The organism is Halomonas sp. PR-M31, from assembly GCF_001039575.1.
In the GTDB taxonomy this organism is placed as follows: Bacteria; Pseudomonadota; Gammaproteobacteria; order Pseudomonadales; family Halomonadaceae; genus Modicisalibacter.
In genome coordinates this window covers 1-55,984 of sequence record NZ_JIBT01000048.1, presented here as the reverse complement: position 1 = coordinate 55,984, position 55,984 = coordinate 1, and the positions used below count along the sequence as shown (strand labels likewise).

The 55,984-nt window shown below is 59.0% G+C and carries 55 protein-coding genes and 5 pseudogenes; 18 read left to right on the top strand and 42 right to left on the bottom strand.

Features of this window, described 5'->3' with window-relative positions:
- Positions 1–65: 65 nt before the first annotated feature.
- Positions 66–815 carry a glucose 1-dehydrogenase gene (locus CH74_RS13635; protein WP_048308081.1) on the bottom strand — a complete coding sequence of 250 codons (750 nt, stop codon included), beginning with the start codon at positions 813–815 and terminating at the stop codon, positions 66–68.
- A 100-nt stretch (positions 816–915) separates the two neighbouring features.
- Here CH74_RS13635 and CH74_RS13630 point away from each other — a divergent pair, with 100 nt between their 5' ends.
- The gene (locus CH74_RS13630; protein ID WP_048308092.1) at positions 916–1,839 is read left to right on the top strand and encodes a LysR family transcriptional regulator; all 924 of its coding nucleotides are present in this window, start codon (positions 916–918) and stop codon (positions 1,837–1,839) included.
- A 33-nt stretch (positions 1,840–1,872) separates the two neighbouring features.
- Here the strand turns inward: CH74_RS13630 and CH74_RS13625 are convergent, their stop codons facing one another.
- The 4 genes from CH74_RS13625 to CH74_RS13615 form a co-directional block, all read right to left on the bottom strand.
- Complete coding sequence (locus tag CH74_RS13625) at positions 1,873–2,304, bottom strand: universal stress protein (RefSeq protein WP_048308080.1); 432 nt, start codon at positions 2,302–2,304, stop codon at positions 1,873–1,875.
- A 71-nt stretch (positions 2,305–2,375) separates the two neighbouring features.
- Positions 2,376–3,746, bottom strand: coding sequence for an ABC transporter substrate-binding protein (locus CH74_RS13620; RefSeq protein ID WP_048308079.1), 1,371 nt, complete (start codon positions 3,744–3,746; stop codon positions 2,376–2,378).
- 24 nt (positions 3,747–3,770) lie between these two features.
- Positions 3,771–4,013: a hypothetical protein gene (locus CH74_RS19020; protein ID WP_216594771.1), complete on the bottom strand. Its 243-nt coding sequence runs from the start codon at positions 4,011–4,013 to the stop codon at positions 3,771–3,773.
- Positions 3,956–5,353 carry a sodium/solute symporter gene (locus tag CH74_RS13615; protein WP_216594770.1) on the bottom strand — a complete coding sequence of 466 codons (1,398 nt, stop codon included), beginning with the start codon at positions 5,351–5,353 and terminating at the stop codon, positions 3,956–3,958. The genes CH74_RS19020 and CH74_RS13615 overlap by 58 nt, the downstream gene beginning before the upstream one ends.
- A gap of 302 nt (positions 5,354–5,655) precedes the next feature.
- On the opposite strand from CH74_RS13615, the gene CH74_RS13610 reads away from it, so the two are divergent.
- A complete protein-coding gene (locus CH74_RS13610; RefSeq protein ID WP_048308078.1) occupies positions 5,656–5,943 on the top strand; it encodes a hypothetical protein in 288 nt (95 codons plus the stop codon).
- A 29-nt stretch (positions 5,944–5,972) separates the two neighbouring features.
- Here CH74_RS13610 and CH74_RS13605 read toward each other — a convergent pair whose 3' ends face one another.
- Positions 5,973–6,155 carry a hypothetical protein gene (locus CH74_RS13605; RefSeq protein WP_048308077.1) on the bottom strand — a complete coding sequence of 61 codons (183 nt, stop codon included), beginning with the start codon at positions 6,153–6,155 and terminating at the stop codon, positions 5,973–5,975.
- 136 nt (positions 6,156–6,291) lie between these two features.
- On the opposite strand from CH74_RS13605, the gene CH74_RS13600 reads away from it, so the two are divergent.
- From CH74_RS13600 to CH74_RS18805, 4 genes are read left to right on the top strand one after another with little or no spacing between them, the layout of a single operon-like run.
- A complete protein-coding gene (locus tag CH74_RS13600) occupies positions 6,292–6,735 on the top strand; it encodes an antibiotic biosynthesis monooxygenase family protein (RefSeq protein ID WP_053070774.1) in 444 nt (147 codons plus the stop codon).
- Between the two features lie 45 nt (positions 6,736–6,780).
- The gene (locus CH74_RS13595; protein WP_082140432.1) at positions 6,781–8,649 is read left to right on the top strand and encodes an amidohydrolase; all 1,869 of its coding nucleotides are present in this window, start codon (positions 6,781–6,783) and stop codon (positions 8,647–8,649) included.
- Positions 8,650–8,682: 33 nt separating this feature from the next.
- Positions 8,683–9,276, top strand: coding sequence for a hypothetical protein (locus tag CH74_RS18810; protein ID WP_172656345.1), 594 nt, complete (start codon positions 8,683–8,685; stop codon positions 9,274–9,276).
- Positions 9,273–9,551 (top strand): AraC family transcriptional regulator, encoded by a 279-nt coding sequence (locus CH74_RS18805; protein WP_301280860.1) that lies wholly within the window; start codon positions 9,273–9,275, stop codon positions 9,549–9,551. The genes CH74_RS18810 and CH74_RS18805 overlap by 4 nt, the downstream gene beginning before the upstream one ends.
- Before the next feature lie 26 nt (positions 9,552–9,577).
- Here the strand turns inward: CH74_RS18805 and CH74_RS13580 are convergent, their stop codons facing one another.
- Positions 9,578–9,982 carry a hypothetical protein gene (locus CH74_RS13580; RefSeq protein ID WP_048308075.1) on the bottom strand — a complete coding sequence of 135 codons (405 nt, stop codon included), beginning with the start codon at positions 9,980–9,982 and terminating at the stop codon, positions 9,578–9,580.
- A 152-nt stretch (positions 9,983–10,134) separates the two neighbouring features.
- Here CH74_RS13580 and CH74_RS13575 point away from each other — a divergent pair, with 152 nt between their 5' ends.
- Complete coding sequence (locus CH74_RS13575; protein ID WP_048308074.1) at positions 10,135–10,608, top strand: DUF427 domain-containing protein; 474 nt, start codon at positions 10,135–10,137, stop codon at positions 10,606–10,608.
- 94 nt (positions 10,609–10,702) lie between these two features.
- On the opposite strand, the gene CH74_RS13570 is transcribed toward CH74_RS13575, so the two are convergent.
- Genes CH74_RS13570 through CH74_RS13560 form a run of 3 tightly spaced genes read right to left on the bottom strand, consistent with a single transcriptional unit; the run spans position 10,703 to position 11,930 of the window.
- Positions 10,703–11,053: a type II toxin-antitoxin system HigA family antitoxin gene (locus tag CH74_RS13570; protein ID WP_048308073.1), complete on the bottom strand. Its 351-nt coding sequence runs from the start codon at positions 11,051–11,053 to the stop codon at positions 10,703–10,705.
- Positions 11,054–11,401, bottom strand: a complete 348-nt coding sequence (locus CH74_RS13565) for a type II toxin-antitoxin system HigB family toxin (RefSeq protein WP_253273069.1) — start codon at positions 11,399–11,401, stop codon at positions 11,054–11,056. It abuts the gene before it with no gap.
- A 34-nt stretch (positions 11,402–11,435) separates the two neighbouring features.
- Positions 11,436–11,930 (bottom strand): MarR family winged helix-turn-helix transcriptional regulator, encoded by a 495-nt coding sequence (locus CH74_RS13560; RefSeq protein ID WP_048308071.1) that lies wholly within the window; start codon positions 11,928–11,930, stop codon positions 11,436–11,438.
- Between the two features lie 105 nt (positions 11,931–12,035).
- Here CH74_RS13560 and CH74_RS13555 point away from each other — a divergent pair, with 105 nt between their 5' ends.
- The gene (locus CH74_RS13555) at positions 12,036–12,965 is read left to right on the top strand and encodes a DMT family transporter (protein WP_048308070.1); all 930 of its coding nucleotides are present in this window, start codon (positions 12,036–12,038) and stop codon (positions 12,963–12,965) included.
- Positions 12,966–13,316: 351 nt separating this feature from the next.
- On the opposite strand, the gene CH74_RS13550 is transcribed toward CH74_RS13555, so the two are convergent.
- From CH74_RS13550 to efp, 5 genes are all read right to left on the bottom strand, one after another.
- Positions 13,317–13,769 (bottom strand): cyclase family protein, encoded by a 453-nt coding sequence (locus tag CH74_RS13550; protein WP_082140430.1) that lies wholly within the window; start codon positions 13,767–13,769, stop codon positions 13,317–13,319.
- Positions 13,729–13,998, bottom strand: coding sequence for an NAD(P)-binding domain-containing protein (locus CH74_RS13545; protein ID WP_048308068.1), 270 nt, complete (start codon positions 13,996–13,998; stop codon positions 13,729–13,731). Before CH74_RS13545 ends, CH74_RS13550 begins: the two co-directional genes overlap by 41 nt.
- Positions 13,999–14,142: 144 nt before the next feature.
- Positions 14,143–14,835, bottom strand: a complete 693-nt coding sequence (locus CH74_RS17875) for a helix-turn-helix domain-containing protein (protein ID WP_172656343.1) — start codon at positions 14,833–14,835, stop codon at positions 14,143–14,145.
- Between the two features lie 362 nt (positions 14,836–15,197).
- A complete protein-coding gene (gene epmA / locus CH74_RS13535; RefSeq protein WP_048308067.1) occupies positions 15,198–16,172 on the bottom strand; it encodes an EF-P lysine aminoacylase EpmA in 975 nt (324 codons plus the stop codon).
- Between the two features lie 64 nt (positions 16,173–16,236).
- Positions 16,237–16,803, bottom strand: a complete 567-nt coding sequence (gene efp, locus CH74_RS13530; protein WP_048308066.1) for an elongation factor P — start codon at positions 16,801–16,803, stop codon at positions 16,237–16,239.
- 72 nt (positions 16,804–16,875) lie between these two features.
- On the opposite strand from efp, the gene epmB reads away from it, so the two are divergent.
- Together epmB and CH74_RS13520 are read left to right on the top strand one after the other, a co-directional pair.
- Positions 16,876–17,913 (top strand): EF-P beta-lysylation protein EpmB, encoded by a 1,038-nt coding sequence (epmB, locus tag CH74_RS13525; protein ID WP_048308087.1) that lies wholly within the window; start codon positions 16,876–16,878, stop codon positions 17,911–17,913.
- A gap of 117 nt (positions 17,914–18,030) precedes the next feature.
- The gene (locus CH74_RS13520; protein ID WP_048308065.1) at positions 18,031–19,029 is read left to right on the top strand and encodes a hypothetical protein; all 999 of its coding nucleotides are present in this window, start codon (positions 18,031–18,033) and stop codon (positions 19,027–19,029) included.
- 148 nt (positions 19,030–19,177) lie between these two features.
- Here the strand turns inward: CH74_RS13520 and CH74_RS13515 are convergent, their stop codons facing one another.
- From CH74_RS13515 to pgi, 9 genes and pseudogenes are all read right to left on the bottom strand, one after another.
- Positions 19,178–19,459, bottom strand: coding sequence for a TIGR02647 family protein (locus tag CH74_RS13515; protein ID WP_048308064.1), 282 nt, complete (start codon positions 19,457–19,459; stop codon positions 19,178–19,180).
- Between the two features lie 97 nt (positions 19,460–19,556).
- Complete coding sequence (locus CH74_RS13510) at positions 19,557–19,931, bottom strand: protealysin inhibitor emfourin (protein ID WP_048308063.1); 375 nt, start codon at positions 19,929–19,931, stop codon at positions 19,557–19,559.
- A complete protein-coding gene (locus tag CH74_RS13505) occupies positions 19,928–20,992 on the bottom strand; it encodes a M4 family metallopeptidase (protein ID WP_048308086.1) in 1,065 nt (354 codons plus the stop codon). The genes CH74_RS13510 and CH74_RS13505 overlap by 4 nt, the downstream gene beginning before the upstream one ends.
- 162 nt (positions 20,993–21,154) lie before the next feature.
- Positions 21,155–22,837 (bottom strand): HD domain-containing phosphohydrolase, encoded by a 1,683-nt coding sequence (locus tag CH74_RS13500; RefSeq protein ID WP_048308062.1) that lies wholly within the window; start codon positions 22,835–22,837, stop codon positions 21,155–21,157.
- 23 nt (positions 22,838–22,860) lie between these two features.
- On the bottom strand, positions 22,861–23,808 hold the full coding sequence (gene serB, locus CH74_RS13495; RefSeq protein ID WP_048308061.1) for a phosphoserine phosphatase SerB: 948 nt from the start codon (positions 23,806–23,808) through the stop codon (positions 22,861–22,863).
- Positions 23,809–23,816: 8 nt separating this feature from the next.
- A pseudogene (gene parC / locus CH74_RS13490) lies at positions 23,817–26,065 on the bottom strand (DNA topoisomerase IV subunit A).
- A 246-nt stretch (positions 26,066–26,311) separates the two neighbouring features.
- Positions 26,312–28,192: a DNA topoisomerase IV subunit B gene (parE, locus tag CH74_RS13485; RefSeq protein ID WP_048308060.1), complete on the bottom strand. Its 1,881-nt coding sequence runs from the start codon at positions 28,190–28,192 to the stop codon at positions 26,312–26,314.
- Between the two features lie 86 nt (positions 28,193–28,278).
- Positions 28,279–28,902, bottom strand: coding sequence for a YqiA/YcfP family alpha/beta fold hydrolase (locus CH74_RS13480; RefSeq protein WP_048308059.1), 624 nt, complete (start codon positions 28,900–28,902; stop codon positions 28,279–28,281).
- 28 nt (positions 28,903–28,930) lie between these two features.
- Positions 28,931–30,601, bottom strand: a complete 1,671-nt coding sequence (pgi, locus tag CH74_RS13475; protein WP_048308058.1) for a glucose-6-phosphate isomerase — start codon at positions 30,599–30,601, stop codon at positions 28,931–28,933.
- 138 nt (positions 30,602–30,739) lie between these two features.
- Here pgi and cmoA point away from each other — a divergent pair, with 138 nt between their 5' ends.
- Positions 30,740–31,480 (top strand): carboxy-S-adenosyl-L-methionine synthase CmoA, encoded by a 741-nt coding sequence (gene cmoA / locus CH74_RS13470; RefSeq protein WP_048308057.1) that lies wholly within the window; start codon positions 30,740–30,742, stop codon positions 31,478–31,480.
- A 4-nt stretch (positions 31,481–31,484) separates the two neighbouring features.
- A complete protein-coding gene (gene cmoB, locus CH74_RS13465; RefSeq protein ID WP_048308056.1) occupies positions 31,485–32,477 on the top strand; it encodes a tRNA 5-methoxyuridine(34)/uridine 5-oxyacetic acid(34) synthase CmoB in 993 nt (330 codons plus the stop codon).
- A 33-nt stretch (positions 32,478–32,510) separates the two neighbouring features.
- Here cmoB and CH74_RS13460 read toward each other — a convergent pair whose 3' ends face one another.
- A complete protein-coding gene (locus CH74_RS13460) occupies positions 32,511–33,029 on the bottom strand; it encodes a CAP domain-containing protein (protein WP_048308055.1) in 519 nt (172 codons plus the stop codon).
- Positions 33,030–33,038: 9 nt separating this feature from the next.
- Positions 33,039–33,928, bottom strand: a pseudogene (locus tag CH74_RS13455) (PA4780 family RIO1-like protein kinase).
- A 181-nt stretch (positions 33,929–34,109) separates the two neighbouring features.
- Between CH74_RS13455 and CH74_RS13450 the strand changes: the two are divergent.
- Positions 34,110–35,342, top strand: a complete 1,233-nt coding sequence (locus CH74_RS13450; protein ID WP_082140429.1) for a lactonase family protein — start codon at positions 34,110–34,112, stop codon at positions 35,340–35,342.
- Positions 35,343–35,451: 109 nt separating this feature from the next.
- A complete protein-coding gene (gene dauA / locus CH74_RS13445) occupies positions 35,452–37,221 on the top strand; it encodes a C4-dicarboxylic acid transporter DauA (RefSeq protein ID WP_048308054.1) in 1,770 nt (589 codons plus the stop codon).
- 63 nt (positions 37,222–37,284) lie between these two features.
- Here dauA and fabG read toward each other — a convergent pair whose 3' ends face one another.
- From fabG to CH74_RS13395, 12 genes and pseudogenes are all read right to left on the bottom strand, one after another.
- Entirely contained in the window at positions 37,285–38,040 is a 756-nt protein-coding gene (gene fabG / locus CH74_RS13440) for a 3-oxoacyl-ACP reductase FabG (protein ID WP_048308053.1), read from the bottom strand.
- Between the two features lie 183 nt (positions 38,041–38,223).
- A pseudogene (locus CH74_RS13435) lies at positions 38,224–39,398 on the bottom strand (NnrS family protein).
- A gap of 152 nt (positions 39,399–39,550) precedes the next feature.
- Positions 39,551–41,125, bottom strand: a complete 1,575-nt coding sequence (locus tag CH74_RS13430) for a nitrite reductase (RefSeq protein WP_048308052.1) — start codon at positions 41,123–41,125, stop codon at positions 39,551–39,553.
- Positions 41,119–41,918: pseudogene (cobA, locus tag CH74_RS13425) on the bottom strand (uroporphyrinogen-III C-methyltransferase). Before cobA ends, CH74_RS13430 begins: the two are co-directional and overlap by 7 nt.
- A gap of 77 nt (positions 41,919–41,995) precedes the next feature.
- Positions 41,996–43,192: a heme d1 biosynthesis radical SAM protein NirJ gene (gene nirJ, locus CH74_RS13420; protein ID WP_048308051.1), complete on the bottom strand. Its 1,197-nt coding sequence runs from the start codon at positions 43,190–43,192 to the stop codon at positions 41,996–41,998.
- 164 nt (positions 43,193–43,356) lie between these two features.
- On the bottom strand, positions 43,357–43,515 hold the full coding sequence (locus tag CH74_RS20075) for a hypothetical protein (RefSeq protein WP_367379124.1): 159 nt from the start codon (positions 43,513–43,515) through the stop codon (positions 43,357–43,359).
- 89 nt (positions 43,516–43,604) lie between these two features.
- Positions 43,605–43,892, bottom strand: a pseudogene (locus tag CH74_RS20070) (Lrp/AsnC family transcriptional regulator); the annotation flags it as partial.
- Positions 43,867–44,346, bottom strand: a complete 480-nt coding sequence (locus CH74_RS13410) for an Lrp/AsnC family transcriptional regulator (protein WP_048308050.1) — start codon at positions 44,344–44,346, stop codon at positions 43,867–43,869. The pseudogene CH74_RS20070 and the gene CH74_RS13410, both read right to left, overlap by 26 nt.
- A 28-nt stretch (positions 44,347–44,374) precedes the next feature.
- Positions 44,375–44,878, bottom strand: a complete 504-nt coding sequence (locus tag CH74_RS13405; protein ID WP_048308049.1) for an Lrp/AsnC family transcriptional regulator — start codon at positions 44,876–44,878, stop codon at positions 44,375–44,377.
- Entirely contained in the window at positions 44,875–45,126 is a 252-nt protein-coding gene (locus CH74_RS19640) for a hypothetical protein (RefSeq protein ID WP_253273070.1), read from the bottom strand. The genes CH74_RS13405 and CH74_RS19640 overlap by 4 nt, the downstream gene beginning before the upstream one ends.
- On the bottom strand, positions 45,069–45,359 hold the full coding sequence (locus CH74_RS19635; RefSeq protein ID WP_253273071.1) for a hypothetical protein: 291 nt from the start codon (positions 45,357–45,359) through the stop codon (positions 45,069–45,071). The genes CH74_RS19640 and CH74_RS19635 overlap by 58 nt, the downstream gene beginning before the upstream one ends.
- 69 nt (positions 45,360–45,428) lie before the next feature.
- Positions 45,429–47,213, bottom strand: coding sequence for a nitrite reductase (locus CH74_RS13395; protein WP_048308048.1), 1,785 nt, complete (start codon positions 47,211–47,213; stop codon positions 45,429–45,431).
- Between the two features lie 337 nt (positions 47,214–47,550).
- Here CH74_RS13395 and CH74_RS13390 point away from each other — a divergent pair, with 337 nt between their 5' ends.
- The 3 genes from CH74_RS13390 to CH74_RS13380 all read left to right on the top strand — a co-directional run bounded on the left by CH74_RS13390 (position 47,551) and on the right by CH74_RS13380 (position 50,248).
- Positions 47,551–47,874, top strand: coding sequence for a cytochrome c (locus CH74_RS13390; RefSeq protein WP_048308047.1), 324 nt, complete (start codon positions 47,551–47,553; stop codon positions 47,872–47,874).
- Between the two features lie 16 nt (positions 47,875–47,890).
- Positions 47,891–49,114, top strand: a complete 1,224-nt coding sequence (locus tag CH74_RS13385; RefSeq protein WP_301280859.1) for a cytochrome D1 domain-containing protein — start codon at positions 47,891–47,893, stop codon at positions 49,112–49,114.
- Between the two features lie 132 nt (positions 49,115–49,246).
- A complete protein-coding gene (locus CH74_RS13380; protein WP_053070768.1) occupies positions 49,247–50,248 on the top strand; it encodes an ester cyclase in 1,002 nt (333 codons plus the stop codon).
- A 90-nt stretch (positions 50,249–50,338) separates the two neighbouring features.
- Here the strand turns inward: CH74_RS13380 and CH74_RS13375 are convergent, their stop codons facing one another.
- Together CH74_RS13375 and CH74_RS13370 are read right to left on the bottom strand one after the other, a co-directional pair.
- Positions 50,339–51,373: a D-alanine--D-alanine ligase gene (locus tag CH74_RS13375; RefSeq protein ID WP_048308046.1), complete on the bottom strand. Its 1,035-nt coding sequence runs from the start codon at positions 51,371–51,373 to the stop codon at positions 50,339–50,341.
- Between the two features lie 164 nt (positions 51,374–51,537).
- Positions 51,538–52,212 carry an HAD-IA family hydrolase gene (locus CH74_RS13370; RefSeq protein WP_048308045.1) on the bottom strand — a complete coding sequence of 225 codons (675 nt, stop codon included), beginning with the start codon at positions 52,210–52,212 and terminating at the stop codon, positions 51,538–51,540.
- A 411-nt stretch (positions 52,213–52,623) separates the two neighbouring features.
- Between CH74_RS13370 and CH74_RS13365 the strand changes: the two genes are divergently transcribed.
- Complete coding sequence (locus tag CH74_RS13365; protein WP_048308082.1) at positions 52,624–54,231, top strand: sodium/solute symporter; 1,608 nt, start codon at positions 52,624–52,626, stop codon at positions 54,229–54,231.
- 45 nt (positions 54,232–54,276) lie between these two features.
- Here the strand turns inward: CH74_RS13365 and CH74_RS13360 are convergent, their stop codons facing one another.
- A complete protein-coding gene (locus CH74_RS13360) occupies positions 54,277–55,323 on the bottom strand; it encodes an NADP-dependent oxidoreductase (protein ID WP_048308044.1) in 1,047 nt (348 codons plus the stop codon).
- 97 nt (positions 55,324–55,420) lie between these two features.
- Positions 55,421–55,864, bottom strand: a complete 444-nt coding sequence (locus CH74_RS13355; RefSeq protein ID WP_301280861.1) for a homocysteine S-methyltransferase family protein — start codon at positions 55,862–55,864, stop codon at positions 55,421–55,423.
- Positions 55,865–55,984 lie beyond the last annotated feature (120 nt).

Genomic DNA, 55,984 nt, shown 5'->3' with positions numbered 1-55,984 from the left:
TCCTCCTGCCTTGCCCCGAATAAAAACTGGCGCCAGCGCGGCCGTGAATGAAACGTCAACAGGCCCTAGACAGTCGCCATGCCGCCATCCACGAAAAGCTCCTCCCCGGTGATGAAGCTCGCCTGGGGGCTAGCGAGATAAAGTGCGGCGCTGGCCACCTCCTCCGCCCCACCGAAACGCCCCATGGGTATCTTGCCAAGAATGCCCTGGGTCATCTCCTCTAGATCGGCGTCATTGAGGCCCAGCTTCGAGTAGATCGGTGTTTGAACGGGTCCCGGCGCCACCGCGTTGACGCGGATGCCGCGCTCCTTGAGCTCTGCGGCCAGAGTGCGGGTCAGGGAGCGCAAGGCCGCCTTGGTGGCCGCATAGACCCCCATGCCCGGCATACCCATCTGATCCAGGCAGGACGTGGTGAATACGATCGCGGCGCCTTTACCCATCAAAGGCAGAAGCGTTTGCACCGTGAACAGCGGCCCCTCGAAATTTAGCACGAACTGATCGCGCACATGCCCTGCATCGATATGCTCGATGGGTGCCGGCCAGGTGACCCCCGCATTGGCAAACAGCACGTCCACGCGGCCATGGGTTTTTTCGAGGATGGCCGCCAGCTCATTCAGGGCTGCCGGGTCCGTCTGATCCGCCTTCACCGCCTGGGCCTTGTCGCCCAGGGCGCGCTGGGCTTTCTCCAGGCGCTCAGCGTTGGTGCCGGTAATCACCACCGTGGCCCCTTCCGCAACAAAGGCCTGGGCCGCTGCGAAGCCGATGCCGGTAGTGCCACCGGTGACGACGACGACTTTATCTTCGAAACGCTTCATGATGAATACTCCGTGTGAGTTGACACGGGCTACGCTACAGTTCGATCGAGACGAAAACGACCGCCTTTCCGGCAAAAGAGTGTTGCGCTTTCGAGAACCCATGAACCGAACCATCGAGCTGGACACGCTGTGCGCGGTCATCGAAGCCGGTAGCATCACGGCGGCGGCGCGGCGCCTGGACACGGCGAAATCCGTGGTCAGTCGGCGCATCAAGGATCTGGAACAGCGTCTGAAAGTGGAGCTTTTCCATCGCACCACTCGGCAGCTGGTGCCCACGGAGACGGGCCTGGCGCTCTATCGGCGGGCACGGTATGTACTCGATGAATTGCAAGACGCCGAGACGGCGGCTACCGGTGAGCACGCCGCCATCGGTGGACGCCTGAAGGTAGCGGTGCCGGCAAGCTTCGGCGCGCTGCACGTGGCGCCGGCCCTGGGGGGTTTGATGACGCGTTACCCGGCCTTGAACCTGGAATTGGACGTCAACGACCGTCGACTGGATCTAGTGGCAGAAGGCATCGATGTCGCCCTGCGTATTGGAGGATTGCTTGATTCCACCTTCATTGCCAAGCGCATTACCCGCATTCGCCATCTGGTCTGCGCGGCACCGTCGTATCTCGAGCGCCATGGCACGCCAAAACGTCTTGAAGACCTGTCACAGCATCATTGCCTGAGCTATTCCGGTGTTGCCGACGCCACTAGCTGGCCCTATCTGCGCGACAAGAACACCCCCGGGCGAGTGCCCATCAATGTGCGCCTGCGGGCCAACAACGGCGATATCCTGCGGGAGGCCGCCCTTGCGGGTCTGGGACTGATCCGCGAGCCGACCTTCATCGTCTGGCGTCACATTCAAACAGGAGGCCTTGTGCCGGTACTGACGGAGTACACCTGGTCCCGAGTCCATCTGCAGGCGGTCTGGCCCCAGACCCGTCATCCCTCCCGGCGCGTGCGCGCCTTCGTCGATTTCTTCGCCGAGCGTTTCAACGACCCGCCCTACTGGGACGAACCCTACGACAGGATTTCGTAAGCGCCATGTCGAAAGAATGATGAAAGACCGGACTCAGCGCACGACCAGCACCGAACAAGGCGCGTGGCGAACGATGCTCTCTGAGTCGTTGCCTAGCATGACCCGGGCCAAGGATTCCCGACCGCGGTTGCCCACCACCAGCAATCCTACTTCGATCTCTTCCGCCAGCCGCAGGATTTCCGTATCCACGCGCCCCATGCGCAGGTGCGCCACCACCGCGTGGGCACCGCCGGCTTTGGCCTTCTCCACCTCTTGATCCAGCCGCTTCTGACTTTCCTTTTTCAACCGGCCGAACTGGGTTTCAGAGAGCGTGTCCGGGTGCGTCCAGGGCGAAATGAGGCCAACGAGCAGCATATGCAGCTCTGATCCCGTGGCGGCACTGAGTTCGAGCGCCTGGGTAATGGCGCGATCCGAGGCGGTCGATCCGTCAACGGCCACCATGATCTTCGTGGGGTACATTTTCATTGTTTGTCTCCGGAACGTGAGCCGACATGTTGTCGATGGCCTGACGCTTGCCGACGGGCGCTAGCACGCGCCTAGCCTCGCCTGTCGAGGATCAGCTGCAGCTCGCGCTGTAGCTGGCTTACGGCCTGCTGGCCGGTCAACTCGCCGCGCAGCACGCGATTGAACGCAATCGCCAAGCGCTGGGACATGGCCGAATAGAACGGCGTGACTGGACGCAGCCGGGCATCGTCGATGGCGCGGCGGCCAAGCGCCATGACCGGCACCTGCTCGAGCAGCTTTTCATCGTCGTACAGGGCGCTGAGGGTGGGCAGAAACCCGCCATCCCGGGCACGCTGTGCCTGGCGCTCGGGAGACGCGGCGAAGCGGATGAACTCCCAGGCCGCGTCCTGTTTCGACGATTGCGCGTTGATCATTAGATTCCAGCCCCCCAGGCAGCCATAGGAGTTACCGCCAGGGCGCTCTCTGGGAATGGGCGCAATACCGATCTGATCGGCGCTGAGTTTGGAGCCTTTTTCGTCGATCAAGCCGTAAGCGAACGGCCAGTTACGCATGAAAACGGCGTCGCCGTTCAAGAACGCCCGGGTGGCATCTTCTTCACGAAAACTTGCCACTTCCTGAGGAGCGACACCGTTTTCGATCAACTCACGCGCGATGCTCACCCCCCGGGCCGAGTCCGCGCTGTTAATCGTGATGACGTTGGGGGAGCTTACGTCCATGCCGAAGGCCGCGGCGGTGGATAGATTACCGGTGAGCACGCGGCCTCCAGCGCTCCACAGAAATTCCAGCATGTTGGCGACGCCGCCTTCGTACTGGGCGCCCTGGAAGACGAAACCGTACTTCGTGCCAGTCTTGTCGCGCACATCGCCTGCTATCCGCGCAAGCTCGTCCCAGCTTGCGGGGGGATTGTCATGCCCGGCGGATTCGAGCAGATCGCGACGGTAGTAGAGCATGCCTGCGTCCGTATACCAGGGCACGCCCCAGAAACGGTTGCGATAGCCTACGGAATTGAGCGGCGTATCTAGAAAATCACCCGGCCCATAGGCATCGTTGAGACGGGCAGTCACATCCGTGACATAACCGCGACTGGCAAAGGCGGCGGTCCAGACCATATCGCCCCCGAAGACGTCGATGCGGGAAGAGTCCACGTCGAAGTCCGAGCTGATCTGACGGTAAAAGTCATCCGTGGAGCGGGGCATCAGCTGATAGCGCACGCGAATCCTGCCCTCGTACTCCTGATTGAACGCCTCGATCAGCGCCTGGAGACTGCCGGAATCATCTGGCCCGAAGGCGAAAGTGATCTCCTCCGGCTGAGCGGCCACAGCGGCGCCCAGGGGCGAAACGCCCAGGGCCGCCATGCCGCCGAGACCCAGACCGCCCAGCAGCAGGCGACGCCGAGTAGTGTCCGGCTGCGCGGCCAGGTTTTTATCGATTGGCGTTTTCATAGGATGTCCTCCTTGGGCGCGGCGCTACCAGAACCAGATGACGATAATCGCGGTGACGGCCATCAGCACCATTGACTGATAACGATAGTTCTGCCAGGCCGGCTTGGCGGCAAGCTCTTCGGACTCGTCTTTCAGAATCTGAGTCGTCCAGATCAGCTCATCGACCTCCTCGCCCGGCTTGTGCTGAGTAATCAGGCTGACGCCGATGATCAGCGCAAGACCGACGAAGAGCAGCACGCTGGCGGAATAAAGGAAATGAAAGTCCACCAGACCTCCGACCTGAATGGTGAAAAATCCCAGAATGCCGATCCCCAGGCACCCACGAACGCAGCGAATGCCCCGGTCGGGGTGGCACCGCGCCAGAGGATACCGACAAAGAAGATCGCAACGACCGGCGGGGTCACGTAGGCCAGAATCGACTGGAAATAGCTCCACAAGGATGGGAAATGGATGATCTGCGGCGCCCAGAGCACGACGATCACCATGATGACCACGGTGGTCATCTGACCAATGCGCACCAGGGCCGCATCACTGGTCTGGGGGCGCAGAGGCTTGACGAAGTCCATGGTCACCATGGTCGACACCGAATTGAGAATCGAGTCGACGGTCGAAGTTATCGCGGCGATCAGCGCCGCCAGCACGATGCCGCGCAGGACGATGGGCAGCAGATCGAAGGCGATGGTCGGAAAGGCCAGATCCGGCGTCTTCAGATCGGGGTACAGCGTCAACGCCATCAGTCCGGGCAGGATCATGAGAAACAACGAGGTGAGCTTCAAGAAACCGGCGAAGATCGAGCCCCAGCGGCCGTGATCCAGGGTTTTGGCCCCCAGGGTACGCTGCACGATCAGCTGGTTGTTGGCCCAGAAATAGATGCCGATGATCAGCACGCCAAACAGGCCGGGCCAGGGCAGGCTGGGATCGTCGATGGGCCGGATGATGCTCATGCCGTTTTCCGGGGCGGCCTGGACCATGGCCTCCCAGGAGGGAATCGCGTAGAGCCCGGCAATGAACACCATGGTCGCGCCGATTAGCAGCACGCAGGCCTGGATCGTGTCACTGATTACCACCGCCCCGAGCCCGCCGAAGAATGACATGATGCCGGCAAGTATCGTCAGTACCAGCACGCCCATCCAGAGATCAATGTTCGGGAAAAGAGTCTGGATCACCAGCCCCCCGGCGTAGAGCGCCCCCGCGCAGTCGAGAAAGATGCTCAGAAAAATCAGCATGCCGGCGAATATGTAGCGCGAGCGGGAATCAAAGCGCCGTTCGAGAAACTCCGGCATGGTGAACACGCCGGAGCGTAGATAAAACGGCAGGAGTATGAAGATGAAGATGACCAGCGCCACCGCGGCGATCCACTCATAGCTGTAGACTGCGATCCCCGAGCTGTAGCCTGCGCCGGCCATACCCACAAAGGACGCGCCGGACATGTTGGTGGCAAACAACGAAAAACCGATCATCGGCCAGACGAAGTTCCGACCGCCTAGAAAGAAGCCGCCCGTATCTGATTTCGTGCCCCGATTCAGCCATAGCGGGATGGCGCGACTGGCAAACAGGTAAATGACGACGACGGCGATATCGATCCATGTGATATTGAATTCTTGCACGATTGTTCTCCATTTTTCGGACCCCGAACGTCCTTGGACGTTGCCATCGCCGCCTAACTGAATCGTTTCAGATTCCAGTGGCTGAATTCGATTACTCGGGCATCAGCTGTTCTTGTAAATCACGCCTCCATGTGCACATCAAAAGCTTCAAACGTGCCCCTGCAGTCTAGTTCAACGAAGTTCACGGTTGCCCATTACCAATTCGTCGAAGTCCGTTTGCGTATACGCGTCTTCATCGCCACGGATTCAGGCGAACCACTTCTTTGAAGTATTTAGCTGCAGGATTCTGTAAACGCCGTTTTTTGAAAGACCGCCTCTTCAATGGCCACGGCCCGGCCCCGGTAGGGTTCGAAGGCATCACGGAACAGCGCCGTTTCCTGCAGGCGCTACGTGACCAGGTCGCCGCCGCCCTGGCCGACGACGACACATTGAGCGATGACGAGACGCAGCAGATCGTGTTCGACCTGGAAGCCGAGTGGCCCTTCTACGCCGGGGTGGCAGGCAACACGCGACGCGAGATTCTGGCCTTCGATGCCCAGCGCGTGGCTGAACAGCTCTCGGGCAAGACAGGCGACGATCAAGATGGCTAGAACCCCCCAGTTCAGGCCGAGAGTGGCTCTCAGTCATTCACCAAGTTAGCCATCCGATCCGCCGCGTCCAGCAGATTCTCGCGAGAAGAACCGGTACGAGCACTGGCAGAGATGCCGCGGGCATGAAAGAGCGCCATGGCCTTGGAGACGCCATCGCTGACGGAGAATTTTCGCGGACGTCCAGGGCGTTTCAACTTATTTGTATCGGTCACTACAAAATCCATTGACGGGTGTTTTGATTTTATGTATCAATCACTACATAACCTGTTTGATCGCTAAGTGCAATAGAGATGAGCAGCGCTAGCGAACGATCGGGCTATACCCTCACGCCTTACGGAGATCGATGCCATGCCTATGTCTGCCCTTTTGCGCCCCACCATGCTTGCCGGTCTCGTGACCGTGCTGATTGCTACTTCGACACTCGCGCCGGCAGTCTCCCGAGCGCCTAATGATGATGCGAAAGCGCCGGTCCTGCAGACCCAGCCGGACCACCTCACCATGATCAATGTCTTCACGCCCACCTCAGGCACCCAGGACGAGGTCGCCGCCGCCATTCAGGAAGGGCTCGACGAGTCCGTGAGTCGTCTGCCCGGCTTCATCAACGCCACCGTGCACAAGAGTCGCGACAACGACTACGTGGTGGTTTACGCCCAATGGGAAGACCAAGCCGCCGTGGATGCGGCGGTGGAAACCATTCAGGGCGGCGGTGCACCGGCGATGATGCGCGCCTTCACCATCGCCACCCCGGATTTTCATCCCTACGACGTGCTGTCCGTGCATCTCGCCAAGTAGATAACGGCGCTCTGAAGTTGCCATCACTCTGTTGAGGAAATTGTCATGCACAGTACACCAATGATCAGCGCGTCACCGTCCAACCCCCAAGCACCTCGCTCCGTTCGAACGCATCCGGGCTTGGCGCTGACGGTCACGACTATCGCCTGGCTTGCCGCGGGATCGCCGGCCTTTGCTCAGCCCGACGCCGCGGATCTGATCCTGCATGATGCCAACCTGATCACCCTCGATCCGCTGCGCCCTCGGGCCGAGGCGGTCGCGATCGACGACGGCATCATCGTCGCTACCGGCGATGATGAGGCCATGCTGGCCCGACGCGGCGAGTCCACCCGGGTCATCGACCTCGATGGCCGCACCGTCATCCCGGGGCTGGTCGATAGCCATACCCACGTGGTACGGGGCGGGCGCTTCTACACCACGGAACTGCGCTGGGACGGGGTCGACACCCTGGCCCGGGGGCTCGAGATGATCGAAGAACAGGCCAAACGTACCCCGCAGGATCAATGGGTGCGGGTCATCGGCGCCTGGTCGCCGTTCCAGTTCGAGGAGCGGCGCATGCCCACCCCTGGAGAGCTGACCGCCGCCTCCCCCGATCGCCCGGTCTTCGTGCTCTATCTCTACAGCCAGGGCTTTCTGAATGCCGCCGCCGTGGAGGCCCTGGGCATCACTCACGAAACCCAGGCACCGCCGGGGAGCCGCTATGAGCTGACAGAAGACGGCGGCGCGATCCTGCACGCAGAGCCCAATCCCATGCTGCTCTACCAGACTATCGGCGCCCTGCCCGGCCTGTCCGAAGAGGAGCAGGTCAACTCGACCCGACACTTCTACAGGGAGCTCAATCGCTTCGGCATCACCAGCGCCATCGATGCGGGCGGCGGTGGGCATACCTTTCCCGAAGACTATATTGGCACCCGACGTCTGGCGGATGAAGGGACCATGCCGCTGCGGGTCTCGAGCTACCTGTTTCCGCAGCGACCCGGGGAGGAACTTGCGGATTTCAGAACCTGGACCGAGAACTGGGCGATCAATGCCAACCTGGCGGATGAGCTGTCCCATGGCTTCGTGGTCGAAGGCGCGGGGGAATTTCTGGTCTGGTCCGCGGGAGATTTCGAGAACTGGATGGCGGGCATGCCGGACATCACCACCCGAGACGGCTGGCGTAAAGAGCTGACCGCAGTGACCCGGCATCTGTTGCGAGAGCGCTGGCCGATCCGCATCCACGCCACCTATGACGAGAGCATCGGCCATATCCTGGACGTGTTCGAGGCCGCGGACAGCGCCGAGCGCGCCGAGGGGCGCTCGGGCTTTGCCGGCATCCGCTGGGCGATCGATCATGCGGAGACCGTGAGTCGGGCCAACCTGGCCCGGATCGCGGCCCTCGGCGGTGGGATTGCCATCCAGGCGCGGCTGCCCTATGCCGGCGAGTATTTCGTGGAACGTTACGGTGAAGACGCTGCCGCAAAGGCGCCGCCGATTCGCGACATGCTCGAGATGGGCATTCCGGTCGGCGCCGGAACGGATGCTACCCGGGTGGCCAGCCACAACCCCTGGGTCGCCCTACACTGGCTCGTCAGCGGCAAGACCCTTGGCGGTCTTGAGACACGAAGCCGGCGCCATCGACTCAGCCGCCTGGAAGCTCTGCAACTCTACACCGTCGGCAGCGCCTGGTTCTCCGGCGAAGAGGCACTCAAGGGGCGTATCGCATCGGGCCAGTTCGCCGATCTGGCAGTGCTCAGCGCGGATTATCTCGACGTGGCGCAAGACGCCATCGCCGACATCGAAAGCGTTCTGACAATTACCGATGGCGAGATCGTCTACGCCGCCGAGCCGTTTTCGGATCTCGCCCCGGAACTGCCGCCGATTCGCCCCGCCTGGTCGCCGGTGGCAGTTTATGGGGGCTATAGTATGGACTAGTCTTGAAAAGAACCCGATCAACACGGACGCGTCATGCAATCAATCAAAGCAACGCGATTCCAGGATCATAGCGCGGCGGCCGCTGACGGCATTCCCTGCCTGGGTCAGCGGTTTGACTTGGGCCGGGTGCTGATCGATCTGAATACCCAAGAGCCGTTTGCGGCCAATTTCACCTGTCCGGCGCTGGTCTTTTCCATCCAGTTGGGTCCGCGGCACTACCGCCTGGGACTCGATTCGGATCATCTGCAGGTGCGTCGCCTGATAGCAGGGGCCGTCACCCTGAGTCCCAAAAACAGCAGCGTCAAATGCACGAGCGGCCATCAGGACTGCGAGTTTCTCGGTGTTTCGATCGATGATGCGTTTGCTGCTCAGGCGCTGAAAGAGACAGGACTGTCCGCCAGCGAACTTCCCCCAAGTCCCGATATCCGCCACCCGGACATTTTGCCCCTGGCCCTGGCGCTGCGGCGCTTTCTTATCGCCCCGGAGGTCGCGGGCCGATCTACGGCGAAACCCTCTGCGCTGCCCTTTTGCATACCATTCTTGCCCGGTTCAAAGGCCCGGGTTCCATCCCGAAACCACCCCCGGCGCTGTCCCAGGCGCAGGTCAACCTGCTGCGCGACTATGTGAACGCACATTTGGCGGAGCCCTTGAGTCTATCCGAGCTCGCGGCCCTAGTAACTCTGGATGTCTCGCATTTTGCCCGCGTCTTCAAGCGCGCAACGGGCATGACACCCCACGCCTACGTTCTCGAGCAGCGGCTGCTGGCTGCACGCGGTGAAATCCTGCATGGCAAGATACCTCTTGCAGAGGTGGCCTATGCCTGTGGCTTCTCGTCTCAATCCCACATGACTACGCTCTTTCGTCAGCGCCTGGGAACGACGCCGGGGCGTCTACGGCAGTGAATCATGTTCGAGTTCGAACAGACCCCTCACCACCCTAACCAGCTGCGCAGGCCTCTGAATGAGAGGACGGAATCCTGGCCTGCGACATGCCCCACCTTTCCGGACAGCTGTGCCGCCGCCGCTTTCAAGGGCAGGATGATCGCCTCGAGGTGATGACCGCACAGCCGGCGATTGACCGCCGCCGGGCACTGGGCCATCAGCAGTCCGCAGTGATAGATCGCGGTATCCAACGACTCGCATACTATCGGAAAAGGGCTGGCATTCTGACGGCATTGCTGCAATTCGCCTAAGAGCATGCGAAGCGTCCGGGCATCGAGCCAGCAGGGCGTGTCCTCGCCACGACACGACTTTTCCACCGCTTCTTGTATGGCCTGAAACGAGACATACAAGAAAATACAGGTGTAGTGGATCTGAGAGCGCTCCGAGGTCATTTCGCAGGCCTCCTTGATGATAATAATTATTATTCTCGTGCGAATATGAATTCATGTCAATCGACAACGATGGGGAGTCGAACCAGCCAGTTCGCGGTCACAGTGTTGTATTTATCACTGATGACCGCGTGCCGGCTTTCCAGGAGATTTTCATGACGACACTGGCGATAGAAGACGTTCAGACCTATCCGCGCCCACCCGCCCTGGAGCCGGTAGCCCAGACCCTGACGATCTACCTGGGCAGCCAGCAGATAGCCTGCACGACTCGCGGCTATCGTGTGCTCGAGACCCACCACGCGCCCACCTACTATTTTCCGCCAGAGGACGTGATCGCAGAGCTACTGCCGGTCCGCGGCGAAAGCTTCTGCGAATGGAAGGGCATGGCGCGCTATTTCGACGTGGTGGGTAGTGAACGCATCGCCCGACACGCCGCCTGGTGCTACGAGCGGCCTACCGGCGCCTTTCAGCCGCTGGCGGGCTATCTGGCATTCTACGCGGCCAGCATGGACCGCTGCCTGGTGGGCGACACGGAGGTGGTGCCTCAACCCGGGGATTTCTACGGCGGCTGGGTGACATCCAATCTACGCGGCCAGATCAAGGGCGCCCCGGGCACGCGCCATTGGTGAGGCTTTCGAGATTGTGATGACAATCAAGGCCACGACACCAATTAGTATCAATCATTACGTCCCAGCAATGGATAAAGAAAACGCTCTCCAGCCCCTAATTTATTAGACTTTCATAGGGAATTCGCAACCCATCATGCAGCCGGCGGATCATGTTCAGACTCAAACCCCGCTTGCGGTTCAGCACTTCCGATACGCGTCCGCTGCTACCGATGAAGGGTTCAAGATCGCGAGGAGTCATTCCCTGCTGTTCCATGCGAAACTTGATGGCTTCGATGGGATCGGATGAGCCGATCGGGTAGTGCTCATCCTCATAGCGCTCGATCAGAATCGCCAAGACCTCCAGCTCATTGGCCTCAGGGGTGCCGTCCTCGGCACTCCACAAGGCCTCCATCCGAGCGAAAGCGCGTTTCAAGTCGACATCGTTATGAATCGGCTGGATATTCATTTATACAGTCTCCGCATCGATTTGGTCGTATTGAGCATGAGTACCAACAAAGCGAACCCAGGCGATTTGCTGGGTATAGCGGATCGCGACAATGACCCGATACTTGTTGCCTGCGACGTTGAACACCATCCGCCCCTCTTTGAAAATGCTGGCCGTGCGAATCTTCGCTTTCAGCGCCTGAGGCATGGGCCAGCGGGCTTTTTCCATCATGCGATACCACTCGATGAGCGGACGCTTGGCATCGTCGTAGCCTTTCTCCCAGAATTCTCGCAACGTGCGCTTGGCGATGACTCTCAAAGCGATCTCTCTTTTTGGGAAAATATAACCCCCTCCCATTTTGGGAGTCAACGCTCAGTGTCAATCTCAACGGCAAAAGCGCAAATCAAGACTTGTCTATTGCCACGCGCGCTAGCAACGCTCTCAATTCAGCGCGCTCTTTCGCATCGAGAGAGGCTAGCATGGCGTCTTCCGCAGTCGCATGACCAACCACGACGTCGTCTGCCAGAGAAAATCCTTGCTTCGTCAGTGAGATCGATACGCCACGCCGATCCTTGGCATCCCGTTGACGCTCGATGAGGCCCCGGCTTTCCAGACGGTCCAGGCGTGCTGTCATGGCTGCGGTGGACAACATCATATCCGTGGCCATCTTCGAAGGAGACATGGACTGCCCTGCACCTTGTCGACGCAGCGTCAGCAAGACATCCATTGATGGGAAATCCAGATCGAAGCGCTCGAGATTTTCCTTAAGCCCTTGTGAAAGTCGCTTTCCAGCACGCCAGATCGCCCCACAAACCGCCATGCATTCAGGATCAATGTCCGGGCGTTCACGTCGCCACTGCATCACGATCCGATCGAGTTCTGCACCTTCTTCCTGCATTGTCTTCCTTCCTGAATGGCACTAAAGTTCGATATAAAGTATTTCGATATCGAACCATTATTGCAATTTAGTTTGTACAATAGCGACACGACTCAGGAAAGAATCATGGCGCCGATCACTCAAGAACCGCAACGAAGAACGGACAAGACCTGGCTCATTGCGCTGCTAAGCCTCTTGGGTACTGGTGCTTGCATAGGCTTGTCCACCAATCTTGCCAAACTCGCAGATAGCGCCAATATTTCGGCGTTGGCTTTTCTGGCCTGGTCCATTCTGGGCGCCACCGGTGTTCTTTTTACCGTGGCGTTGCTACGTGGCAAGCTTCCCCCGTTCAATCTCCGAACTCTGGAATACTTTATCGTCGCGGCTCTCGTGACCGTCGCCGGCTCGAACCTGATCTTCTTTTCCGCGATCCCCGAGGTGGGCGTCAGTTTTGTCACCCTCGTCATCACCCTGCCCCCGCTCATGACTTATATCGGCGCGATTGCATTCAAGATAGAACGCTTTCAAATCATGCGTGCCGCCGGCGTGCTTACTGCATTGATTGGAACCGCCGTTCTTGCCATCAACAAGCTGACCGCACCAGACGCGCCGGTGTTCTGGATACTGCTGGCGCTGACCGGGCCGGTTCTGCTGGCCATCGGCAATCTCTATCGCACCTTGTGCTGGCCCGTTGGCGTCACCGCCGAGGCTCTCGCGCCGGGCATGTTGGGCGCCGCGACCCTGATGCTTTTTACCATTGGGCTGTTGCCAGGATTTTCCACCGCAGTACCCATGGACAACCGCCTTCCGCTATTACTGATACTGACTCAGGCAACAGTGTTCGCCCTGCAGTTTCTACTGCTATTCGTGCTTCAAAAAAGCGGCGGCCCTATCCTTATCAGCCTGATGGGCGCCGTCGGTGCCGTCATCGGGGTGCCCATTGCCATCTACCTGCTGGGCGAAGCACCACCAGAGGGGTTGATACTCGGCTCTGTTTTCATTGCAGCAGGGATCGCGCTGGTAACGCTTGGAAAAACTGCAACGACCAGTCGCTAATACTTCCAAACACAATGCTTCAAAGCTAGTTGCTAGCTCGAAACATGCAGCGAAGGCGCAAAGGCGATGACGACCCAAATCCCGCGAATCAGTCTGAAGAAGTGGGCGTTATTGAAAGCCGTGGTCGATGAGGATGGGTTCGTCCAAGTGGCAAAGGCGCTTAACAAGAGCTAGTCGTCGGGTAAGCTCGGAACAAGACCGGGCTCAGGGTTCTAGTGCTGGAAAAATCGCAGTTCAGCGTTGGCTTGTATCTGCTGAACCGCTTGCAGTGACTTTCGCGATGCCATGACTCAGCCCAAATCGAGATAAACTCACAGCACTTGTCTTCAAATGAAAGCAGCGCATGAAATCCTATGATCTCAGGGTGTTCGAGAAGGTCGCCGAGCTGTTCGACAGAACTACCAAGCCGCTCAAGCTCACTTCGAGCGGGCCTCTGCCATTTGTCCATGCAAAGCTGGTTCTCGCCTCGATCTCGGAGATGGCCCATGCGCTCGCCCCGAACAGCGCGCCTTCGACGCCTAACCCAGGACTTCCGTCGAAATAATGCTCGTTCTGCTTACCCATAAGGTCCATCCAGTCAGTGCAGAAGATGACTACATCACCTTCTCGAATCAAGACACCTTGAGAAGTCGCAACGGCGTCGATTTCTTCGCAATTAAAGGCTGTACCCGCATTCTCACCGGGCTCTCCCCATGGCAATTGTACAGCGGCAGAGATAGGCGCACTTAGAGCACAAAACAGACTACCCAGCGCTGCAAGGGTTCTACCTATGCGCATATTTGTCATTTCGGTGATGATTTGCATTGGTAACTCCTTTTTTTATTGCACGAAGAAAATAGATTGTTTTCATATCAACCGAGCATTCGCCGAAGGCCACAGCCTCGGACGCACTGCCCGATCCTGCCTTGTACGCCTGAGCCACGGCGGCGGCCTTTTCCGGGAATCGTCCGCCAAAGAACAGCTCGTGCTTACCAGCCCATTTGCTTGCCAGCGCAGCCGCCATGCTGCCGTATCCAACGAAGCCGATTTTCATAACACTTGCCCCTCATGAGCAAAGAACAGAATCCGCAAACGCAATGACCAAACGTCGTCACTTCAGAAGACGCGAAAAGCGATTCGTTAAGTGAAGTCATTAGCTGAACTTCTTTCTTGCAGGTTTCTGCGCTTCTTTTGACGATTATGACTTTCTGCGAGAGGAAGCCATGGCCTGCTTTCTGAATACGGCAGGGGTGATACCGGTGATGTCGTGGAAAGTGCGAGTAAGATGGGACTGGCCGGAAAACCCGCAGTCAAAGGCTATCTGAGCGATGGAACGCTCGTGCTGTATCAACAACCGCTTGGCTCGTTCCACCCGACGCCCTATGACGTAGCGCAATGGGCTTGCGCCAGTAATCAGCTTGAAGGTGCGGCCGAAATGTGAGGCCGACAGGCAGGCAACGTCGGCGAGCGCTGCCAGGGAGAGCGAGCGACTAAGATTAGCCTCGATGTATTCCTTGACCCGGGCAAGACGCTGGGGCGACAGCGCATTGGCAGGCACAATAGCGCCGGTTATGTGCCGAGCAATTTGAAACCGTCGCGCGATACGCGCGATCAACGCCAGACTAAGGACTTCAAGAGTGAGCGAATCCGCCCGCTCGCCGCTGCGAAAATCTTCCATGAGCAGGCGAATGCCTGCCCGGCCCAATTCAGCCGATACCAGGTCCTGGGCATAGTCGAGAAAATCCAGCGTCTGAAGCGATAAATCGAACTCCTGCTTGAGCACCTCACTCCAGTAATTCGGCTCCAGTTCCAGGATCAAGCCGGGCATGACGTTCGTCACCTTGACGTGAAACTCACCTTCAGGCGGTATGAAGGCCAAGCTATTAGCCATGCACAAAGATCGTCGCAACTGATCGGAATTCCAGGACCACTGGGCATTGACGAGACTCAAGTTGACGTCGATGTAGCATACATTTGTAGCAAGTTGGGCCGACACTTCACCCGGAGGCAACAGCAAAAAGCGGGTATGACCCGCGTGTATTTCGCGTTCCATTTCGGGATAGCGCGGCACAGGTTGGCCTTGGTCTGAGATATCAAGCACTTGCTGATTCACGGAAGCGTCTCTGAGGGTAGCGTCTTGTATCCCTACCGTGCTGCGTGCGTTGTCGCTTCCAATGCGACGCTGAGAAAACTATAGACCAGCCGTTCGAATACGGCGTTTAGCCACCTCGAAGCACGGATTCAACGCTTTTGTTAGCTGACCGGCGTGGCAAAGGCCATGACTTCTGCCACGCACTGCTTGCCGAGGGCCAGCTGAATCAGGCGATCGACCCCAAGAGCCACACCGCTACCTGCCGGCATACCGGCATGCAGTGCCGCTACCAGGCGCACATCGATATCGACAGGTGATTTACCATTTTTCTTCCGCTCGATATTGTCCGCAGCAAAACGCGTGGCCTGTTCATTCGCATCGGTCAGCTCATCGTAGCCGTTGGCCAGCTCCAGCCCCTGCACATAGACCTCAAAGCGCGCCGCCACCTCGGCGCCATCTTCCGGGTCGCATCGACGGCGCGCCAACGCCGCCTGGCTGGCCGGATAGTCGATCACCATGTCGATGCACTCGAAGCCCAGGGTCGGTTCGATGACAAGGCTCATCAGCAGATCCAGACAGTCATCACGCGGACTGTCAGACATATCCAGATTGCCATGTTCGCTCGCCAGGTTGCGCAGATCAGTCTGCGCCACGGTGAAGGGATCTATTTTTAGATGATCGCGAAACAACTCTCGGTAGCGACGCAGTCGCCTGGAACCCGCGTCAGGCAGCAACAGGCGAACCAGCGCCTCGGTTTCATCGATCAGATTAGCCAACGAAAACCCCGGGCGATACCACTCCAGCATGGTGAACTCGAGATTATGGCGCCGCCCTACCTCTCCATCGCGAAAGCTGCGCGCCAGCTGGAAGATTGGCCCGCTGCCCGCCGCCAACAGGCGCTTCATGTGAAATTCCGGCGAGGTCTGCAGCCACAGCCGTTCACGCCCTGCTGGCGTGGTAGCGGTCAAGGAAAGTGAATCGAGATGCAGATCGGTGCTGCCGCCATGACCCAGAATCGGAGTCTCAACTTCGAGCACACCGTGTTCGGCGAAAAAGCGGCGAATCTTGGCCAGGCAGCGGGCGCGCTGACGCAGCGTTTCGATGGTGGCGGTGGGTTGCCAGTCAATCTCGTTCATCAAAAGCCTTATGAAAAACGCCGAGCGCTAGGCTCGGCGTTGTGTGTAGCTTGAAGCGCAAGGTTTAGGCGCGAGAGACGTATTCGCCGCTTCGGGTATCCACTTTTAATACCTCACCCTGGTTGATGAACAGTGGAACCTTGACCACTGCACCGGACGAAAGCGTTGCTGGTTTGGAGCCGCCCTGAGCGGTATCGCCCTTCAGACCCGGATCGGTCTCGGTGACTTCCAGTTCGATGAAGTTGGGCGGGGTTACACCGATGATGTTGTCATTCCACAAGGTAACGGTATAAGCGACTTGTTCCTTCAACCATTTTTCCGTATCCCCTAGGGCTTTCTTAGCCACCGGATACTGCTCGAAGGAGCCGTCCGTGCGCATGAAGTACCACATATCGCCATCGGTATAGAGATATTCCATTTCCAGGTCGAGCACGTCGGCGCCTTCCAGGGATTCACCGGACTTGAAGGTGCGCTCCCAGACACGCCCCGTATTCAAATTGCGCAGCTTGACGCGACTGAACGCTTGGCCTTTACCTGGCTTGACAAGTTCGTTCTCGACGATGTTGCAGGGGTCGCCATCCAGCATCACCTTCAGACCGGCCTTGAATTCGTTGGTAGAATAGTTCGCCATGCTTCCTCGCTAATGATCTTGACGCGGCAGGCTCAAACATACCGCGCGAATGAACTCAATTTTGGTGCACAGATGATAACCCGAAGCCCGGCCAGTTTGCAGCGCGTTATTCCGATAGCTAAGGAGACGGACGATCCGGGTTGGCAGGCCCAGCTCAGTGGTGCGCTGCGCGATCCGCGTGCCCTGCTTGCTCGTCTGGAGTTGGACGAGGCGTTGTTGCCAGGGGCCAAGGCTGGTCATGGCCTGTTCGAGGTACGTGTACCCGAGGCTTATCTGACACGCATCCGCCTGGGTGACCCCAACGATCCTCTGCTGCGTCAGGTGCTCCCTCTGAGCGCAGAAACCGATAGCGTGCGGGGATTCGTCAGCGACCCGCTGGAAGAAGCCGAACATACCCCCCGGCCCGGATTGATACACAAGTACGCCGGTCGTGTGCTGCTGATCGCAAGCCCTATCTGCGCTATCAACTGTCGCTACTGTTTTCGGCGTCAATTTCCCTACGCCGAGAACTCGCCCTCCCGCGCCCAGTGGAATGATGCTCTGGACTATTTGAGAAACGACACATCCATTGCCGAGGCGATTCTCTCCGGCGGCGATCCGCTGGCTTCAAGCGACAAGCGTCTGACATGGCTGGCGGAACGCCTTGAGGAGATACCCCATCTTAAACGGTTGCGCATTCATACCCGGCTGCCGGTGGTGATTCCGGATCGGATTGACGACGCTTTGCTTGGCTGGCTGGGCGCGACCCGGCTGCAGAAGGTGATGGTGCTGCACATTAACCATACCAACGAGATCGACGATGCGGTCATCAAAGCCTGCGCCCGCCTGCGCTCGATTGGCGTGACCTTGCTCAATCAGAGCGTGCTGCTGCGGGGCGTGAACAACGATGTAGAGACTCTGGCGGCACTGTCTGAGCGGCTGTTCGAGGCCGGCATACTGCCCTACTACCTGCACGTGCTCGATCCGGTCAGCGGTGCCGCCCACTTCGACGTGCCGGATGAAGAAGCCGTTGCTCTGGTGGCTGCGCTGCGCAAGCGTCTTGCGGGGTTTCTGATGCCGCGGCTGGTGCGAGAAGTGCCAGGAGAAAAGAGCAAGACGCCTTTGATGTAGCACGCAATTTAGGACGATCAACAACGACTTTTATCTCGCACGGGGAATAGATAGCGACTACTGTCAGATAGGGGCTCGGTGGGCTCGCATGATTCAACCGCAAAAGGATCCGGCCAAATGACAAATCATCAATCGAATCAATCGGACAAGGACGCCTCGTCACTGCGGCGCATCTCTTGGGGCGCCATTCTGGCCGGGGTCGTTATCGCCCTGGTAATTCAACTCTTGCTTAATATGCTTGGCCTCTCCTTTGGCGCGGGAGTCATTGATCCTGCCACGGAGGAAAACCCGTTGAGCGGGATTGGGGTAGGAACGGGTATATGGCTTGCCCTCAGCAGCCTGATCGCGTTGTTCGCCGGTGGCTGGACGGCGGGTCGTTTGGCCGGCATGCCGCAAACCATCGACGGCATTCTGCACGGAGCCGTGACCTGGGGCTTGATGACGCTCTTGACCTTCTGGCTCATGGGTTCCGCGGTGGGTAACGTACTCAGCGCGACTACCAGCGCGATCAGCCAAGGTTTTTCCCTAGCAGCACAAGGGGTTTCGGAACTGGCCCCGGAAGCCAAGCAGGCCGCCGAGCGAGCGCTTCAGCAGCAGGATACAAGCTTTCAGAGCATCAAACAGGAAGCACAGCAGATGCTGCAGCAAACCGACACCCAGGCCCTGCAGCCAAGCGAGCTGCGTGAAGACGGTCAGCAGGCGGCGCAGACCGCTCAGCAAACCGCCAAGGATGTGGCGAAGACACCGGGAGACGCCCCTAGCGATATCAATCAGGCCCTGGACGAGATGTTCTCGTCATTGCAGCAAACGGCAGAGCAGGCAGATCCTGATGCTCTGGCCAGCGTCATCGCAGAGCGCACCGACATGAGCGAACAGGAAGCTGAACAAACCGCCCAGCGCTGGATGCAGCAGGCTCAGCAGGCGGTGAATCAGGCCCAGCAAGCTGCGGAGCAAGCCAAGCAGAAAGCCGTCCAGGCAAGCCAGGCCTTGTCATCCGCCGTTTCCTCGGCGGCCCTGTGGGCGTTCATCGCCATGGTGCTGGGCGCCATTGCCGCAGCGGCCGGTGGCGTAGTCGGAAGTCCCAAGCACCTACCCGCCGCTGGCGTGCGCCACTGAGCCGCACGCGCATGCGTTCTTGAATTGAATAGAAAGCCTCAACAAAACCCGCCCCTGCCGAATCATCGGCAGGGGCGGGTTTTTACGGGTTTCAGTCCTACATCAAGAACCTCGACCCTTCATCATTCGCGAAATCAAAAAGCGCAGATCATGTATTGGAGTCAGCGCTAGCAGCAGAATCTTTAGAGAACGTGGATGCAGTCTTGAAGATAGTCAACAGATCCTGGGCCTGCATCGCGGCATCTCGCCCAAGGCCGGTGAGATAGCCGCCATCCGCTTGCGTCACCAGGCCGCGCTCGAACAATCGCTGCGCCGCCTCTACCTTGGCGGGGTCGGCGCTGGAGTGGACCTTGATGCCCTCCTGGGTCGTCGACAGATTGAACAGACAGAGCACGTTGAGTTCTTCCAGTATTTCCTGACTGTAGCGCATGGCCACCTCGATGAATCTGCATTAGAGAAGGAGTATTCTTAATCTAGGCTAAAATTTCGCATTCAGCCTCCATTGACGATCATATTGCCTCGTCCGTTTATCCACTGTTGTCCGGTACGCCGCTTTTCCATAGGGACACCAGCGCTTCGGGCGTCTCTTCTTCATTCATGCTCAAAGACCACACGCAGTAGATGTCGGACTCTGCCGCATTCTTTTGCTGCGGTTCTTCGATATCCACATGAAAAACCCGGCGGTCGGCGCCGGGGGCGGGCGTGTCGCTACAGGTGCGTGCCGCCAGATTCAGCACGCCTTCCAGCTCCCGGCGCTGCTCGTCCGTGCATTCATCACACTGAATTCTGCGTGGTTTCATCAATCCGGGGAAGGCGGCTACACCCCCTTCGCGGCGGATGGCAACGACGCTCTTCGTCTTCAACTCGGCTTTCTTGCGTTCATCTTTTGACTTGTCATTCATGCGATCACCCCCACGGCCTGCCAGGCCTCGCGTATCGTGGTCGCTTCCCGGCTTGCGCTACCAAAGCGGCGGTCGGCGTTTTCAGCGGTCAAGGTAGCGAAGGTGACAAAATCGCTCTCCGGCATCAAGCGTGAATCTCGTAGGGTGTCATACCAGACCAGACCAACGCTTTCCCAGGCGTAGCCCCCTAGTGCCATCGCCGCCAGATAAAAGGCATGGTTGGGAATGCCAGAATTGATGTGTACACCCCCGTTGTCCGCCTCTGTCTCGACGAAGGCGTCCATATGAGCAGGCTGAGGGTCCTTGCCTAGAACCGGGTCGTCATAGGCGGTGCCGGGTTCTGCCATGGAACGCAGCGCACGGCCCTGAACCCGCTCCATCAGCAGCTCCGCACCGATCAACCAGTCTGCCTCAGTCGCGCTTTGACCGAGGTGATACTGCTTGGTGAGGCTGCCGAAGACATCCGCCAGGGATTCATTGAGCGCACCGGACTGATAGGTATAGATAAGTCCCGCTTCTCGCTCGATGACACCGTGGGCCAGTTCGTGGCCCACTACATCCAGCGCCGCCGTAAAACGATTGAAGAACTCGCCGTCGCCGTCGCCGAATACCATCTGAGCGCCATTCCAGAAGGCGTTCTCGTAATCTCGACCATAGTGCACCGTGCCCAGCAGCGGCATGCCCTGATCGTCGATGGAGTTGCGTTCTAGCGTTTCCCAGAAAAAGCGATAGGTCACCTCCAGCCAGCGATAGGCTTCGTCCACGGCAGGATCACCGGACTCATCCTGACCTTCCTCCCGCACCAGGGTACCGGGCAGCACTTCCTGGTAGTTGGCGGAGTAGATATAGCGTGTCGCTTGTCCTGGTTGCGGGCTACCCTTAGGCAACGCCATGGCACTGGCAACATGGGGCGCGCGCTGGGAGCGAAAATGGCGATCCACCTCAAGGGTGCGCTGGGCAGAGCCTTGAAGCTGCGCATGGCTCGAGGTTGCTGCAATACGCTCGAGAATGAAGGGCGGCATGAAGCCGTGACGGGTTGGTTTCAGCGTCGGCTTACTCATCATCGTGATCCTCTTGGTGAACAATCGGTAGGGTTCCCTACGCCGACTATTGTCTTGATGCGACTCAACATCTTCACCGAGAGTTCCCATTCTTTTTTACTGCTGGCTTTTACTACTGTTTTTTTCCTCAATTGCGATGAAAAGCGCGAGTCGTTGCTTGCGCTATTGTTGCGGTAGCAACTCCGGTGCCGGCGATTTTACCAAAGACTCGATAGTCCCCAGTGACGCAATTTCCCGATCCTTACACAATCGCGGCGCAGGGCTGATCATTGCAATTTGGGACGGCACTCCTGTCTTGTCGAGACGCTGAATCCAGCCATGAGCCCCATTCGAAAACCGTGCCAGGCTACCGATGGGATGCAGACCGAAATGGCGAATGTAGCGCTGTACCCAGACGCTATCGTAACGTGCGTCCTGTACCAGCAAATATCGGTAGATCTCTTCCATGGGCCAGGCCTGACGATCAGGCCGCGGTCGACTCATGGCATCGATGGCATCCACGACCATGGCCATGCGGCTCAGGGTCGAAAGCTCGGCGCCACTGAGTTTTAGAGGATAGCCGCTGCCATCCAGGCGTTCATTGATCTCCCCCACGATGCTCTGAACGGCCTTGGGCTCGAGCCAGCGACAGCCTTGCAGGCGTTCGCGCATCATCGGCACATGCTCGGCGAGCTGCTCGCGCTGCAAGGAATCGAAGGTTTCGCTCTCGAGCAGCGTCTCAGGCAGTAATGCCTTGCCAAGATCGTGCACCATGGCGCTCGCGATGATCGCCTTGAGCAGCTTGGGTGGTGCGTTGCGGGTACGTGCCAGATCCGCCAGGCGGATCGCAACGCTGATACCGTGCTGCACCAGCGGCGGATCGCGATGCAGACAGACGCTGGCAAACAGCAGCGCCTCACGATCCTCTTCGAGCAGACTCAACAGCTTGTCACTATGGCCTGACAGCAAGATGCTGTCGATCGCCTCACCTTGCTGCAGCTGTAATATCTGCCCATTGAGATAGTCCGCTATCTTGGCCAGGCGCCGCGCCATGGGGGTTGCGTATTCCGCTCTTGGACGCCGCAGCGGAGGTGTCTTGGTCTGTTTCGAAGCTGACTGAAACAACGCAGAAGGACTCAACGTACTGTCTGTTTCCGGATCAGCCTTGCGCGCCCTTTCCCGCTCGATCTCCTTGACCAGAAACCAGATCAAGCGTTCGAATCTTGGAGTCATCATGCTGAATTCACAGCCGATGAACGCACGTTTCCAATCGCCATCCGCATGTACATGGCGTATTTCACTGCGAGTAGCGAAAATTTCTCCGTTGGGAAAAACCGCTTCTAGACGAGACACTACCTGGCCCGAGCGCAAATTGGCGGCATCGCTCAAGGAGAGCTCAACCAGGCAGCCCCCCAGGGAAAGATTCGACAATCTGCCAGTCAATGCCGTTTGTTGCCCTTCAAGTTCGAGATGCACGACAACCGCCATGCTCGCCCCCAGCTTGGCGCGAAAGGCATTGCGCCGATGACAGACCTCGAGGCTTTCGGGATAGGCGCAGCCAAACCGCAGCCGCCCGGGTACATCGTTGAGGGGTTCAGCAATCAAAGGTGGTGTCGTTACCATCGCACCGTGAGCCTGCCCGGTCAGGCGAAAGGCCCGCTGTGCTGCCAGCGCGCCGGCAACTTCCGGGGCTGCGGACACATCGATGTAAAGCTGCTCGCCGGTGATCACCTCCGCCAGCAGCACATTGGCCGGTGCCATCATCTGTTCATCGAAGGACAGCGACACGGACCCCGGCTGACTCATGGCCGCCAATAGTTTTTCTATCTCGCCGGCGTGCTCGATCCGGGAAGGCGCCTCACTCATCGATTCCACTCTCGTTTCTCTGGTCAATCCCGCTCTATTTCATCCTGACGATGCCCGAGCAGGTACAGCACCGCATCCAGCCCAAGGGTCGACACCGACTGCGGAGCCTTGCGTCGCACCAGCGGCTTGGCACGATAAGCGATGCCAAGCCCCGCAACGCCAAGCATCTTGAGATCGTTGGCTCCATCGCCCACGGCGACGGTTTGCTCAAGATGCAGTCCTTCTCGCTCGGCGATATTCCGCAATAAAAGGGCCTTGCGCTGCGCATCAACGACCGGTTCCTGTACCGCTCCGGTCACCCGGCCCTTCTCGATCACCAGCTCATTGGCATGGGTTTCATCGAAGCCCAGTCTATCCTGCAAATAGCGCGCAAAATAGCTGAACCCCCCGGACAGGATCACAGTGCGATACTCGAGTCGCTTGAGATGTTTCATCAAACGCTCTACTCCATCCATTAGCGGCAGCGTTTCGGCGATTTCGACGAGCACCGCTTCGTCGAGCCCTTCGAGTTTTGCCATACGCTCACGAAAGCTCTGCTTGAAATCCAGCTCGCCACGCATGGCCCGCTCGGTCACCGCTGCGACCTCTTCATAAACACCGTGACGCCGCGCCAGCTCATCGATCACCTCGGCCTGGATCAGGGTCGAGTCCATGTCGAAGCAGACCAAACGGCGCCGATGACGCCAACGGGAGTCTTCCTGAATCACAATGTCTACGCCCAGGGCGTCCCCTAGACTCAGCGCCTGTTCCCTAAGCGCTTCGATATCGGAACCAATGTCACCATCCTGCAGCCGATATTCGATACAGGCACCATGAGGCGGCATCCCACCTTCCAGCGACTCGCGACCGGCAAGCCATTTTTTCTGCTCGATGCTCAGGCGGTGCTTGGCAATCAGACCATCGACGTCAGTGAACGTATCGGCAGTCAGCCGCGGTGCCATTAGCGTCAGGATCAACGACCGTTGCGTCATGAGCGTTCTTATTCCACCTCGAGCCGATCGACCTTCTGGAAGCCTCGCGGCAGCTTGCTGCCCCGCCGTCCGCGTTCACCGGCATAGTACTCGAGATCGCTGAGCTTGAGTTTCAGCTTGCGCTTGCCCGCATGAACCACTAGGGACGCCCCCTGAGGCAGGACGACCATATCCCTGACGAACTCCTCTCGTCGCGCCGCTCGGGGACCGGGAATATCGAGCATCTTGTTGCCCTTGCCCTTGGTCATCTCGGGTAGCTGCTCCCTTGCAAACAACAGCATGCGCCCCTCGTTGGAGACCAGCGCGATACGCGCACCCTCACCTTCCGGCAGAAGCTGCGGAGGGAGTACGTTGCAGCCCTTGGGCGGTGACAGCGCCGCCTTGCCGGACTTGCTCTTGCCGGTCAGCTCCGAGAGGGTGACGATGAAGCCATAGCCGCCGTCCGAGGCCAGCAGATAGCGGCTTTCCGGGGGGGCCAGCATCAAACCGATCATCTTTGCCCCGGCGCCGGGATTGACGCGACCGGTGATTGGCTCACCCTGGCTGCGGGCGCTGGGCAGATTGTGGGCGGCCAGGGTATAGCGCGACCGCTGTCATCAAGCAGCACCAGGGGCTGATTGGTCTTGCCTCGAGCTGCCAGATGAAAACTGTCCCCCGCCTTGAAAGAAAGACCCGCCGGATCGATGTCGTGGCCCTTGGCGCTACGAATCCAGCCTTTTTCCGAGAGCACTACGGTGACCGGGTCGGCGCCCATCAATTCGACTTCGGACAGCGCTCGGGCCTCCTCCCGCTCGACGATCGGGGAACGACGGGCATCGCCGTGCTCCTTGCCGGCGTCTCGCAGCTCTTTTTCGATCAGATCCGTTAAAGCCTTGTCATTGCCCAGCAGTTTCTTCAGGCGTTTACGCTCTTTTTCCAGCTCATCCTGCTCGCCGCGAATCTTCATCTCTTCGAGCTTGGCCAGATGGCGCAAGCGCAGCTCGAGAATGGCTTCCGCTTGACGATCCGACAGCTCAAACGCCGCGATCAGCGCGGGCTTGGGTTCGTCCTCTTCCCGGATGATGCGAATCACTTCGTCAATGTTGAGATAGGCCGCCAGCAGGCCTTCGAGGATATGCAGACGATCCTCGACCTTGCCCAGGCGATGCTCGAGGCGTCGGCGCACCGTGCCGCGCCGGTACTTGAGCCATTCGCCGAGCATGTCCGGCAACGACATCACTCGCGGGCGCCCGTCGAGGCCGATGATATTGAGATTGACCCGTACGCTCTTTTCGAGATCCGTGGTGGCGAACAGATGCGCCATCAGTCCTTCTATATCAATGCGATTCGAGCGGGGCTCGATCACCAGGCGGGTAGGATTCTCGTGGGTGGACTCGTCCCGTAAATCCGCCACCATGGGCAGCTTCTTGGCCTGCATCTGAGCGGCGATCTGCTCGAGCACCTTGGAGCCGCTGACCTGATAGGGCACCGCGGTGACGATTATATTACCGTCTTCCAGGCCGTAGCGGGCGCGCAATTTGACCGACCCGCGCCCGCCGGTATAGAGCTTGGCGAGATCCTCCCGGGAAGAAATGATCTCCGCCTCCGTGGGAAAATCCGGGGCCGGCACATAGGCCATCAGATCCTTGACGCTGGCTTCGGGATTGCGCAGCAGATGACAGGTCGCCTCCACCACCTCGCTGACGTTGTGGGGCGGAATGTCCGTGGCCATGCCCACGGCAATACCGGTGGCACCATTGAGCAACACATGAGGCAATCGAGCCGGCAGCACTGCCGGTTCAAACATGGTGCCGTCGAAATTCGGCATCCAGTCCACGGTGCCCTGGCCCAGCTCGGACAGCAGCACCTCGGAGAACTTCGACAGTCGCGCCTCGGTGTAGCGCATCGCCGCAAAGGATTTGGGGTCGTCCGGGCTACCCCAGTTGCCCTGGCCATCCACCAGCGGATAGCGATAGCTGAACGACTGGGCCATCAGCACCATGGCTTCGTAGCAGGCGCTGTCGCCATGGGGGTGGAACTTGCCCAGCACGTCGCCGACGGTACGCGCCGACTTCTTGTACTTGGCATTGGCGGTCAGGGACAGCTCCCGCATGGCGTAGATGATGCGTCGCTGCACCGGTTTCATGCCGTCGCCGATATGGGGCAAGGCACGATCGAGAATTACGTACATCGAGTAGTCGAGGTACGCCTTCTCGGTGTATTCGCGAAGGGAGAGGCGTTCGACGTCACCCTCTTCTACATGAACATCTATGGTCATTGCTGTATGCCCTTGGTCAGGGTGTCTAGAATTGCTTAGCTGATAAACCCTTGTAGGAGCCCAATTCATTGGGCGATTGGTAGCGGCAGCCAATCGCTTCCCGATGAAGCCTTTTGCTCTCCGCTATCGCTCGCTGAAGCGAGCTCCTACAGTAGGTTGACATCAACGGCTCCCGTAGGCGCCCGACTTGTCGGGCGATGGGGTAATACTCACGCTCGCTTAAGCGAGCTCCTACAAGGAAACGGCCTATACTTCGATGTCGGCCAGATTGCCGTAATCCTCCAGCCAATTTTTCCGATCCGAAGCGCGCTTCTTGGCCAGCAGCATGTCCAGCATCTCGCCGGTGCCATCGCCCTCTTCTCGAGTCAGCTGTACCAGGCGTCGGGTATCCACCGCCATGGTGGTCTCGCGAAGCTGCAGCGGGCTCATCTCACCGAGGCCCTTGAAACGCTGCACGTTCGGAGTGCCGCGTTTGCCCTCAAGGCGCTTGAGCACCGCGGACTTCTCGCTTTCATCCAGGGCGTAGAAGACCTCCTTGCCCAGATCGATGCGATATAGCGGCGGCATGGCAACGAACACGTGACCTGCATCCACCAGTGCCGGAAAGTGACGCATGAACAACGCGCACAGCAGTGTTGCAATATGCAGGCCGTCGGAGTCCGCATCGGCGAGGATGCAGATCTTGTGATAGCGCAGCTTGGATAGATCGTCGCTGACCGGGTCGATGCCGATGGCAACCGCAATGTCGTGCACTTCCTGGGAGCCGTAGATGTCGTGAGACTCGACTTCCCAGGTATTGAGAATCTTGCCCCGTAGCGGCAGGATCGCCTGAGTTTCCCGGGCCCTTGCCTGCTTGGCGCTGCCTCCGGCGGAGTCGCCCTCGACCAGGAACAGCTCGCTGGCCGCCGGGTCCTGGCCGGAACAGTCCGCCAGCTTACCGGGCAAGGCGGGCCCGGAGGTGATCTTCTTGCGCGCCACCTTCTTGGCGCTCTTTTGACGGCGCTGGGCGGCGCTGATCACTAGCTCGGCCAAGGCTTCGGCCTGATCCACGTGGTTGTTCAGCCACAGGGAAAAGGCATCCGTGACCACACCCGAGACGAACCCGGCTACGGTGCGTGACGACAGTCGCTCCTTGGTCTGACCGGCAAACTGAGGGTCGAGCATCTTCACCGAAAGCACATAAGAGACCCGCTCCCAGAGATCCTCCGCAGAGAGCTTCACGCCCCGGGGCAGCAGACTGCGGTAATCGCAGAATTCCCGCAGCGCCTCTAGCAGTCCAGAGCGCAGCCCGTTGACGTGGGTGCCGCCCAGCGGCGTGGGGATCAGATTGACGTAGCTTTCCAGCACCGGCTCGCCGCCTTCCGGCAACCACTGGATCGCCCAGTCCACGGCCTGCTCCTCGTCGGCGAAATGGCCAATGAAAGGCGACGCCGGCAGCACTTCAAATCCATCCGTGGCCTGGGCCAGATAGTCCCGCAGGCCGTCCTCGTACTGCCAGACGCTCTCGGCGCCGTCGGTCTCGGTGAGTACCACCTTGAGCCCCGGACACAGCACCGCCTTGGCCCGCAGAAGATGTTTCAGTCGCGGCAGCGAGAGTTTGGGCGAGTCGAAGTAGCCCACCTCGGGCCAGAAACGCACCAGGGTGCCGGTGGCGCGTTTGGGGCAGCTTCCAATGACCGATAGCTCCTCGACCTTTTCACCCTTTTCGAAAGCGATGGCGTGGCGTTCACCCGACCGGCACACCTCCACTTCCAGACGCTGGGACAGGGCGTTGACCACGGAAACCCCGACTCCGTGCAGACCGCCGGAAAAGCGATAGCTCGACTGGGAGAACTTGCCCCCGGCGTGCAGCTTGGTCAGGATCAGCTCGACGCCGGATACGCCGTGCTCTGGATGCATATCGATGGGCATACCCCGACCGTCATCAACGACCTCGATACCCCCATCATTGAGCAGGCGCACCTTGATTTCGCCGGCATGCCCGGCCAGGGCTTCATCGACGCTGTTGTCGACGACTTCCTGAACCAGATGATTGGGGCGGGTAGTATCGGTGTACATGCCCGGGCGCTTGCGGACCGGGTCGAGTCCGGAGAGAACTTCTATCGATGTCGCGCTGTATTGCGTCATGCGTTATCCAGAGTGCTGTCTACAGTGACTAGGGTTATCGGCATGAGTGCCTCAATATTGATATCGGAATTCAGATATATGCCTCATTAGTAGGCGTTCAAGCAATGCCCACCCTGGGCCAGTATCGCCGGCAGATGTTTCTCGATACGGCTGAAACCGTGATCACCACCGGGCTCGATCAGGGTGCGACAGCCTGCGTAGGCCTTGAAGGCGTCCCGGCAATCCAGGGTCTCATCCGCAGTCCCCAGCATCAGCAGATAGCGTCGCGGGTCCAATTTTGGCGGCATCAGTCTTGCCAGCTCTTCGCCATGGGATGCATCCACAGTGAAGCGCTTGCCGGTATAATCGTTGACGAACTCCGTGCCCAACAGCTCGTCGATCAAATGCGTCGGACGCACCGCCGGATTGAGCAGCACTGCGGCAAGATCGAATCGCTCCGCCAGGCAGGACGCCAGAAAACCTCCCATGGAGCTACCAACCACCAGCGTATTCGCACCCAGGGATTCAAGTGCCGCTTGGGCCGTCTCATAAGCCGCCTGCGGGCGCTGCGGCAACTGAGGCGTAACGCAGGCCAGCGGCTCGCCCTGATGAATAATTCGACCGCAAGCAGCCCGCATCAATTTCGCCTTGGGGGATTCGCTACCGCTATTGAAACCGTGCAGATAAAGAACGGCATCCACCGGAGACCTACTCTCCTGATCATTCAGCATACCGCAAAACCTGTATGAATAACCAGTATCAAATGGTATCTTCCGTGCGCCACACCGCCTCGATCAAGCCCTGGCTCGAGGCATCCAGGGATTCGAGCCCCTCATGAGAGGCCAGTATCTGTTCCGTCTGAGTCGCGATCTTCTTGCCCAGCTCCACTCCCCATTGATCGAAGGGATTGATGTCCCAGATGGTTGCCTGCACGAACACCTTGTGCTCATAAAGGGCGATCAGCGCGCCCAGGGTTTCCGGTGTCAGACGCTCGAGTAGCAGCGTGGTAGAGGGCTGGTTGCCGTGATAGCGCTTATGGCTGGGACGCGGGCCATCGTCATCGATGGCATCGTCCCCCAGCATCAACAAACGTGACTGGGCGAAGCAGTTGGCCAGGGTCAGGCGATGCTGGACCTTCAAATGCTTGCGGGTCGCTTCGTCCTCGACTCGATCGTAGCGGCGCATCGGCGCGATGAAATCGCACTCCACCGCCTGAGTGCCCTGGTGCAGCAGCTGATAGAAGGCGTGCTGAGCGTTGGGGCCGAGCTGCCCCCACAGCACCGGGCAGGTGGAGTAGTGAACCTTCTCGCCGTCGTTGGTCACGGACTTGCCGTTGGATTCCATCTCAAGCTGCTCGAGGTAGCTGGCGAAGAACTCCAGACGGCCGTCATAGGGCAGAATCGAATGGGCGCGAATATCCAGAAAATTGACGTTCCAGATGCCCGCCAGAGCCAGCAGCACCGGCAAATTATCGGCAAGCTCCGCAGTGGCGAAATGACGATCCATGGCATGGGCACCCGCCAGCAGGGCGCGGAAATTGTCCATGCCGACGGTCAGGGCGATTGGCAGACCGATGGCGCCCCATAAAGAGTAGCGCCCACCGACCCATTCCCAGAACTCCAGCTGGTTGGCTTCACTGATACCCCATTCGCACATCTTTTCCGGACTGGCGGAAACGCCGATGAAGTGCTGCCGCATCACCAGCGCCTTGTCGTTGTCGTTGCGTCCCAAATGTCCCAGCAGCCAATCCTGGGCGGTACGCGCATTGGAAAGCGTATCGATGGTGGTAAAGGACTTCGACGAGAGCACGAACAGGGTGGTCTCGGGACTGAGACGATCCAGATAGTCCGCCAGCTGGGAGCCGTCCATGGTGGACGCAAAATGCACCTCCACGCGATGCACATCCCGGAGCTGATAGTCCGCCAGGGCATGAGTCACCATCAAGGGCCCCAGATCCGAGCCCCCGACGCCGAGATTGACCACGTCGGTGATCGCCTTGCCGGTAGCACCCCGCCATTGACCGGACAAGAACTTCTCGACCATCGTCTCCATGTGATCCAGGGTCTTGTGCACCGCGGGTACGACATCCTCTCCTTCCACCTCGAGCCGCGCATCCGCCGGCAGGCGCAGGGCGGTATGCAGCGCCGGGCGATCTTCCGAATGATTGACCCGCTCGCCGGCAAGCAACCGCTTGATCGCGTCGGGCACGTCCGCGGCCCGGGCCAGCTCCAGCAGTTTATCCAGGGTCTCGGTGCGCCAGCGCTGCTTGGACAGGTCTAGCATCAACCCAGCGGCCTGGCGCGAGAAATCACCGTGACGACTTTGCGACTCGTTGAACAGATCCTTGAGATGGGTCTCACCCATGGCGTCGGCGTGCTCTTTGAGCGCCTGCCAGGCAGTTTGACGATTGATCGGGGTTCTTGAAGTCATCAAGCATCTCTCCTTGAAAGCAAAGTCGAAGGCTGTGTTTATCGCTTCGGTAAAGGTGTGTGCGGGTGCAACATTACCAAACCCCGCGTAAAATAGCGGCGTTTAATGCCATCCACTTCTTGATCGATTGCGATTTCCATGAGTTCTGCATCTTACCGTGACGCGGTCTTTACCACACCCCTCGACCGGGTTGCATCGTTTTCCTTCGATGAACGGGTCGTGGCCTGCTTCCCGGACATGATTCGCCGCTCGGTGCCGGGTTACGGTCAGATTCTCGGCATGCTCGGTATTATCGCCGAGCGCCATTTACGCCAGGGCGGCCATGTCTATGACCTTGGTTGCTCACTGGGCGCCGTGGGGTTGGCCTTGGCGGGCCGCCTGCCGCCGGAGGCCTTCACCTTGACCGGCGTCGATCTCTCACCCGCCATGGTAGCGCGCGCCCGCGCCACATTGGATGAAGAGTGCCCGACGCATCAAATCGAGATCCAGGAAGGCGACATTCGCCATATCTATTACCAGCCGGCGGCGATGATCGTGCTCAATTTTACCCTGCAATTTCTGCCGCCCACGGATCGAGACGCGGTGATCGGCAAGCTGTTCGAGGCACTCGAACCCGGCGGCGTGCTGGTGCTGTCGGAAAAGATCGTTGCCGCGGACGAGCAGGAAAACGCCTGGCTGGTGGAGCGCTATCACGACTTCAAGCGTGCCAACGGCTACAGCGATATGGAGATCAGCCAGAAGCGCACGGCGCTGGAGAACGTGCTGGTGCCGGACACCCTGGAGGCTCACCACGCCCGCCTGTCCCGAGCCGGTTTCACACGGGTAAGCACCTGGTTTCAGTATCTGAATTTCGCCTCGATGATTGCGTTCAAGGAATGAGCCCATGCCGGAGCTGAATGCCGCCGAGCGCGCGCTTTATCATGCTTTTATTGAACAGGGCCTTACCCGTTGGCTGGCCCGTTTGCCCAAGCAGCTGTCCCGGGGGCTCGATCGCAAGCGCCATGGCGACCTGCCCGCCTGGGAGAAGGCGGTGGCCAAGCTGCCACCCTTGCCGGATGAGCGAACCGTGCATCTCGATCAGGCCTGTGTGAGCGTTGAGGTAGCCTTGCCCGAGGCGGATCGGCGCCGCTGCGAGAATCTGCTGCGTAAGCTGATGCCTTGGCGCAAGGGGCCGTTTTCTTTGGGTGGCATCGAGATCGACACCGAATGGCGCTCGGACTGGAAATGGCAGCGGGTCGCGCCGCATCTTTCGTCACTAAAAGGACGCCGGATTCTCGACGTGGGCGGCGGCAGCGGCTATCACGCCTGGCGCATGGCGGGTGTAGATGCTGCCTTCGTGCTGGTGATCGATCCTTCACCGCGCTTTTATTATCAGTTTCAGGCGGTGCGCCATTTCATCGGCGATGCGGACGACAACCGCACGCATTTCTTGCCCGTGGGCATCGAGGACGTGCCTGAAAGGCTAGAGTTCTTCGATACGGTATTCTCCATGGGCGTGCTCTACCATCGCCCGTCGCCCCTGGATCACTTGCTGCAGCTCAAGGACGCGCTGAGCCCCGGCGGCGAACTGGTGCTGGAAACGCTAGTGGTGGAAGGCGACGCAAGCACCGTATTCATGCCCGGTGAGCGCTACGCTGCCATGCCCAACGTCTACTTCCTGCCCTCCTCCGCGGCCCTTTGCCATTGGCTCACACGCTGCGGCTTCACGGATATTCGCGTAGTCGATGAAGCCATGACCACGCTTGACGAGCAGCGCTCGACCGACTGGATGAGCTTTCAGTCATTGAAGGATTTTCTCGATCCCGAGGATCACTCGCGCACACTCGAAGGCCACCCGGCACCGCGGCGAGCGGTGATTGTGGCGCGCAAAAGATGACGGCTTGAATGCGCCGCTGATTTTCCATATCAGCTATCGTGGCCGACCGAACACCTGAGTCCAGTAAGGCGAATATCGTGAATCCGGCGCCTCTACCCGGCTCATGCCCATGTCGGTGAACGTCTTTTTCATGATGTTGGCGCAGTGGCCTGCACTTTCGAGCCAGCCTTCGATAACCGCGTCGCCGGACTTCTGGCCCGCGGCGATGTTCTCTCCGACCCTGCGCCAGGTATAGCCTTCGGCCGTCACACGCTGACCGACCCGGTCGCCGTCCGGGTCCGTGTGGCTGAAGAAATCATTTTCCGCCATGTTGCTCGAATGGGCCTTGGCCGCTGCTTCAAGCTTGCAGTTCCAGGACAGTGGCTTCACTGCTTCGAAGCGCTTGTCGCCGCACTGGCGGGGCTGGGCGCGAGCGTCGTTGATCCGTGCAAGCCAGACTTTCTGGGTATCGCTGGCCTCGCACTGGACTGCCTGCTCCGCACTGGCCTGTAGCGTGGTAACGCTGCTCAACAACGCACCCGCAATGAGAAGACATAGAAAACGATGATTCACTTGGCTACCTCAGCGAGTCTGCCATTCATCGTCCTGCTCCTCCGAATCGCCCTGTTCTCCATCATCGTCGCCACCTGCCCTGCGGGCGTTTTCTTCAAGTGCTGCGTCTATTTCCCGCATCACGCCGGCAAGATCAGCGCTTTTCTCGCTGCGCTTGAAGGTGCCGGTCAAGGGTGCCTCAGGGCTCAAGTTGCCCAATTGGAACAGTGACCAGATTTCGCCAGCATAATCAATGGATAGCAGCTCCGGGGCGAAGGCTCCGAAATAGCGTGTCATGTTATCCACGTCTCGGGTCAGCATGCGCTCGGCGTTGTTATTGGCGGCGGCATCGACGGCCTGGGGCAGATCGATGATGATCGGACCTTCCGGCGCCAGCAGCACGTTGTATTCCGATAGATCGCCGTGAATCAAGCCGGCGCTGAGCATCTTGACGATTTCCCGCATCATCACCTGATGATAGTCCCGGGCCTCGGCAGCGGTGAGCTCCACATCGTTGAGACGCGGCGCTACGTCGCCGTCACCATCGAGAATCAGATCCATGAGCAGCACGCCATCGACGAAGCCATGGGGCTTGGGTACGCGCACGTCCGCAGCTGCCAGCCGGTACAGGGCATCTACCTCGCATTCTGCCAGGCTTCTTCCTGCTCGCGGCGGCCAAAGCGAGTGCGCTTCTGCATGGCCCGGGCCTGGCGGCTGTTACGCACCTTGCGCCCTTCCTGATATTCGGCCTGATTTTGGAAGCTGCGTTTGCTGGCCTCCTTGTACACCTTGGCACAGCGCAACTGGTCTTGAGCCTTGACCACATAGACGGCGGCTTCCTTGCCGCTCATCAAGGGTCTGAGCACTTCATCGATGAAGCCGTCATCGAGCAGCGGTTGTAAGCGTTTCGGGGTTTTCATTCGGTTCAGGTAGCATCCTTGAAGATCACAAAGCCATAGCATACCGCCTTGCGCCCCACACCAAAAACGTAGATGTGCCATTACAGCGACTCATCACATCAGGGCCTATGCAAAGCTCATATAAGCGCAGCGCCTGCTATGGTTAGAGTATTCATTCATCCCAAGGAGGGGGAGTTTCAACATGACAATGCATACAAGCACTTATCGCAAACCCTATCGTGGCTTTCTGACAGCGCTAGCACTGGCGAGCCTGATGTCACTTGGCGCCCAGGCAGGAGAGTCCGAACAAATGCTGGAACAAAACCACACATTGTTGATAGGCACCTATACCGACGATCAACTGTATTTGCCCAGTAATACTTATCAGGAAACCGGTCACAGCAAGGGCGTCTATCGCGTGCAGCTGGACGCCCAGGGCAAGTTCACCGTGAAAAGCACGACGCCGGTCGTCAGTCCTTCCTGGCTGGTGGTGGGCCCCAAGGGCCATTATGTTTACGCCACCAATGAGGCGAGCGGACACTCGCCGGGGCAGGTCAGCGCGCTGATGGTGGACCCGGACAGTGGCGTGCTGCATCTGATCAATCAGCGCCCAAGCCACGGCTGGCAGCCGGCCCATGCGGCGCTATCCCCGGACGGACGCTATCTGCTGGTGGCCAACTACTCCGTGGATGCGGGTCATTCCGGCGTATCGGTATTCCCCATCGCGGACAACGGCGCCCTCGAGGAGATGACGCAGTACCTCGGCTATGAAGGGGGTTCCGGCGGCGTCGCGGATCGGCAGGCGTCGAGCCATGCTCACTCGGTCAATTTCTCGCCGGATGGCACCCAAGTCTTCGTAGCAGACCTGGGAGCGGACCGGCTGTATGCCTATCGCTACCGGCCCGAAGCGGACAAGCCCCTGATCGAAGACGATGCGGCCACGGTGGAATTTCAAAAAGGCAGCGGCCCCCGGCACATGGTGTTCGACGAAAGTGGCGAGCATGCCTATGTGGTCACCGAGATGGGCGCTCGGGTCCATCTGTTCGATTACCAGAAGGGAAGGCTCGAACAGCGCAAATCCTGGGCGTTGACCGCGGCGCAAGATCAGGACGCAAAAGCCGGCGGCGGTCTTGGCCTGTCACCGGACGGGCAGTTTCTGTATGTGAGCAACCGGGGCACCCGCAACGAAATCGTCGCCTACCGGGTCGATGCCGAGGACGGCTCACTGAGCGAGGTTGGCCACACGTCGGTCAACGGCAAGGAGCCGCGGGCGCTGTTGGTGGGCAGCGACCATGTGCTGGTAACCAACCAACACAGCAACCAGGTTGTTGAGTTTGCCCGTAACGCGAAAACCGGTGCCCTACGGGCAACCGGTCATGTGCTGGATATCGCGAGCCCATCGGATGTAAAGCGGCTGTCAAAAAACGAAGACTAGAACGGCGTACCCAACGGCTACTTGCTCGACACGTTGTCGCAGGTCGTTCACACGCTAATAGTGCGGGTATCCTATCGGCACCCTGTTATTTCCGCGCGAGGAGTCAGCAATGGCCAACAAGAACCCGTCATGGAAAATTCCGGCCATGGCGACCGGGATGCGTTCTGCCTGGCGGGAAGGCTACGGGCTCGCCGATCTGCGCAAGGATGCAATGGCAGGTTTGACCATTGGCATTCTCGCGGTGCCGCTGTCGATGGCGCTGGCCATCGCCACGGGAGTACCACCCCAGCACGGCCTCTACACGGCAATTGTCGCTGGCGTCTTCATTGCCTTGACCGGCGGCACGCGCTTCAACGTCTCCGGACCCACGGCGGCCTTTGTTGCCATCCTGTTCCCTATCGTTGCCCAATACGGCCTGGGCGGTCTGCTCATTGCCTCCATGATGGCCGGCGTCATCCTCATGGCCATGGGGATCGGACGCATGGGACGGCTCATCGAGTTCGTGCCCTATCCGGTGGTGCTGGGCTTCACGGCGGGTATTGCGGTGGTCATCGCGGTACTGCAGATTCCGGATTTCCTGGGCTTGACCATCGAAAACCTCGGCGAGCACTTCGTCGAGAATTTGATGGCAATCTTTACTTCCCTGCCCACCCTGAATCCGTTTGAGCTGGGTATTGGCGCGTTTACCCTGGCCGTGATGCTGCTCTGGCCGCGGTTGCACATCCCGGTGCCCGCGCCCCTGGTCGGTCTGGTGGTCGGTGCGGTCGCCGCCTACGTGGTCAATCAGTGGTTCGGTGGCGCAGGCATCGAGGTAGAAACGGTGGCGTCGCGCTTCACCTGGGAGATCAATGGCGAAACGGGCAATGGCATTCCGCCAATTGCACCGACATTCATGGCCCCCTGGCTGTTGCCGGGTCCGGACGGCGCGCCTCTCGAGCTGAGCTTCGACCTGATACGAGCGCTGATGGGCCCGGCCTTCGCGATTGCCATGCTGGGGGCCATCGAATCATTGCTGTGCGCCGTGGTCGCGGACGGGCTGACCAAGACCAAGCACGATCCCAACGCGGAGTTGATTGGTCAGGGCATAGGCAACATCATCGCCCCGCTTTTTGGCGGCATAACCGCTACTGCGGCCCTGGCCCGTACCGCGACCAACATTCGCAGCGGCGCCCGTTCACCTATTGCGGCCGTGATTCATGCGGGAGTCGTACTGCTGGCAGTAGTCGCTCTCGCAGGCCTATTGGGTCTTGTGCCCATGTCTGCTCTGGCGGCACTGCTGTTCATCATCGCCTGGAACATGAGCGAAGCCCGGCACTTTTTGCACACGCTGCGCTCCGCGCCTCCGGGCGACGTGGCGATTCTTGTCATCTGCTTCGGTCTCACGGTGTTTTTCGACATGGTGCTGGCGGTGGCCGTGGGGATAGGGCTGGCGGCGGCGCTGTTCATTCGCCGTATGGCGCTGCTCACTCGAACCGATCGTCTCGATAGCGACAGCCATCCAGGCATCGACGGGCTTCCCGCCGAAGTGGCGGTCTACAACATCAATGGTCCCTTGTTCTTCGGCGCCGCCGAAAAGGCCCTTACGTCGCTGCATACGATAGATTCCAAGGTTCAGATCATCATCATCGATATGCATGACGTGCCCAGCATGGACGGCACCGCCATCGTGGCTCTTCGCTCCCTGATCGATGAGATGCATCGCGAAGGTATCGCCCTGATTTTGGTGGGATTGCCGGCGAGGATCATCGTCAAGCTGCGCCGTGCCGGCATTCGTAAGACCCTGGGTCTGCTGACCTACTCCCGAGGGCTACAGCAGGCTCGCGAGGTCGCACTGAAGTGGCATGAAAAACGTCGTGTCGATGTTGCTGAGCCAGGCTAGCCACCTTTCCAAGGCGTCTGGATACTCGCAACATCAGACGAAAACCAGCTTTTGGACAAGGCTTTACAATATTGCTTCGAAGGATTCAGGCAAAATCTGGCCGCCGTCGACGATTAGCGTCTGGCCGGTGATGAAGCGGGCCTCCGGTGTCGCCAGAAAACAGGCAGCGTGGCCGATATCCTCTGGCGCTCCCAGGTCCTTGACTGGCACCGAGGCCGCCATTTCCTTCAGGTAAGTTTCTCCTTGGGCTTCCAGCCCTTCGGTACGGATATTGCCCGGCATCACCGCGTTGATCGTGATGCCTTCCTTGGCGCACTCGAGTGCCGCGGAGCGCATGAAGCCGAGCTGCCCTGCCTTGCTGGCTCCGTAATGCGCCCAGCCGGGGTAGCCTGTAATAGCGCCGGTAATGGAGGATGTGATCACGATGCGACCATAGCTTCGTTTGCGCATGGCAGGCAATACCGCCTGCACCATGAAGAAGGTGCCGCGTAGATTTACCGCGATCATTTGCTCCCACTCTTCCGGGGTCATCTTCTCTATGCTGGCCTGGGGAAAGATGCCGGTATTGGAGCAGAGGATATCCAGACGCTCATGACGTTCCATGACTGTCTCGACCACACGCTGACAGCCGTCCCGGTCGGTCACGTCAAGCGGCTCGAAGGCCGCACCCAATGCTTCTGCAGTTTGCTTGCCTGCTGCCGCATCGATATCGGCGATCACCACCTGTGCTCCTGCCTTGACCAGCACGCCAGCAATGCCCTTGCCAATGCCTTTGGCGCCGCCGGTCACAATGGCTACCTGATCGTCTAGTGCAAACATATCCCTCTCCTGAATCGTCACTATGTTGATGCTCGGGGTGTTCAACACCAGCCTAGGCGTTTTGCAGGAAACTGCCTTGATACGACTCAATGTCGTGTTGCCGATTCAGCATGCTTGTCAAAAGACAAAAAATATCGTGCGACAACATATTGGCATCACGGACGCCAGTAACCCGTTGCAGTTTTATCCTTCCTTGCCATCCGCTCGGGCACTAAGCAAGGGTTTGGTGTAAAGCATCAAAAACGTGGCATAGGCCAGGCACCACAGCAAAATGCTCAAGCTCAGCATCCAATGGGTGGCCTGGGGCCACAGCGCAGGCACCAGTGCGCGGAAGAACGCGGCAGCCAGCATCAGGCCAAGGGCCAAGCCGATGCCAGGCAAGGTTTCGATGGGGCGACCGGTATGACCCAGGGAGACTCGGGAAATCATGGCCAGAATCATGGTGCTCATGCCGCCCACGGTCAGGGCGTGAATCGCCAGAGTGGCAGGTAGCAGGCTCAGCTGAGCCAGGCCGAACATCAGCAATCCCAGCGCCACGAAGCCGTAGCTGGCATGAAGCCCCCATAGCAGCGGTTCATGCAGGGCACGCCATCCTTCCCAGCGCATCAAGCGCCAGAGATTGGCGCCTCCAGCCAGCAGGGCAATCACAGCAGTAGCAACGGCTGGCACCACAAGTCCCATCATCTCCAGCAGCAGAATCACCACCAGTGCCGCGACACTGCCGATCGCCACTTTTTCCAGCACCGGGAATGGCTGAGGCTTCGGACGCTTCAAGCGCAGGGAGGTAAAGAACGGAATGACGCGACCGCCGAGAATGACAATCAACAGGCTGATCAGCAGCACTGCGAGATAAGCCCCCTGGCGTATCAACTCCCCGTCGCCCCGCAAAACGCCCGCATGCATCAAGCCATTGGCCACGAACAGCAGCGTCAGTACCGGCAGAAAAACCAGATTGCGCCACTGCTTCACCCGAATTACCAGTCGCGCCATGATCGCGGTCACCATCGGCACAAACGCAAGATCGACCAGGGCGATCAATAGCGGATCGAGATCCCCAAGCGCTTGAGGAAACGCCAGCAACAGCGCCCGGCAAGCCATAGCGCAACCAGTCCCAGCAGCGGCCAGCCCTTGATACTCGGTTGGCCGGTCCAGTTCTGCACCGCGGTGAGTAGAAAGCCGCTGACGATGGCGATCACGAAACCGAACAGCATCTCGTGCTGATGCCACCAGATCATGCCACCCATGGGCTCAATCAGCATCACCCCATGCCAGAAACCGCCCCACACCAGCATGGCCAACAGACTGAACAAGGCCCCCAGCAAAAACAGCGGGCGAAACGCCAGGCGCCACAGCGGCATGAGCCGGGTCAGCTGAGCGGATTGAGGAAGGCTTCTTTCATTCATGATGGTTTCTCGTGGGAAGCGATTTAATATGCTTTCTACATGCATCTTATTATAGCCGAACAACGCCGAGGACTGTCTATTCTCGGCGAATTCCTAACCTTTACTCCTCAGTGGCTCGTTCCCTCTTCATAGCGCGTCTTGTTCCAAACGTTGTACTTACCCGAAGGCTTATCCATGGGAATGCGCTGAAGCTCTTCCAATGTCTTGGCATCGTAGACGATCACCGCGCCGTCTCGGTCCCAGATGCTGAGCAGCAGCTTCTCGCCATAACGATCGAACTCGACGTGAGCGGCGGTCTTGCCCGGTGCGGGCTGGAGGGTCTTGACGATTTCGAGTGTTTGCTTGTCGATCACATGCACCTTGTCACTGTTGGGACCGAAGAACACATCCACCCAGGCATAGGGAGAGTTTTCGTGACTGCGCATAAAGAAGCCAGGCCCCTGGGTTTCAATGTTTTTGACCAACGACCAGTTTTGCATGTCGAACACCGAGACCAGGCCCTTGTTGAGATGCGGAATCGCCATCACTCGTCGCCCGTCAAGCATCCAGGTCACACCGGCCCCGAGATGGGGCATGCCTTCCAACGGCAGATCGGCGATCTTCTCGCTGCTGTCCAGATCGATCACTCGCGCCCCCTGGCCACCTCGAGCGGCGCCCACCAGATAGCGATAGTCGGGGCCAAAGAAGAAATCGTCGAGATAGTCTTCCACCGGGATGCGACGCACGTCGAAGTTGGGTGTAGCGTGGCGTTGGCTACGGTCAGGCCGCGCCTCGATAGGATCTTTCATGTGGCCGGTTGAGACCACCGCTGAAGTCGGTTTCGGCCAAGGAATTTCCCAGACTTCCTTGATGTCCTTCAGAGCGGCGATGAAGCTGCCCCGAGGCGGGGCTGCATAAACGGCGCTCACCCGGGAAGAGTCGCCGTTCTCGTTCACCGCCGGATAGACCTTCATTGGAGCCAGATCCTGAGCGGCGAACAGCACCAGGCTGTGCGGCAGGTAGTTGGCGGCCATCACGTAGCGACCGTCTCCTGAGACCGCGATGTTGCGCATGTTGATACCCGCGCGGACCTCGGCCACCATCTTCTGATTATAGATATCGTACTTGCTGATCCAGCCGTCCCGAGAGCCGAAGAAGACATAGCGCCCGTCCGGGGTGTACTTGGGGCCGCCGTGCAGCGCATAGCGACTCTCGAAACGGTCGATACGCTCGAAGCTGTCGCCGTCGAGCAGGCTCACATGATGATCGCCGGTCTCCACCACCAGGAACAGGTTCAGCGGGTCCGCATCGAAGGTTGGCTCGTCCGGCAGGCTGCCAAACGGATGCAGCACCTCGTGGCTCTGCTTGATATCCGCCATGGTCCAGGTTGGCGGCGCATCCGGCGGCGTATAAATCCACGTTGCCACGGCGTCGCTTTCGGCAGGGGTCAATACGTCGTCGAAGCCCATCATCTGGGTGGCCGGACGTCCTTCTCGAATCACCGCGATGGCTTCATCCTGCTTGAGCCGGGATAGATTACCCGGCAGCAGTGCCGGCCCCATGCCGCCTAGCCGGTCAGTGCCGTGACAGCTGGCGCAGTGGGTCTGATAGAGCGATTCGGGATCGGCCTGCTCTGCCAGGGCCGGCCAGGTCAGCAGCAGCGCACTCAGCGAGAGTGCCTGAAGTACATCACGTTTCACCATGCCACGGCTCCCAGCACCTCGTGGGTCTCGGCATGCACTGCCTGGGACTGAACCACCGCCAGAGTATCCGCCAAGCGCACCACTTCACCGACCACGATCAGGGCCGGCGGCTTGAAACTCTCGCGCTCGATGGTCGCTACGAGCCCCTCCAGCGTGGTCAGCGTCTGGCGCTGCCCGGCGGTGGTGCCCCGCTCCACGATGGCGACCGGATGATTGCCGGGCAGACCGTGACGCTGCATTTCTCGGCTGATCAGCTCGGCATTGGCAAGGCCCATGTAGAACACTACGGTCTGATGCTTTGCTGCCAAGGCCTGCCAATTGAGTGCCAGGCAATCGTCGCCCTTGCAGTGGCCGGTGACGAAGGTCACGCTTTGAGCAAAATCGCGATGGGTCAGCGGAAAGCCGGCGTAGGTCGAGCAGCCAGATGCCGAGGTGATGCCCGGCACCACCCGAAACGTCACGCCGTGGGTGATGAGATATTCTGCCTCTTCGCCGCCACGCCCGAAAATGAACGGGTCGCCGCCTTTCAGGCGCACCACCCGCTTGCCCTGGCGAGCAAGGGTTACCATCAGGGCGTTGGTCTCGTCCTGGGTAAGCGCATGACAGCGCGACGCCTTACCGACATAGTAGGTTTCGGCATTCTCAGGCGCCATCGCCAGAATGTCCTCGGAGACGAGCCGGTCGAACACCAGCACTCGGCCTGCTGCAGCAACGCCAAGGCGCGCAGGGTCAAAAGCCCCGGATCACCCGGCCCGGCACCGACGATGGCGACTTCACCTTTGGCCAAGGGCATTTCGGTGAGGTGATAGCAAAAGCGTCGCGTTTGCGTGGTCATGGTCTTTTCTCCCCTTCGTATTCTTTTTCTGAATCTCAAAGCTCGACGGTCTGGATGGTGCTCATGGGTGCATCAACGCGGCGTGCGTCGCCACGCACGCCGATTTCCTCGTTGGTCAGATAGCAGCCCGGATCCTCTTCCCAGGGGTCGCCGCTGACTTTCCAGGCCCGCACCCGGGTGTTGCCGTTACAGATCGCCAGATACTTGCACTCGCCGCAGCGTCCCTTGACCGGGCGCGGATGCTGACGCATTCCCAACATCAGTGGGTCTTGGGTGTCGCGCCAGATCCTGGAGAAGGGGGTATCGCGTACATTGCCCAGGGAGTGATCCCACCAGAAGGTGTCCGGATGCACCATGCCAAGGTTGTCGATGTTGGCGATGTTCTCGCCGGAGGCGTTGCCGCCCCACTGCTCCAGGCGCTGGCGCAGGGTTTTCACTTGATCCGGAAAGCGGCTTTGTGCCCATTGCAGTAGAAAAGGCCCGTCGGCGTCGTTGTTGCCGGTGACGTATTCTCGCTCGACGCCACGCTCGAGTTCGTTCAGGCAGTGGTCGAACAGCAGCGTCATGGCGTCTCGGGTCATCTGATACCAGGCATCTTGCTTGCGATGCCGATGTCCGCGTCCGCCGTAGTTGAGGTGTGACAGATAGAACTTGTCCACGTCATGCTCGTCGAGCATGGCGAGAATTTGTGGCAGTTCCTGATAGTTGTGCTGGGTCAGGGTGGTACGTAGCCCGACCTTGATGCCGTGGGCCTTGCACAGCGCTACCGCGTGCATGGATTCACGAAAAGCGCCCTGGCGCTGGCGAAAGACGTCGTGGGTTGCCTCCAGCCCATCGATGCTGATGCCCACGTAGTCGTAACCCGCGGCGGCGATTTCGGCGATGTTGTCTTCGGTAATCAGGGTGCCGTTGGTGGAAAGTCCGGTATAGATACCCAGCTCCTTGGCACGCCGGGAAAGCTCGAAGATATCCGGACGCATCAGGGGCTCGCCGCCGGACAGAATAAGCGCCGGCACGCGGCAGGTTTTGAGATCGTCGAGAACGGTCAATGCCTCATCGGTTGACAGCTCCCCGGCAAAGTCGATGTCCGCCGAGGTGGTATAGCAGTGCTTGCAGGTCAGGTTGCAGCGGCGAATCAGGTTCCAGATCACCACCGGCCCCGGCGGCTTGCGGGCAGGGCCGAGTGGCGTCGGCTCCAGCAGGGTCTTGATGTAGCGGGTTACGCGAAACATGGTGCCTCCTCGTCAGAACCCATTAAATGTCTACTGCACTCGGTGATACTGCGTTGAAATTTCTCTCAAAATGCTCATTTACTCCGTGTAAACTGCGCTTTTTCGATAAATTTCGCCTTGTCTCACCATCGTTCGTAACGACCTTGAACGGATTCTCGGTCACGTTACTCAGCTATATTTGGGCGCTTAGCCAGGCGCAGGCCGGTCTTCTTGAGAATGCGCGAGCTGTAGAGAATGCGGCGATCCCGGCAGGCATCACCCAGCAGTTCCGCAAGCTCTTCCGCTTGACGCTCGACCTCCTCCCGGCTGCGGCCATGAAGCATGGCGAACAGATTGAAAGGCCACTCGGGCAAGTGCCGCGGCGCCGGTAGCAGTGGCTGACCCCGGGATGACGGGCGATCTCACGACTCAGGCGCTCAATCTGGTCGTCCTCGACATCCCATACGGTCATGCCGTTGGCCACGTAGCCAAGTCGGTAATGATTGGGCACTGCGGCAATGCGCCGGATCACACCGGTCTCCTGCATGCGCTGCATGCGCCGGCGAACCTCCTCGGCGCTCATGCCTATCTGCTCGCCGACCGCCGCCCAAGGATCACTGACCAAGGGCAGGCCGGACTGGGTCGCCAGCACGATGGCGCGATCCTGCTCATCGAGCGCAGGGTCAGTGGTTGAATCAGACCGGCAGGTGAAGTCGGACATGAAACTCCTCCTGCTTGGGCATGTTGTAGACGGTATAGCCGGTAGCGGCTTCGATGGCGGCGATCACATCGGAAATGCGCTCCGGGGACTCCGTCGCCAGCACGAACCACATATTGAGACGATGCTCGCGACGATAGTTATGGGCAACCTCGGCAAAGGCGTTGACCTGCTCGGTGACGGCATTGAAGTAGATTTCCGGGATGGCCATGGCGGCGAGGGTCAGCCCTCCACCCAGGCGTTCGGCGTGATACATGGGGCCAAAACGACTCAGCACGCCGCTTTCACACAAGTCGTTCAGGCGTTCGAGCAGTAGCCGCTCTTCAAGGCCGAGCTCCTCGGCGACTGCCGCGAAAGGGGCCTCAGTGATCGGCAGGCCGTCCTGTAGTCGGTTGATGATCAGACGATCGATGTCGTCTAGCTTGGCGATGTCCTGTTTGGTGGTTGACGCTGACATGGATTGTTTTCCTTATTCGCCCGTCGGTTCATTCACTGATGTAGCGCGCGCCGTGCTGACGATAGGCGTGGGTACTGAACAGCACCTGGTGAGGTATTGCGTCGAGCGCCTGGCGCGTCATGATGGCATCAAGCTCGGTCAATACCCGGGAACGCTGGGTGCCGTGAATCATGCAGAACAGATTGAATGGCCAGTCCGGCAAGCGCCGTGGCCGGCGATAGCACAAAGTCACCGCAGGCTCCGTGGCCAAACGACGACCCACCGCCGCAACCTGATCGTCCGGCACGTCCCACACCACCATCGCATTCGCTCTGATGCCCAGGGGCCGATGCTTGATGACCAGCCCCAGTCGCTTGATCAAGCCTTCCGACTGCCAGCGCTCAATGGTGGCCATGACGTCTTCTTCATCCATGTCACACTGCTTGGCCAGGGTCTGCCAGGGCCGAGGCGTCAGGGGCAGCCCCTTCTCGATCAGGGCCCGCAGGCGCTGCTCGGCGCTGGCGTTGTTGGATATCGGCGCGATCTGGTTCATGGGTTCTCGAGCTCCTGCCAAGGAATGGGAAAACTCAGATCGATATGAAAGCCCTCGAGCATCGGCAGCCGCAGCAGCGGTCGACCCAGTTCGGCTTCCAGATGATCGAGCCGCTTGTCGAGTTGCTTCTCGTCGACGGCGGTCATGACGAACCAGAGATTAAACTCATGCTCCCGGGCGTAGTTGTGATTCACCCCGGGGGCGCGATTGATGAGCTCTGCCCATGCCTCCTGCTCGTTCTCCGGCACCGCGACGGCGGCCAACAGACTCGCGCCAGCCTGGTGTGCTCGAAGACCGGCCCCACCCGGCTCAGTACGCCGAGTGTCTGCAAACGCTCTAGACGCAGGAGCAGTTCGTTCTCGGTGAGGCCTAGCTCATCGGCCATGGCGGCGTAGGGGCGCTCGCAGACGGGAAAACCGCGCTGGTAGCGATCGATCAGACGGCGATCCGGCATATCGAGTTGGTGGATGAGATGAGGCATCGGCACAGCTCACTGTTGATATTGGTAGGACGGGCCTTGCGGCCCGCCTTTCTTTTGCTAGCGGTTTCCTCAATAAACGTCGTGCTGGGTGTTGTACACATTGAACTTCCCGGTCGGTGTGACCAGTCGTTCATCCTTGATGACCTTCTTGAGCTTGCGGGTCTTGTCATCGACGACCACCAGCGCAGACTTCTGCTCCATGCCGTTCCAGACCGAGAACCACACTTCGTCGCCGGCCTTGTTGTACTCCGGCTGCACCACCCGCTTGGGCCCCTCACCCAGGTCCGCCCACTCGGCGATCGGCAGCACCTCGTAACCTGCCTCGAGATTGCCGATGTCGTAGACCGCCACGCTCTGGCTAAGGTCTTCGGTCGGGTTCAGCGGGGTATCGACGTAGAGGTTGCTGGATTCCGGGTGGGTCTTGATGAACAGCGAACCGCCGCCCTGACCTTCCAAGGTACGCACTACCTTCCAGGCCTTGTCCGCATGCCCTTCCGGGTCGGTGCCGATCAGCGAAATGCTGTTATCACCCAGGTGGCTGGTGGCCCAGACCGGGCCGTTCTCAGGATCCTCGAAGTTGGCGCCGCGTCCCGGGTGCGGAATCTTGCCTACATCGATGATGGCCTCAAGCTCTCGATCCTTGGAGTCCACTACAACGATCTTGTTGGACTCGTTGGCAGCGGTCAGGAAGTAGCGCATGGAGCTATCCCAGCCACCGTCGTGCAAGAAGCGCGCTGCTTCGATCTCGACGATATTCACCGCTTCGAGGTCTTCGTAGTTGACCAGCTGAATCTTGCCGGTCTCCTTGACGTTGACGATGAACTCCGGATGCTCATGAGAGGCAACGATGGCCGCTACCCGAGGTTCCGGGTGATAAACCTGCTCGTCCACGGTCATGCCGCGAGTGCTGACGATCTTCTTGGGCTCCAGGGTCTCGCCATCCATGATCACGTACTGAGGCGGCCAGTAAGCGCCGGCAATGGCGTACTTGTCCTCAAAGCCCTTGTACTTGGAGGTCTCTACGGAGCGCGCTTCGAGACCGATTTTCAACTTGGCCACCGTGGTCGGCTCTTTCATCCATAGATCGACCATGTCGATGACCGCATCGCGGCCGATGACGAACAGATAACGACCAGAGGCGGACATGCGCGAAATATGCACCGCATAACCGGTCTCCAGCACCTTGACGATTTCCTTGCTATCGCCGTCGATCAAGGCGATCTGGCCGGCATCGCGCAGGGTCACGGAGAACAGGTTCTCGAGTTCCAGATCGTTCATCTGCTTGGTGGGTCGCTCCTCCGGCGGCACCATCACTTCCCAGGACTCTTTCATCTTGTCCATACCGAATTCCGGCGGCACCGGCGGTTCGTGCATGACGTACTTGGCCATCAACTCGACTTCATCCTCGGTCAAGTCTCCGGAGGTTCCCCAGTTGGGCATGCCCGCCGGCGAGCCGTAGGTGATGAACGCCTTGAGATACTCGATGCCGCGTTCCTGGGTGATGTCGGTGGTCAATGCCTTGCCGGTGGCGCCTTTTCTCAAGACGCCGTGACAGCCGGCGCAGCGCTGAAAGTAGATTTCGGTGGCCTTGTTGAACTCATCCTGAGCCATGTCAGGTGCACCGGGGGTGGTGACCATCTTCATGTCTTCTGGTTTGAGTGGTGAACCGCCTGCCCCCTTGTATTTCTGTGTTGCCAAATCGCCCTTGTGTTCCTGTTTGGCGTCCTGTTTCGCCTCTTGTTTGACCGAATCCTGCTGGGCGTCCTGCTGGGCAATGGCTAAAGCGCCAGCGCCCAGCGATGCCATGGCCACCGCCGCGACCAGTGGTTTGAGATATCCCCTCGTGGATTTCATCGTTGCCCTTTCTCCATCAATGCTCGTTGTGAACCGCACTTGTCACCAGGCCACATGCGTTGTTGTTCGGTGCGGACGTAAGCCAGAGAACAGTACCTTTTCACTGGATATTAAATCCGCTGACTAAAATGCATTTAATTTACTTCTTATTGGAAAAACGATTTTTTCAGCATACGAATCAGCTTGTTTATCGGTCTTTTTCTCCTGGTTTTACTGGAATAATCCTGACAGCGCTCAACCGGGGCGTTATTGATCGGAGTCAAGATTTATCTCGTTAAACGATGTGAAACTTTGAACATGCATATTAAACGCACTTTTACTTTTGCGAGGCTTGTACATGCGTTATCGCCACTGGGGAATCGCGTCGTTGCTTTTGCTAGTGGCATTCGGCGCGGTAGCGGACCCTCCTCCAAATCGGCAGACGGAGCTTGAAACATTGCTCTATCAGGACTGCGGCTCCTGTCATGGCATGACCCTGGGCGGCGGCCTCGGCCCTTCGCTACTACCCGAGCGCATGGCGCGATACGACGTGACTGCCATCACCGCCATCATCTTGCACGGGATACCCGGCACCGCCATGCCGCCCTGGTCTGAGCTGTTGACTCGACAGGACGCCGCCTGGCTTGCCAAGCAGCTCAAGAAAAATTCCCCTACCCCCTGATCCAAGGAAGCCCGCGATGATGTTGTCCTCTTTGTTTAAAGCGCTATTGCCTTTCAAGACGCTATTGATCGGCAGTGCGTTTGCCTTGCTGGCAGGCTGCCAAACGCTGACACCAGACGCCGAGCTGCGGGGTACCGGCGATCTCGGCGTGGTGGTAGAGCGTGCTACCGGGAGTGTTTTGATCGTCGATACCAGCGAGCGCGCGGTCTTGAAGCGCATCGAAGGGCTTGGGGATCTTTCCCATGCGTCGGTGAAGTTTTCCCGGGATGCGCGCTATGCCTTCGTCTTCGGTCGTGATGGCGGCCTGAGCAAGGTCGATATACTCACCGGGGAGATCATCGAGCGCGTCATTCAATCCGGCAACAGCATCGGGGGCGCCATCTCGCAAAAAGGCGACTATGTGGCGGTTTCCAACTATGAGCCTGGCGGCGTCAAGATCTTCGACAGCGCCGATCTTGCCCTGGTGGCAAATATTCCGGCCACTTACCAAACGTCTAATGGCGATACAAAACGCTCCAAGACCGTGGGTCTGGTGGACGTTCCCGGTAACGACTTCGTATTTAGCCTGTTCGACGCCGGTGAGATCTGGACGCTGGATATGGTGAACGATGCGCCGCAAATCACTCGGTTTGACAACATCGGCGAGAAACCCTACGACGGCATGATCAGCCCCAATGGCCGTTATTACATTGCCGGTCTGTTCGGTGAGGACGGGTTGGCGCTACTCGATCTATGGCACACAGAACGCGGCGTTGAGCGCATTCTGCCTGATTATGGACGCGGCGAAGAGCGCCTGCCGGTGTACAAGATGCCCCATCTGGAAGGATGGACCATCGCCGGGAACCAGGCTTACTTCCCCGCCGTGGGTCATCATGAAGTGCTCGTAGCGAATGCTCGGGACTGGACGCTGGAAAATCGTATCCCGGTTCATGGTCAGCCGGTATTTGTCATGAGTCGCCCGGACGAGCGCCAGGTGTGGGTCAATTTCGCCCATCCGAAAAACGACGTGGTGCAGGTCATCGATACCCAGAGCGGCGAGATCATCAAGACGCTGTCACCGGGCAAGTCTGTATTGCACATGGAGTTTACGCCTCGAGGCGAACAGGTGTGGATCTCGGCTCGGGACAGTGACCAGATCAAGGTCTACGATACCGAAACCTTCGAGGAGCTGGTCACTCTGCCCGCGAAATCCCCCAGCGGCATCTTCTTTACCGATCGGGCGCACCGTATCGGGCTTTGAGGAAAAGCAAAGCTCTACATGCATTCGACGTGCTGCTGGTGGCAATCGGCCTATATGCGCCTGGACGGCCTGCAGCATGTGGTTCAACATCTTGAGTAGCCGATGCTTCAGTAGTGAAAACAAGGATGATTCATGGAAACTCAAGAAGCCAAACAATGCGTGCGGCAGTGGCTGCAGGCACTTTTCACCCCCGGCGCCGATTTACAGGCGGTCATGGCGCAACACTGGCCGGCAGAGGCGAGCTTCAAGATCGCCTATCCGTTCGACAATCAGGATCGCGACGGTGCTACCCAGCATTATTACGAGCCGCTGTTTGCAAGCTTTCCCGATATCGCCCGCCGGGAGGACATCATGGTCACCGGTGAAGACGAAGGCGCTGTCTGGGTCGGCATCACCGGCCACTACGAGATGAGCTTTCGTAAGTCCTGGCTGGGCATTCCCGCAACGAATCAGCGCGCGACGCTGCGTTTTGGCGAGGTCTATCGCGTCAGCGATTCAGGACTGACCGAGGCGCAAATCCTGATCGACATTCCCATGCTGATGACTCAGGCAGGAGTCAATCCGCTGCCGCCAAGCCTGGGTAGCGAACTGCCCGTGCCCGGCCCGGCGACCCAGGATGGACTGCTGCAGGACGCCCAGCCGCTTGATGCCTCGAAGAAGACGCTGACACTGGTCGATGACATGCTGGCAGGGCTTGGCGAGTTCGACGGCAAGACGCTGGAATCCATGGCGATCGAGCGCTTCTGGCACCCCAGCATGAACTGGTATGGCCCCTGCGGTATCGGTACCACTCGGGGTATTGCAGGGTTTCAGCAGGGCCATCAGCGTGACTTCGTGATGGCCTTTCCCGACCGTGCCGTGGTCACGGATATTCGTTTTGCCGAAGGCAACTACGCGGTGTCTAGCGGCGTACCCTCGATGCGCGGCACCCACAGCGGAGGCGACTGGCTTGGCCTCCCGGCCACGAACCGGGAAATCACCATGAGCGTGATGGATTGGTGGCGGCGCGAGGGTGACCTGCTGGTGGAGAACTGGGTCTTGATCGATCTGCTGGATATCTACCGTCAGCTCGGTGTCGATGTGCTGGGGCGCATGGAAAAGCGTCAAGCAGGCAGCGCCCAGGCACCGGCATAGCTAGCAATCCCTTCTTTGATGTCCTGATTACCAACCCAATACAAAGCGCGGCCAAGCAAGGGCCGCGCTTTGTGATAACCCGCCCAGGAATCAGCCGCCCCGCGTGGAAAGAACCTCATTTACCATCTGCTCGAAAAAGGTGCTTACCTCTGTTCCCGTCGCGTTCATCATGGTGGAAATGACGCTTTTGGGTGCGAATGAGCAGTACAACCCGGCCTCTAAAAACCAGGGCTTACCTTGGGCATCGATACGAAAATCGAACAGGCTGTAGTGACGACAGCCCAAGGCCAGATGACTCTGCTTCGCCGCTTCCCACACCCGAGACACATCTGGATCATCACCGCCTACCAGCCAGGTTTGGGTGCTGTCCTTGCCGGCGAACGCAAGCCCCCCCTGCTCGTCCTCCTTGAGCTTGCTGGAGTAGGCGCGAATGGGATGAGACTCGGCATCCATGCGGTACTCCTCAAGCGGCAGGCAAATCAGCTCCCCTTGCTGCACGACGATGCCGCAACGCACTTCCCGCCCCAGCTCGATGAAGCGCTCGACCAATACTTCATCAGAGTCCGCAAAGGCTGCCTCGAGCGCTGGGCCGTAGTCACTCTCATGCTTGACCAGAGTCACGCCCAGGGAGTTGTCGGCCTGGGTTGGCTTGACGACCACGGGAGGAGTGAAGCTGGGCGTGTCACCTCGGCGCAGCAGCTCGCTTTCCGGCACCGCCACTCCGGCGGCGGCCACGACTGCCTTGGCCTTGGCCTTGTCCGTTGTCAGCGCCATCACCCCCGGCGTATTGCCGACATAGGGGATATCGAGCAGGTCCAGCAGCGAGCGATAGTTGGTCATCCCCGAGGGGCAGAACATCTGTGGCAAGGCAATGTCGATCTGCTGCTGCGACAGATACTCGACGGCCTCGGCCAAAGAACGTGTCTTGGCTGCAGCAATGTCCGAGTCATCAAGAGAAACGGGAAAGCGCCATTGTTTGTCCGGGGTGACATAGGCGATATGAAAGGTATAGCGAGAAACGTCCGCGATGGCGTCGAGGCAGCTGCGGGCGTAGAAGCGCGACAGATCGCAGTAGAACTGATCGGTAGCAGAGCCGACCAGGTGAAGAATGCAGAGTTTCGACATGATAAATCATTCCCTTGAGTTATCGTGAACGTATAGGCTTCTGACTAGCGCATGCGTTTTATCACAAGACGTTTTAGGTAATTCGATAAAAAATTGCTTGTGAAAACGGCCTTTGGTTGAGTGCCATAAAGGCCGAATGCATCGATATTGCGGCAAAAGGCTGCTTATCCAGGAATTGTCAGCTCAATGCCGTCAAGCGACGTCAGCCGTTGGTCCGCCTCACTGAAATCCTGTTGATTGGTGAATTCACCGGGTGTTGCGATCGTGTAGATACCCGCCTGCTTCGCTGCATGAACGGAAGGAGCGCTATCTTCTATGGTCATCACACTGGCGCTTTCCACCCCAAGACGATCGAGCGCCGAGAGGTAGATATCCGGCGCAGGCTTCGTTTCATCGCAGTCGTCTCTAGTGAGCACTGCGCTGAATTTCGACAGGGGCAAATCCTCGCCCGCCGCCGTTGCAATGGCGTCGATATTGGCCCGGTAGGTGGTTGTCACCAGGGCTAGTTTGAGACCTTGGGACAGCGCACGCTTGATCAAATCGGCAACCCCGGGGCGCAGCGTGATACCGCCTTCCGTGATTTCCCGACAGGCAAGTTCCGTCTTTCTTGCATGAATCTTTTCGATGTCATGCTCACTGAGATTGGCATTCGTTTTCTCGCTGAGACGAGCAAGACGCTTGCGCCCGCCGGAATCGGTAAGCAAGTCACGATAGGTGTCTGCATCCCAGTGCCAGTCGAGACCGGCTTCTTCCAGGGCCTGATTGTAGGCACGGCGTTGAATGTCTGATGTTTCTGCCAGTACGCCGATCGATCCGATGAATAGCGCGGTGGGAGTCATAGATGATTGTCCAAAACAGTTAGTGAGAGTGGGGATTAGGTTATTTGGAGCGTACATTGAAAGCCGTTTCTGAATCGAGCGTCGATTCGTACGCTATCTGCGCTACTGTAGGTACGTATAACGATGAAAGCGATGAAGGCTTACCCCTAGCAGCATAGCCAGCTGATGACACAAGGCTATCATTTCTTTTCACTAGCGTAGTAAAAAACCTATACAAAACCTAGACAAATATTTTGCTTCGATCAGGCTATAGGCCACGGAAGATGCAGAACTCGCCGATACAATAGGCCGACAATTTTACCGCAAGCCTTATAGAGGCCTTTTGGAGAACTGTACTGAGAGCCAATGTCTGTATAATATTCGTATCGATTTTGCCTCATAACTTGCGATCATATTGAAAGGTAAATGCCAATGGAAGGCTTTGGAGTACTCAACTGGACGATCCTGATCGTTTATCTCATCGGTAATCTGATCATGGGCTGGGTGCTGAGCAGAAAGGTGGAGAGTGCCGAGGACTACTATATAGGCAGAAAAACCATTCCTTGGTGGGCGATCGGCCTGTCGGTGCTGGCGACCTATGTCAGCGCGATGTCGTTTTTGGGCGGCCCGGCCTGGTCCTATGGCAGCGGGCTTGGCGTCATGATGATTCAGATCAACTACCCGCTGGTGGTATTTCTGGTCATCACGTTCTTTTTGCCCTTCTTCTACAACAGCGGCGTGGCCTCGATCTATGAGTATCAGGAGCGTCGTTTCGGCAAGAAGGCCCGGGCTGTCATGTCGCTGATCTTCATGGCTACCCAGACCCTTTCTTCTGCGGCGGTGCTTTATGCCACCGCCCTCGTGCTGAGCTTCATCACCGGCGTGGACGTGAACGTTGCCATTGTGGTCATCACGGTGATCGCCCTAGTCTATACCCTGATGGGCGGGATCAGCGCGGTGATCTGGACCGATGTGGTGCAGGCGGTGATTTTGGTGATAGGCGCCGTCGTCATCTTCTATTTTCTGCTGGATCGTCTGCCTCAGTCACTGGTCTCGACCCTCGAGGATCTCAAGGCCCAGGGCAAGCTGAACATCCTGGACTTCTCCTTCGACCCCACCGTCGAGGCAACGGTCTGGTCCGGGGTGATCGCTATGGTGCTTTATCACACCACGGTTTACGGCGCCAATCAGATGGTGGTGCAGCGCGCCCTTGCCGCCAAGAATATCGGCGACGCTAAAAAATCCTTTCTCTTGATGGGATTTGCCGCCTTTTTCATCTACTTCCTGTTCCTGCTGCTGGGGGTTCTGTTCTACAGCTACTACGATGGGCGGGCGTTCGAAAACAGCAACACTATCGTGCTGCAGTTCGCCGCGGACTGCGCCCTGCCCGGCCTGGTGGGCGTTATCACCGCCGCCGTGATTGCCGCGTCTCTTTCCAGCATGGACTCGGCGCTCAACTCCCTGGCGACAGTGACCAGCCTGGATTTCTACGAGAAGTACTTCAAGAAAGGCGCGCCCACGAGCCATTATCTAAAGGCCTCACGCTGGTTCACCGTGGGCTGGGCCATCCTGATCATTCTACCGGCGATGCTTTTCGCTCAGACCGAAGGCTCGGTGCTGCAGCTTCTGACAAAAGTCGGCTCTTATTTTGTCGGCGCCAAGCTGAGCATGTACGCGCTGGGCTTCTTCTCTCGGCACACCAGCGAGCGCGGGCTTTTGATCGGGGTCGTGGCGGGCTTTGTGGCGGTCTGGATCGCGGCCACGCAAACCGACATCGCCTGGCCCTGGTACTGTGCCATTGCCGCGATCGTCAACGTGCCGATCTCCATTGGCGCCAGCCTGCTGCTCGACGGTCGTCAGAGCGAGCTTTCGCCCTATACCATCAAGGGCCAGAAGCAGATGTACCGGGACCATGGCCTGGCCGCCAAGGAAGACGGCTGGTACCGAATCCCTGGCAAGGTGGACCCTATCAGCTGGCTGCTGGTGGTGTTCTTTTTCGCCACCATGGTGTTCTTGTATTTGTTGACGGTCTTTATTTAACGCAAAGCGCCGCTCTCTTGCCTGAAGAGAGCAGCGCTGACAAACCTATTGATCGTTCTTCACGACTCTGACCAGCTGCTTGCCGAAACTCTTGCCGGAGAACAAATCGATGAAAGCCTGAGGGGCGTTATCCAGGCCATCGACGACGTTCTCCTTGTAGTGCAGCTTGCCCTGCTTGATCCATTGACCCAGATGTTCGATGGCCTCGTCGTTTCTGTCCTGATAGTCGTACACCACGAAACCTTTCATCATGGCGCTGTTCTTGATCAAAAGCTGCGGGGCAATGGCGCCGTTATCGGAGGAGGCGTCGTTATACTGAGAGGTCTGCCCGCACACCACGATGCGGGCGTGGTAGTTGATCAGCGCCATTGCCGCCTGGGTGATCTCGCCGCCGACATTGTCGAAGTACACGTCGATGCCGTCCGGGCAGGCATCGCTCAGCGCCTGCTTCAAATCCTTCGCGGTCTTGTAGTTGATGACATCATCGAAGCCTAGCTCGTCACGCAGATAGTCGATCTTCTCCTGGGAACCGGCGGTGCCCACTACGCGGCATCCCTGCATCTTGGCAATCTGCCCGGCGGTCATGCCCACTGCGCCGGCGGCCCCGGATACCACCACGGTCTGGCCTTTTTCCGGTTTGCCGATATCCAGCATGCCGAAATAGCCACAGAACCCCGGAACGCCAACCATGCCAAGATAGGTGGAAAGCGGCGCCACGTCCGGGTCGACTTTCTGCGCCTGGCTGCCATCGGAGACGGAATAGTGCTGCCAGCCAAGTCGTTCGTAGACATAGTCGCCTTCGGCGAAGTCTTTTAAATTCGACTCAACCACCCGCCCCACGGAGCGCCCGGTCAGCGGCTTGTTCAGCTCGAAGGCCGTGGTATGGGACTTGCCCTCCTCCATCATGCTGCGCATGCCCGGGTCCACGGACAGATACAGCGTCTGAATCAGCATCTCGCCATCGCCCGGGGTGGGTACCTCCGCGTCCACCACCTTGAAGTCGTCAAGGGTCGGCGTGCCTTGGGGGCGTTTGACCAACAGCACCTGACGATTGGTTGTGTTCTGATTGTCGGCTTGGTTATCGGATTGCATGCGGATTTCCTTATCACGTTAATGATTTTCTGCTGGTGCTATTCTTGCAGCTATGGCCTGAGGTCGTCGAGCCGCATCGAAGGCCACTGCCGTCGAGTCAGGACGAGATCGCCGCGATGTGCTCCGGGCCCAATCCGCAGCAGCCGCCGATGATCTGTGCCCCCGCGTCGTGCCATTGCCGGGCAAATTGCGCAAAGCGCTCAGGCGTGATGGTATCCACGAAACGCCAATGGGGCATTTCCAGATAGCCGGAATCCGGATAGGCCATGAGCAGGCCTTGGTGTCTTTCACCCAGGATGGTGAGGGCATCTTCGATGAGCTCGGCGCTCGTATGCATGATGCCTAGCACATCAAACTGCTGGCGGGCTGCCAGATCGACGATGTCGCTGAAGGACGTGGTTTGCTCATGCCAGGAACATAGACCGTTCTGCTCATCTCTGGCCGCGGACATGCCGCACCAGACCGGCAGCGGAGTATCGCCCAAGGCATCGAACATCGCCGCCATGCGCGCCGGGATCGACATCATCTCCAGCAGCAGCAGATCAGCGCCGGAGGCTTATGAATGCCAGCCAGCTCACGAAAGGCCGCGGTCATGACTTCAAAAGAGAGCGGCTCGGGAGCGGCGGCGCGATAACTGCCCTTGGCGATAGGCACCATGTGG

Bases quoted from the DNA above. Each gene is read 5' to 3' on its own strand.
- CH74_RS13635 (WP_048308081.1), bottom strand. From the start codon at position 815: ATGAAGCGTTTCGAAGATAAAGTCGTCGTCGTCACCGGTGGCACTACC.
- CH74_RS13630 (WP_048308092.1), top strand. From the start codon at position 916: ATGAACCGAACCATCGAGCTGGACACGCTGTGCGCGGTCATCGAAGCC.
- CH74_RS13625 (WP_048308080.1), bottom strand. From the start codon at position 2,304: ATGAAAATGTACCCCACGAAGATCATGGTGGCCGTTGACGGATCGACC.
- CH74_RS13620 (WP_048308079.1), bottom strand. From the start codon at position 3,746: ATGAAAACGCCAATCGATAAAAACCTGGCCGCGCAGCCGGACACTACT.
- CH74_RS13600 (WP_053070774.1), top strand. From the start codon at position 6,292: ATGCCTATGTCTGCCCTTTTGCGCCCCACCATGCTTGCCGGTCTCGTG.
- CH74_RS13595 (WP_082140432.1), top strand. From the start codon at position 6,781: ATGCACAGTACACCAATGATCAGCGCGTCACCGTCCAACCCCCAAGCA.
- CH74_RS18810 (WP_172656345.1), top strand. From the start codon at position 8,683: ATGCAATCAATCAAAGCAACGCGATTCCAGGATCATAGCGCGGCGGCC.
- CH74_RS13580 (WP_048308075.1), bottom strand. From the start codon at position 9,982: ATGACCTCGGAGCGCTCTCAGATCCACTACACCTGTATTTTCTTGTAT.
- CH74_RS13575 (WP_048308074.1), top strand. From the start codon at position 10,135: ATGACGACACTGGCGATAGAAGACGTTCAGACCTATCCGCGCCCACCC.
- CH74_RS13570 (WP_048308073.1), bottom strand. From the start codon at position 11,053: ATGAATATCCAGCCGATTCATAACGATGTCGACTTGAAACGCGCTTTC.
- CH74_RS13560 (WP_048308071.1), bottom strand. From the start codon at position 11,930: ATGCAGGAAGAAGGTGCAGAACTCGATCGGATCGTGATGCAGTGGCGA.
- CH74_RS13555 (WP_048308070.1), top strand. From the start codon at position 12,036: ATGGCGCCGATCACTCAAGAACCGCAACGAAGAACGGACAAGACCTGG.
- CH74_RS13550 (WP_082140430.1), bottom strand. From the start codon at position 13,769: ATGCAAATCATCACCGAAATGACAAATATGCGCATAGGTAGAACCCTT.
- CH74_RS13545 (WP_048308068.1), bottom strand. From the start codon at position 13,998: ATGAAAATCGGCTTCGTTGGATACGGCAGCATGGCGGCTGCGCTGGCA.
- CH74_RS17875 (WP_172656343.1), bottom strand. From the start codon at position 14,835: ATGGCTAATAGCTTGGCCTTCATACCGCCTGAAGGTGAGTTTCACGTC.
- epmA (WP_048308067.1), bottom strand. From the start codon at position 16,172: ATGAACGAGATTGACTGGCAACCCACCGCCACCATCGAAACGCTGCGT.
- efp (WP_048308066.1), bottom strand. From the start codon at position 16,803: ATGGCGAACTATTCTACCAACGAATTCAAGGCCGGTCTGAAGGTGATG.
- epmB (WP_048308087.1), top strand. From the start codon at position 16,876: ATGATAACCCGAAGCCCGGCCAGTTTGCAGCGCGTTATTCCGATAGCT.
- CH74_RS13520 (WP_048308065.1), top strand. From the start codon at position 18,031: ATGACAAATCATCAATCGAATCAATCGGACAAGGACGCCTCGTCACTG.
- CH74_RS13515 (WP_048308064.1), bottom strand. From the start codon at position 19,459: ATGCGCTACAGTCAGGAAATACTGGAAGAACTCAACGTGCTCTGTCTG.
- CH74_RS13510 (WP_048308063.1), bottom strand. From the start codon at position 19,931: ATGAATGACAAGTCAAAAGATGAACGCAAGAAAGCCGAGTTGAAGACG.
- CH74_RS13505 (WP_048308086.1), bottom strand. From the start codon at position 20,992: ATGAGTAAGCCGACGCTGAAACCAACCCGTCACGGCTTCATGCCGCCC.
- CH74_RS13500 (WP_048308062.1), bottom strand. From the start codon at position 22,837: ATGAGTGAGGCGCCTTCCCGGATCGAGCACGCCGGCGAGATAGAAAAA.
- serB (WP_048308061.1), bottom strand. From the start codon at position 23,808: ATGACGCAACGGTCGTTGATCCTGACGCTAATGGCACCGCGGCTGACT.
- parE (WP_048308060.1), bottom strand. From the start codon at position 28,192: ATGACGCAATACAGCGCGACATCGATAGAAGTTCTCTCCGGACTCGAC.
- CH74_RS13480 (WP_048308059.1), bottom strand. From the start codon at position 28,902: ATGCTGAATGATCAGGAGAGTAGGTCTCCGGTGGATGCCGTTCTTTAT.
- pgi (WP_048308058.1), bottom strand. From the start codon at position 30,601: ATGACTTCAAGAACCCCGATCAATCGTCAAACTGCCTGGCAGGCGCTC.
- cmoA (WP_048308057.1), top strand. From the start codon at position 30,740: ATGAGTTCTGCATCTTACCGTGACGCGGTCTTTACCACACCCCTCGAC.
- cmoB (WP_048308056.1), top strand. From the start codon at position 31,485: ATGCCGGAGCTGAATGCCGCCGAGCGCGCGCTTTATCATGCTTTTATT.
- CH74_RS13450 (WP_082140429.1), top strand. From the start codon at position 34,110: ATGACAATGCATACAAGCACTTATCGCAAACCCTATCGTGGCTTTCTG.
- dauA (WP_048308054.1), top strand. From the start codon at position 35,452: ATGGCCAACAAGAACCCGTCATGGAAAATTCCGGCCATGGCGACCGGG.
- fabG (WP_048308053.1), bottom strand. From the start codon at position 38,040: ATGTTTGCACTAGACGATCAGGTAGCCATTGTGACCGGCGGCGCCAAA.
- CH74_RS13430 (WP_048308052.1), bottom strand. From the start codon at position 41,125: ATGGTGAAACGTGATGTACTTCAGGCACTCTCGCTGAGTGCGCTGCTG.
- nirJ (WP_048308051.1), bottom strand. From the start codon at position 43,192: ATGTTTCGCGTAACCCGCTACATCAAGACCCTGCTGGAGCCGACGCCA.
- CH74_RS20075 (WP_367379124.1), bottom strand. From the start codon at position 43,515: ATGCTTCATGGCCGCAGCCGGGAGGAGGTCGAGCGTCAAGCGGAAGAG.
- CH74_RS13410 (WP_048308050.1), bottom strand. From the start codon at position 44,346: ATGTCAGCGTCAACCACCAAACAGGACATCGCCAAGCTAGACGACATC.
- CH74_RS13405 (WP_048308049.1), bottom strand. From the start codon at position 44,878: ATGAACCAGATCGCGCCGATATCCAACAACGCCAGCGCCGAGCAGCGC.
- CH74_RS19635 (WP_253273071.1), bottom strand. From the start codon at position 45,359: ATGCCTCATCTCATCCACCAACTCGATATGCCGGATCGCCGTCTGATC.
- CH74_RS13395 (WP_048308048.1), bottom strand. From the start codon at position 47,213: ATGAAATCCACGAGGGGATATCTCAAACCACTGGTCGCGGCGGTGGCC.
- CH74_RS13390 (WP_048308047.1), top strand. From the start codon at position 47,551: ATGCGTTATCGCCACTGGGGAATCGCGTCGTTGCTTTTGCTAGTGGCA.
- CH74_RS13385 (WP_301280859.1), top strand. From the start codon at position 47,891: ATGATGTTGTCCTCTTTGTTTAAAGCGCTATTGCCTTTCAAGACGCTA.
- CH74_RS13380 (WP_053070768.1), top strand. From the start codon at position 49,247: ATGGAAACTCAAGAAGCCAAACAATGCGTGCGGCAGTGGCTGCAGGCA.
- CH74_RS13375 (WP_048308046.1), bottom strand. From the start codon at position 51,373: ATGTCGAAACTCTGCATTCTTCACCTGGTCGGCTCTGCTACCGATCAG.
- CH74_RS13370 (WP_048308045.1), bottom strand. From the start codon at position 52,212: ATGACTCCCACCGCGCTATTCATCGGATCGATCGGCGTACTGGCAGAA.
- CH74_RS13365 (WP_048308082.1), top strand. From the start codon at position 52,624: ATGGAAGGCTTTGGAGTACTCAACTGGACGATCCTGATCGTTTATCTC.
- CH74_RS13360 (WP_048308044.1), bottom strand. From the start codon at position 55,323: ATGCAATCCGATAACCAAGCCGACAATCAGAACACAACCAATCGTCAG.